The organism is Mesorhizobium sp. USDA 4413, from assembly GCF_056280365.1.
The window spans coordinates 3,282,751-3,340,421 of sequence record NZ_JBVPRP010000001.1; the positions used below are offsets into that span (position 1 = coordinate 3,282,751).

Consider the following 57,671-nt stretch of genomic DNA (forward strand, 5'->3'; position numbering starts at 1 on the left):
ATCGAGCGATAGTAATGCGCGACTGCCGCCTTCCATCCTGGAACGTCGCCCTCGGCGGGCAGCGGCGTGCGCTCCAGCAGCGGATCGTCGGCGGCGAATTCGGCGTCGGCATGGGCGATATCCGGCCCCATGTCGATCCCTTCCTTGTAGGACACCGCGGTCGGCTGCAACGGGAACCAGCCGCGATAGTAGTTCGATTTCGACGGGTCGAAATTCCAGCGCAGCAGCTTCCGCTTTTCGGCGTCAGGCAGCTCAAAGATCTTCAGCAGTTCGCCGCGCCGTTCGCGCGTCAGAAGCTCCGCACCGGGAAAATCGCGCGCGGTCATGAAGCCGATGCCGGAGGCAGCAGTGAAGATCCGGCGGTCGGCCTCATCGCGAGCCCGCGAGGGCGGGCCGAAGAGCGGTGCGATGTCGATGGCGGGGATGGTCTCACTCATTTCTCGATCCTTGCGATCCTTGGGAACCGGCGTGCCGCAATCGTGAAGAAGCGCATGCGCGATGGCAACCCGGTGGCGCAGGAAGGGCTAGCAACCCGCCTGTCGCGCGGTGACCCGCTATCCGTGCCTCGCTACTGCCGCCTGGATGGCGGCCATCCCCGGATCGCGGCCTTTGAGCAGGTCGTTGACCGACCAGGGCGCCGCTATGTCGGGATCGAGCGTCTTCACAGAGATCGGCTTGCGGCCCTTGCCTTGGTCGATTGCCGCCGCGGTCGTTGGCGGCGTTCCGGTGGCCGAGCCCGGCTGGGCGATACCGACGAAACAGTCGCCATAGGTCCGGCAACCGTCCTGAAGATCGTAGCGCTGTGTTGCGTATTGCAGCGTCACGCCCGAATGCGGCAGCGATACCTGTTGCTGGTCGGCGAAGAACGTCAGCCGGTCGCCGGGCGTGTCACCGACCAGCGTCACGCGGTCGCCGCCGGCCTGCTTGAGATAGGCGACATCGACCATTCCGGCCGAGAAAGTGAACGGACTTTCGAGCACGAACACGCGCCCTTGCGGCCCGATGCGTGCCGGCCAGGCGGTGAGAAAATCCCGCGTCAGCATGAAATTGCCGCCGGTGTTGAAGCGCATGTCGAGGACGAGATTCTTGCGGCCGAGGCGAGACCGGTCGGCCTCGACCTTGGCGAGGAAGTCGCCGATCCTGCCGGTCTTGTCGTCGAGGTTCCGTCTGATCTCGACGACGATCGCGTCGAGCTCCGGCGCGTCCCGCCAGCGGAATGCCCGTTGCTGATCCTGCAGCGGCCAGGGCACGCGGTCCTTCGGAAGCAGCTTCACCCAGTCTTTGCGCTGCGGCTCCGGCGCAAGCTTGCGCTCGATTACATGGCCGTCGCCGGCCTGGAAGCGATAGGTCGCATCGCCTGTGGCGCGGGCAAGTCCGAGTGCATGCAAAAGGTCCGGCCGCGCCAGCGCGTCCATCGCCTCTATGTCGCGCCAGGCCGCGACCCCGCCATGCAGGCTGCGCAGTGCCGAACCGACGGCCGCAGCCGGATGACCGTCGACCGCGATCAGCCTGCTGCCCAGAAGATCGCTGTTCCTGGGGCTCGCCGTGATGACGTAGAAGGCGCCGCCCACCGGCAGGAAAGACACCGGCGCCCCCTCAGCATGCGGCAGTTTGCAGGTGGTGTGGCCATTGTCGGCCAGCGCCGCGATCTGGCAGAGATCGACGGCGAATACCGCTGCCTCGGTCGAGCCGGCTTTCGCCTCCAAGGTCTGCAGCCGATGCTCGGCCTCCCTGCGGGCCTCGTCCGAATAGGATCGGTCGGCCTCCAGGAAATCTCGCCGGAAGATATTCAGGTCCTCGGTCTGAGCCTCGCGCGACGTGGCGCCGTCCGGCGCGGCGGCGCGGCCAAGCGCCGCCAGGAGGAAAAAGAATGTCAGGGCACTCAACCGGCCAAACATCATCGGTCCCTCATCTTCGATGCCCGGCCCCATCGCCACAGGCCCGAACAATGAGGCAGCCCGGCGTTCGGGCGCGTTCAAATCTTCGCGATCGGGCCCTGCCTGCAGGCGGTCGTCGGCGACGCATCGCGTCGGCCGCTTCCGGCAACGCGCAAGGGTCGCTCCACGGCCGCTTACGGATTGGCGTAAGGCCTTGTCGACATTCGTCTAAAGATGGCGATCCGCCTTCGAACCGGCAGGCAGATTTTGCTGCGAATCCGGGTCGCCTCAGGCTGCGATCCGAATATGAATGCCGGCCTAACTTGTTCAATTCATTACAGGAATTTAATGTGCTCCGCAATTGCGTGTCAAAATCCGCACTCCTATGCTTCCGCTCAAGATCGCGGCCTTTGTACCTGCTTCGGCATGTCCGCCGGCGCGATCGGCGGCGGTTCGGCGGCCTTGCCACGAACGTCATGGATGCGGCTCGAAGGACAGGTGGGAGACGTGGACGACGAAGTCGTCAGCCGGCGCAAGCCACGCAGCGAGCGCGTGCCCTCCAGCGAGCCTGTGCCCTCGAGCGAGCCCGTGACCCGCAGCGAGTCCTTGACCGAGGTCCGGCCGGTGGCCGTGCGTCGGTCGCGGCGCGGCTGGATCATTGCGCTGCTCCTCGTTCTGGCTGCGGCAGGCGCCGCGTTCTGGCTGCATCCCGTTCAACTCCAGCAGCAGGGCGGCCACCGTGGCGGCGGCCGTTTCCGCGGCGGCGGCGATCTCGCGCAGCCGGTTGCCGTGGCGCCGGTGACGCAGGCCGACATCCCGATCGTGCTCGAGGCGCTGGGCACCGTGACGCCGCTGTCGACCGTCACGGTGCGCGCGCAGGTCAGCGGCCAGATCACTCAGATCGGCTTCACCGAGGGCCAGAACGTGAAGAAGGGCGATTTCCTCGCCCAGATCGACGACCGCGCGCTGAACGCCTCGCTGCATCAATGGCAGGGACAACTGGAGCACGACCAGGCGCTGCTCGCCGATGCCAAGCTCGACCTCGACCGCGACCTGAAGCTTACCTCAAACGCGGTCACCCAGCAGGCGATCGACCTGCAGCGCGCGACGGTGCAGTCCGACGAAGGCACGGTGATGTCCGACCAGGCACAGATCGAGGCCGTGCAGGTCAACATCGCCAACAGCCATATCACCGCGCCCGCCGATGGCCGCATTGGCCTGCGTCTTGTCGACCAGGGCAACTATGTGACGCCCGGCGACAGCACCGGCATTGCAGTGATCGCCGAAATGCAGCCGATCTCGGTGCTGTTCTCGCTGCCCGAAGACAGCCTGGCGCAAGTGCTGGAACAGACGCATGGCAATGCCGGGCTCAAGGCGACCCTGTTCGACCGCAACGATACCAAAGAGATCGCCGAAGGCACGCTGCAGACGATCGACAACCAGATCGATCCGACCACCGGCACGGTGAAACTGCGCGCCGTTTTCCCCAACACCGACGGCGCGCTCTATCCCAACCAGTTCGTCAACGTGCATCTGCTTGTGCGCACGTTGGCCGGGGTCAACGTGCTGCCCAACGCCGCCATCCAGCACGGCGCGCCGGGCACTTTCGTCTACCAGCTCAATGACGATAACACCGTCTCGGTGAGGACCGTGTCGCTCGGGCCAGGCAACGCCGCCGTCACGCAGCTCCTCTCCGGTCTCTCGCCCGGCGCAAAGGTCGTTGTCGACGGCGTCGACCGGCTGAAGGACGGCGCCAAGGTCACCGTGCCTGACAGTAGCGCCGTGCCGGCCTCTGGCGGAAATGGCGTCGCAACGCAGCCGCAAGCTGCCGGCGGTGAGGTCAGCGGAACTCCAGCCGCCGGCACCGGCAATGATAGGCCGGCCTTCAGTTCCGCCGGCGCACCGGCAATGTCGAATGGCGAGGGCAACGGCTCGGCAGGCGGGAGCGCGACTGCGGCGGGCGATGCGTCCGGCCGCAAGCAGGGTCATCACCGTCACCATGACGGCAACGGCCATCGCCGCGACGGCAGTGCCGGCGCTGCCGATAATGACGGCGACAGCGGCCAAGGCCAATGAACGCGCCCAGCGGTCTCGTTGCCGGCTGGCTGAACCCGTCGCGGCCTTTCATCCTGCGGCCGGTGGCGACCACGCTGATCATGGCCACCATCCTGATCGTCGGCTTGATCGCCTATCTGTTCCTGCCGCTCTCGGCTTTGCCCGAGGTCGATTATCCGACGATCCAGGTTCAGACCTTCTACCCCGGCGCCAGCCCCGAGGTGATGACGACGTCGGTGACCGCGCCGCTCGAACGCCAGTTCGGCCAGATGCCGGGGCTGGAGCAGATGTCGTCGGGCTCCTCCGCCGGCGCTTCGGTCATCACGCTGCGCTTCAGCCTCGATCTCAGCCTCGACATAGCCGAGCAGGAGGTGCAGGCGGCGATCAACGCATCGGGCAATCTTCTGCCCGCCGACCTGCCGGCGCCGCCGATCTACGCCAAGGTCAATCCCGCCGACGCACCGATCCTGACCTTGGCGATCACCTCCAGGACGCTGCCGCTGACGCAGGTCGAGAATTACGCCGAGACGCGGCTGGCGCAGAAGATCTCGCAGCTTCCCGGCGTCGGCCTGGTCTCGATCTCCGGCGGCGAGCAGCCGGCCGTGCGCGTGCAGGTCAAGCTCAAGGCGCTCGCCGCCATGGGCCTCAACATCGACGATCTGCGCACCACCATCGGCACTCTCAACGTCAACACGCCCAAGGGCAGCTTCGACGGGCCGGCGCGTTCCTACACTATCAACGCCAACGACCAGGTCACCGACCCAAAGACCTATGCCGATATGGTGATCGCCTACCGCAACGGCGCGCCGGTGCGGCTCGGTGAGGTGGCCGACATCATCGAAGGGCCTGAGAATTCCAGGCTGGGCGCCTGGGAAAACCGCACGCCGGCGATCATCCTCAACATCCAGCGCCAGCCGGGCGCCAATGTCATCCGCGTCGTCGATGGCGTGAAGGCGCTGCTGCCGCAGCTGCGCGCCGGCCTGCCGGCGGCGCTCAGCGTTGAGCCGCTGACCGACCGCACCACCACCATCCGTGCCTCGGTCGACGACGTCGAGTTCGAACTGGCGATGGCGGCGCTGCTGGTCGTCCTCGTCACCTTCCTGTTCCTGCGCAACATCCCGGCGACGATCATCCCGAGCCTGTCGGTGCCGCTCTCCCTGGTCGGCACCTTCGCGGTCATGTATTTGTGGGGCTTCAGCCTCGACAATCTGTCGCTAATGGCGCTGACGATCGCTTCCGGTTTCGTCATCGACGACGCCATCGTCATGATCGAGAACATCTCGCGTTTCATTGAGCATGGCGACGATCCGGTTACCGCCGCGCTCGAAGGCTCGGCCCAGATCGGCTTCACCATCATCTCGCTCACCGTCTCGCTGATCGCGGTGCTGATCCCGCTTCTGTTCATGGGCGACGTGGTCGGCCGCCTGTTCCACGAATTCGCCATCACTCTGGCCATCGCCATCGTCATCTCGGCCATCGTCTCGCTGACTTTGGTGCCGATGCTATGCGCCAGGTTGTTGAAGCCGCCGGCCGAGCGCAGGCCGGGCGCGCTGGCGCGCTGGAGCGAAGGCGCCTTCGAGGCAATCGCCAGCGGCTATGCCGCGGCGCTGCGCTGGGTGCTCGACCGCCAGGCGCTGACATTGCTCGTGGCGGTCGCGACGCTGGCGCTTACCGTCTACCTCTATGACGTCATCCCGAAGGGTTTCTTCCCGGTGCAGGACACCGGCGCCATCTCGGCCATCACCGAGGCCGCGGGCTCGGCCTCCTATGCCGACATGGCGGCGCACCAGCAGGCGGTGGCCGACGCGATCCTGAAGGATCCCGACGTCTCCAGCCTGTCGTCCTTCATCGGCGTCGACGGCCAGAACATGACCGCCAACAGCGGCCACATGCTGATCAATCTGAAGCCGCGTGACCAACGCCAGGCGGACGCCAGCGCCATCATCAGGCGGCTGACGCGAGAGACGGCCCAAGTCACCGGCATAGCCCTGCACATGCAGCCGGTGCAGGACCTGACGGTCGATTCCACCATCAGCGCTTCGCGATACCAATATGTGCTGCAGGATTCCGATCCGGTCGAGCTTGCGGCATGGACGACCAAGCTCACCGACAGGCTCTCGGCGCTGCCCGAGCTTGCCGATGTCGCCAGCGACAGCCAGCAGAGCGGGCTTGCCGTCGATGTCACCATCGACCGCGCTACCGCCGCGCGCTTCGGCATCACGCCGGCCACCATCGACAACGCGCTTTACGACGCCTTCGGCCAGCGCATCATCTCGACCATCTTCACCCAGTCGAACGAATATCGGGTCATCCTCGAGGCGGATCCGTCGGTTGGCCAGACGCCGGCCTCGCTCGGCTCAATCTATCTGCCGTCCTCCGGCTCCGGCCAGGTGCCGCTGTCGACGATCGCCAGCATCAATATCCGCCAGGCACCGTTGCTCGTGAACCACCTCGCGCAGTTTCCGGCCGCGACCATTTCCTTCAACCTTGCCCCCGGCGTCTCGCTCGGTGATGCGACGGCAGCAATCACCGCCGCCGAGCGGGACATGCAGCCGCCCGCCGGCCTGACGACCGGCTTCCAGGGCGCCGCCCTTGCGCTGCAGAGCTCGCTCTCCAACGAGTTGCTGCTGGTGCTGGCAGCCGTCGCCACCGTCTATGTCGTGCTCGGCGTTCTCTACGAGAGCTTCATCCACCCGCTGACCATCCTGTCGACGCTGCCGTCGGCAACCGTCGGCGCCCTGGTCGCGCTGATGCTCGCCGGCCATGACCTCGATGTCATCGGCATCATCGGCATCGTGCTCTTGGTCGGCATCGTCAAGAAGAACGCCATCATGATGATCGACTTCGCGCTGCAGGCCGAGCGGCTGCAGGGGCTCGACCCGCGCGAGGCGATCTACGAGGCGTGCCTGCTCAGGCTCCGCCCGATCCTGATGACGACTTTCGCGGCACTCTTCGGCGCGCTGCCGCTTCTGGTCGGCGGCCTGGCCGGCTCCGAGCTCCACCAGCCGCTCGGCATCACCATCGTCGGCGGGCTGATCGTCAGCCAGGTGCTGACGCTGTTCACCACGCCGGTCATCTATCTTGCCTTCGACCGGCTGACGCGGCGCGGCTCCGGCATTGCCGAAGCTCCTGCTGGCGGGTCCTCGCCGTGAACCTCTCTGCGCCGTTCATCGCTCGGCCGGTCGCCACCACGCTGCTCGCGATCGGTCTGGCCGCTGCCGGCCTGATCGCCTATTTCAATTTGCCGGTGGCGCCGCTGCCCAAGGTCGATTTCCCCACCATCTCGGTGCAGGCCTCGATGGCGGGCGCCAGCCCGGACACGATGGCGACCGATGTCGCGGCACCGCTGGAGCGCCATCTCGGCCAGATCGCCGGCGTCTCCGAGATGACCTCGCGCTCCGGCACCGGCTCGACCAGTGTCGTGCTACAATTCGACCTCGATCGCGACATCAACGGCGCGGCGCGTGACGTTCAGGCCGCGATCAACGCCGCGCGCGCCGACCTGCCGTCCGACCTGCGCAGCAACCCGACCTATCGCAAATACAACCCCGCCGATTCGCCTGTGATGATCCTGGCGCTGACCTCGCGCACGCTCACCTCCGGCCAGCTCTACGACGCGGCCGCGACCGTGCTGCAGCAGCGCCTGTCACAGGTCGAGGGCGTCGGCAATGTCGATCTCGGCGGCTCGTCGCTGCCGGCGGTGCGTGTCGAGCTCAACCCCGGCGCGCTGTTCCATTACGGCATCGGCCTGGAGGATGTGCGGGCGGCCCTTGCCTCCGCCAACGCGCGCAGCCCGAAAGGTTTCGAGGAAGACGGCGCGTTGCGCTACCAGCTCTACACCAACGACCAGGCGAGCCACGCCGCCGACTTTCGCGATCTGGTCATCGCCTGGCGCAACAATGCGGCGGTCAAGCTTCGCGACATCGCCGATGTCGAGGATTCCGTCGAGGATGTGCGCAATCTCGGCCTCGCCAATGGCGAGCCGGCCGTGCTTCTGGTGCTCTATCGCGAGCCCAACGCCAACATCATCGACACAGTCGACCGCGTCCGCGCGCTGATCCCGACACTGCAGGCCTCGGTGCCGGCCGATGCGCGGCTCAGCATCGCGACCGACGGTTCGACCACGATACGCGGCTCGCTGCACGACACCGAACTCACGCTGGTGCTGGCGGTGCTGCTCGTCATCCTCGTCGTATTCTCATTCTTGCGCGACTGGCGCGCGGCACTAATCCCGAGCGTCGCGCTGGTCGTCTCGATCCTCGGCACCTTCGGGGCGATGTATCTGCTCGGCTTTACGCTCGACAATCTGTCGCTGATGGCGCTTACCATCGCCACCGGCTTCGTGGTCGACGACGCCATCGTGGTGCTCGAAAACATCACGCGCCACATCGAGGACGGCATGCCGCGCGGCAAGGCGGCGCTCGTCGGCGCCAGGCAAGTCGGCTTCACGGTGCTGTCGATGAGCGCCTCGCTGGTTGCCGTCTTCCTGCCGATCCTGCTGATGGGCGGCATACTCGGCCCGCCTGTTCCAGGAATTCGCCCTGACCTTGTCGCTGTCGATCGCCATTTCGCTGGTGCTGTCGCTGACCGTGACGCCAATGATGTGCGCGCATTTCCTGCGCCCGGGTGTAAGCCCGTCGACCAGGCGCTCGTTCCTCGCCCGTTTCGGCGAAGGCGTGTTCGAACGCGTCCGCGCCTTCTACGGACGTTCCCTCGCCTGGTCGCTCGACAATGCGGAAATCATGCTGGTGGTGCTTTTCGCGGCGATCGTCTTCAACGTCTATCTCTACACGGCGGTGCCGAAAGGCTTCTTCCCGCAGCAGGACACCGGCGAGCTGATGGGTGGCCTGCGCGCCGACCAAGCCATCTCCTTCCAGCTGATGCGGCAGAAATTCGAGCAGCTGGAGCAGATCCTGAAGAGCGACCCCGCGGTTGCGAATGTCGTCAGCTATATCGGCGGCCGGCAGACCAATTCCGGTTTCGTCCAGGTCGCGTTGAAACCGAAGGGCGAGCGGGCGCCGCTGCAAGTGGTGCTGACGCGGCTGCGCGCGCAGCTCGGGCAATTGCCCGGCGCGCAGCTCTTCCTCAATCCGCGCCAGGAGATCAGGGTCGGCGGCCGTCAGAGCCTGGCGACCTATCAGTACACGCTGCAGGCCGACACCACCGCCGATCTCGACCAATGGACGCCGAAGCTGGTCGATCTCCTGAAGCAGGCGCCGGAACTCACCGACGTTAATTCCGACCGCGACGAGGCCGGGCTCGAAACCAACATCACGGTCGACCGCGAGAGTGCCGCGCGTCTGGGGCTTACCCCGGCCAGCATCGACGCCACGCTTTACGACGCCTTCGGCCAGCGTCAGGTGTCGACGATCTTCAACGCCCGCAACCAGTATCATGTCGTCATGGAGGTGGCGCCGCGCTATTTGCAGGACCCAAGCGCATTGAACGGCATCTATGTCAGCACCTCAGGCGCTGCGGCGAGCGGCACACAGCAGACCAACGCGCTGGCCGGCAGCCTGACGGGCTCGCTGCGCAACCAGGCGACCAACGCCATCGCCGTCACCGGCCATGGCAGCGCCTCGAGTGGTGCTGCGGTCAGCACTTCGGCCGAGAAGATGGTGCCTTTGGCCGCCTTCAGCACCTACGGTCCGGCGACCATGCCGCTCTCGGTCAACCACCAGGGCCATTTCGTCGCCACGACCATTTCCTTCAACCTTGCCGATGGCGCGACGCTTGGCGACGCTTCGGCCGCGATCGACCGCGCCATGGCCGAGCTGAAGATGCCGGTGTCGATCCACGGCTCACTGGCCGGCACCGCGCTCGCCTTCCGCGCCAATCTTCTCAACGAATTGCTGCTGATCGCCGCCGCTTTAGCCACAATCTATGTCGTGCTTGGCGTGCTCTACGAAAGCTATGTGCACCCGATCACCATCCTGTCGACGCTGCCTTCCGCCGGCATCGGCGCGCTGCTCGCGCTCATCGTCACCGGGATGGAGTTCGACGTGATCTCGCTGATCGGCATCATCCTATTGATCGGCATCGTCAAGAAGAACGCCATCATGATGATCGACATGGCCTTGCATGCCGAACGCCAGGAAGGCCTCTCGGCCCGCGCGGCGATCCACAAGGCGAGCGTCCAGCGGTTCCGGCCGATCATGATGACGACCTTTGCCGCGCTGCTCGGCGCGCTGCCGCTGGCGATCGAGACCGGCACGGGCGCGGAGCTGCGCCAGCCGCTCGGCGCGGCGATCGTCGGCGGCCTCATCCTCTCGCAGCTCCTGACGCTCTACACCACGCCGGTCGTCTATCTCTATCTCGACAGGTTGAGCGCGCGCAGACGCTCAGCGCGGCTTGCGCCGGCCGAGTGAGCTATTTGCCGGTAATGCGCCGGTGCACGCGGTCAAGACTCTCGGCGAAGGCCTCGAACGTGCCCCGTTCCGTCAGCTCGCGCAGCACTTGCTCGTTGATGCCGCCGCGCGTCGCATAATCCTGCGCAAGATGCATGAAATCTTCGTCCGGCGCCGTATCCGGCGCGTTGGCCAGCGCCTTGTAAATGCTGGTGATGTAGTCGCAGGCCTTGTCGCTCGGAACGCCTTGGCCGCGCACCCAGGCGTGGACCGTGTCGAGATATTTGAAATAGCTGGCATAGGTCGCGGTGACGACGCTGAGCGCATCGAACTCGCCCTGATCCTCGACCTCGATCACCCGGCCAAGCTTGCCGAAGAACGCCGCGACGATCGGGTCCGGCGGGCAGATGAGTGTCGCGCCCTACAGGCGGGCGATCATCGGCATGGGCAGGGCCTTGCCGACGTGCGCGGCCGGCGCCACGAGACGGGTGATCTCCTCACGCGAGATCGTCGCGATCAGGCTGACGACGTGATGGTCTTCGCGGAACCGCAGCTCCTTCAGCACCTCGCGCGCGATCTGCGGCCGCACCGCCAGCATCACGGTGTCGCACTGGTCGAGCACGGCCTGGTTGTCGGCGGCGATGCGCACATCCGCAAAGCGCTGGGCAAGCGCCGAGGCGATCGCCTCGTTGCGCGGCGAGACCACGACCGGCGTCGTCTCGCCCGGCAGCGATTTCAGCCCGGTGACGATGGCCGAGCTCAACGCGCCCGTGCCGACAAAGCCAAGTTTCATGGATATTCCGCCCTGTTTCGGATCGCGGCCGACAATAGCGCCGGCTTCGTCTGCGGCAAGGGGAGCGGGTGGCCGCGATTACGGCCCCGAGGCGGTGAGGCTGCTGCGCGGGATAACAGCCTCACCTGAAGCCTCACTCAGCGCTTTGGCCCGAAACCGGGATAAGGGTTCAGCGGCACGATCGCCGCGATATCCATCATGCCGGCTTCGATCAGGGGCAGCGTGGCGAGTGGCCACGCACTTCCTTCTCGTCGGCCGCTTCAAACATGATGCCGGTGCCGGGAACATCGCCACGGTTCCAGATCTGGCGCACCGCGCCTTGCACGTAGAGCGTCTTGCGCTGCTCGGATTCAGGCGGGAGCAGGGGAGCGAAATCGGCGTCGCTGAACTTCTGGGTGTTGCGGGTAAGCAGGGCAAAGAATTGCATGGCGGTCTCCTTCGTGGCTGGTTGATGCGGGAGATATCGCGCCGGCTGGTCAGACTGTCCAAGACTGATTAGGCTAAGGTTCAGACCTGACGGGACTTGGAAAATGCTCGATTTGCGCCAGATCAGATATTTCGTCGCCGTCGCCGAGGCCGGCAATGTCGGCCGCGCCGCCGAGCAATTGCACATTTCGCAATCGCCCCTGAGCCGGCAGATCATCCAGCTCGAGCAGCAGCTCGGCGTCACCTTGTTCGAGCGCGTGAAGCAGCGCGTCCATCTCAATGCCGAGGGCAAGGCCTTCCTTGCCGAAGCCCGCGCGCTGCTCGCCAATGCGGCGCGGCTGGAAGAGCTCGGGCGCAACCTCGCCAGCGGCGCCGCCGGCTGCCTCGCCATCGGCTATGTCGAGGGCGCGGTGCATTCGGGACTGGTTGCTGCGATGTTGAAGGATTTCCGCCGCGCGCGGCCGGATTTCCACGTGCAACTCAGGAGCCGGCGAACCGCGGCGCAGTTCGACGATCTAAGGCAGCGGATCCTTGACCTCGGTTTCGTCTATTCTCCGGCGCCCGAGGGCGATCCCGATCTTGAAAGCATGCTGGTGCGGCGCGAGCCGCTGGTGCTGGCAATGCCGGAAAGCGATCCGCTCGCCAGTGTCGCCGACATCGCACCCGGCCATCTCGATGGCCGGGTCTGGATCACCGTCGTGCGCCAGCCCGGGGACACCAACCGGGCGCAGTTCCTGGCGGCTTGCGTCGAATCCGGCTTCATGCCCAACATCGCCTATGAGACGAACGACCCCTTGACCTCGCTCGGCCTGGTCAGCGCCGGCCTCGGCCTCGCCACGGTCCAGGAAAGCCTGCGAAGCGCCGCACCGCCCGGCGTGATCTTCCGCGACCTGCCCTGGTTCAAGCGCAGCGTGTCGATCCATCTGGCATGGCGCAGGCAGGATCGAAGGGCGGTGATTGGGGATTTGAGGAGGGCGGTAGGGGTTAGGCAGTAAGCAGTAAGCAGTAGGCAGTAGGCAGTAGGCAGTAGGCAGTAGGCAGTAGGCAGTAGGCAGTAGGCAGTAGGCAGTAGGGCCTGTCTTCCCTATTGCCTACTGCCTAATCCCTACTGCCTACATTTTGTCTATCACCGACTGCACCCCTTCCGTCGGGGCGTCGACCGACGAGCCCGCCACCATTATGGCGGCGACGATCGCTTCCGGGTCGTTGACCACCAGCGGCTTGACCCTATGCGCGGTGTGAATGAAGCCTTCCTCCGACATGTGCTCGATCAGCGCCAGCATCGGGTCCCAGAAACCCTTGACGTTGGCTAAGACGATCGGCTTGCGGTGATGGCCGAGCTGCGCCCAGGTCATGATCTCGACGATCTCCTCCACCGTGCCGATGCCGCCGGGCAGCGCCACAAAGGCGTCGGATTTTTCGAACATGCTGTGCTTGCGCTCATGCATATTGTCGGTGATCAAGAGTTCATCGAGCTTGTCGAGCGCGCTTTCGGTCGCTTCCTTGTTGATCAGGAAGCGCGGGATGATGCCGGTGACTTTGCCGCCGGCCTTGAGAGCGCCATCGGCGACGGCGCCCATGATGCCCTTGGTGCCGCCGCCATAGATCAGGCGCAACCCAGATTTCGCAAGCGAGCGGCCGAGCGTGTGGCCGGCCTTGATATAGGCCTCGTCGCGGCCCGGAGACGAGCCGCAATAGACGCAGACGGATCGAATCGTGTTCATGGCGATGATTGGTGATGGGGACGGTTGGCGGGGTCAAGCCCGCCGACGGGCTTTTTCTTGTGAGCGTGGAGAAAACACGCTAGACCGGGCGTTAGTTGGCTAAGGGGGCAATAAGGAATTATGGCTATCAATCCTTCCAAGGCGTTTTTGTTTGCGGCGGGCGGCGTTGTCGCCGTCGCGGCGGTCGCCTACGGCTCGGGCGCGCTCGACCCTTATATCAACAATCAAAAGCCGGCGCAGGTCGCGGCGCTGCCGCAGGGCGATGCGAAACCGGCTGAATCCTCAAGCACGGGCACCGAGGCGCGCGTGCCCCAGGCTCCTTCAAACACAATGGCGCCGGCCAATACCATGGCGCCTGCCAATAAGATGGTCCCGGCCACCACAACGCCCGCCCAGGCGCCAGCCGCCGCTACAGGGCCGACACTGCCGACCTTCGATGTCGTGCGCGTCGAAGGCAGTGGCTCGATCGTCGTCGCCGGCAGCGCCGCGCCCAACGCCAAGGTCGAGATCCTGAGTGGCGGCACCGTGCTCGGTTCGACCGATTCCGGCCCTGACGGCGCCTTCGCCATCGTGCTGGACGATCCGCTGAAGCCGGGCGACTATACGATCACGCTGCGCCAGACGGTCGGCGGCACTGCCGTCGCCTCGGCCCAGACCGCCGTCGTCTCGGTGCCGCAGAGCCCGACGGGTCAGGTGCTGGCCATGGTCGAGGAGCCGGGCAAGGCCTCGCAACTGATCACCGTGCCGCAGGCCGAGACCAAGCAGGCGGCGCCGGCCGCAACCGGTCAGGCGGCGGCGCCTGCGGCCCAGGCGCCGGCTGCGACCGCGCCGACTGCATCCGACACGGCCTCGGCGCCGGCTGCGACCGCGCCGGCCGCCACCGACCAGGCGACCGCGCCGGCTGCGGGTGCCGCGGCGGACCCCAAGATCGCCGTCGAAGCGGTCGAGATCGACGGCGGCAAGATCTTCGTCGCCGGCACGGCCGATCCCGGCCGCAAGGTGCGTGCCTATGCCGGGGACATGCTGCTCGGCGATGCAAAGACTTCGCCCGACGGCCATTTCCTGATCGAGGCGAAGCGCGACATCCCGGTCGGCAGCTACACCATCCATGTCGACGGGCTGGATGACGACGGCGTCAAGGTCGTCGCCCGCGCCGCCGTACCGTTCGAGCGCGAGCCCGGCGAGTCGATGGCCGCCGTCGCCCCCAGCGAGATGAAGACGGGCGAGGCCAAGCAGGCCGAGGCGCCCGCGACCGCTGAAACCAAGCCGGCCGCAACGGCCGAAGTGGCCAAGCCCGCCGAGGCTCCTGCCAAGGTCGCTGAAGCGACGCCCACGACCGATGTGCCCGAGACGGTCGCGCCCAAGCTCGAACATGCCGACAGCGCGGTCATCATCCGCCGCAACGATACGCTCTGGCGCATCTCGCGCCGCGTCTATGGCCATGGCACTCGGTTCTCGACCATCTATCTGGCCAACCAGGACCAGATCCGCGATCCCGATCGCATCTGGCCGGGCCAGGTGTTCAAGGTGCCATCCAAGTCGAAGGAAGGCGAGGATGCCGACATGAAGGCTTTGGGCGAGCAGATGACCACTCCGACGAAGACGGAGTGAGGGTGGCGATTGGCTGATCTCCCCCCTTGTGGGGGAGATGCCCAGCAGGGCAGAGGGGGGCGCTGTCCCGCCAGCCTGTCAGTCCTACCCGCTCTGCGATCGCAAACTTCCGCGATTGTGGCACTCGATACTGAGACGCCTCGCTCCTTCGCGCCCCCCTCTGGCCTGCCGGCCATCTCCCCCACGAGCGGGGAGATTAGCTCTCTATCCATCCGCCTAGCTTGCCCTCCCATCCTTCATCGTCTATCGCCGATGGACGATGACCGAATCCCCCGAAATCCGCTGCAGCGACAGTCACGCCATGGCGCTCCGCCTGGCGGCGCTTTCGCATCCGGCACGCATCGAGATCCTGAAGCGCCTCTCGGCCAGCTCCTGCTGCTCCTGCCGTGAGGTGGTCGATCATCTCGACCTCGCCCAGTCGACCGTCTCGCAGCATCTGAAGGTGCTGGTCGAGGCGGGGCTGGTCCGCTTCGAGGCCGACCGGCAGCGCTCGCGCTATGCCGTCGACCACGCCGCGCTGGCGGGTGTGTCGGCCTCGCTCACCGATCTCGTCAACTCCTGCTGCCCCAGCCTCTCACCCAAAAGGCAAGACTAGTGGCCGAAAAGACCGTATCCGCCGAAGCCGGCACCCTCACGACCCTGCGCAACCTGTGGCCATATATGTGGCCGGCCGAACGCGCCGATCTTAGAGCCCGCGTCACCTGGGCGACGCTGCTTCTGGTCGTCGCCAAGGTCACCTTGGTCGCCGGCCCGTATTTCTTCAAATGGGCGACCGACGCTCTGGCTCACGCCTCGAAGGCGCCGCCGCCGCTGCCAGCTTTCCTGCTCGCGCCGATTATGCTGGTCATCGCCTACAACCTGTTGCGCCTGGTCCAGCTCGGCTTCAACCAGCTGCGCGACGCGCTGTTTGCCCGGGTCGGCCAGTATGCGGTGCGCCAGCTCGCCTACCGCACCTTCGTCCACATGCACCAGCTGTCGCTGCGCTTCCATCTTGAGCGCCGCACCGGCGGCCTGTCGCGCATCATCGAGCGCGGTACCAAGGGCATCGAGACGATCGTGCGCTTCATCATGCTGAATACGGCGCCGACCATCCTCGAATTCGCGCTGACGGCCGGCATTTTCGCCTTCACCTATGGCTGGAAATACGTCGTCGTGGTCGCCGTGACCGTCTGGCTCTATGTCTGGTTCACGGTCAAGGCGAGCGACTGGCGCATCTCGATCCGCCGCGACATGAACGACAGCGACACCGACGCCAACACCAAGGCGATCGACTCTTTGCTCAACTTCGAGACGGTCAAATATTTCACCAACGAGCGCATGGAGGCCGAGCGCTTCGACCGCTCGATGGCGCGCTACGAGATCGCCGCGACCAAGACCTGGACCTCGCTGGGCTGGCTGAACTTCGGCCAGGGCCTCATCTTCGGCCTGGGCACCGTCATCGTCATGTGCATGTCGGCGCTGGAGGTGCAGGCCGGCACGCAGAGCGTCGGCGACTTCGTCTTCATCAACGCCATGCTGATCCAGCTCTCGGTACCGCTCAATTTCATCGGCTTCATCTACCGCGAGATCCGGCAGGGCCTGACCGACATCGAGCATATGTTCGACCTGCTCGACGTGCCCCAGGAGATCGTCGACAAGCCGGACGCCAAGCCTTTGAAGGTCGGTCCCGGCAAGGTCGAATTCCGCGACGTGCATTTCTCCTATGATCCTAACCGCAAGATCCTGAAGGGGGTCTCCTTCGAGGTGCCGGCCGGCAAGACGGTGGCGATCGTCGGACCGTCCGGCGCCGGCAAGTCGACCATTTCCAGGCTTCTGTTCCGCTTCTACGACGTGCAGGGCGGCCAGGTGCTGATCGACGGCCAGGACATCCGCGATGTCACGCAAGAGAGCCTGCGCGCGGTTCTCGGCATGGTGCCGCAGGACACGGTGCTCTTCAACGACACCATCGCCTATAACATCCGCTACGGCCGCGTCAGCGCCAGCGAGGAGGAGGTGCGCAAGGCCGCCGAGCTGGCCCAGATCGGGCCGTTCATCGACAAGCTGCCGGAGGGTTACAAGTCGATGGTCGGCGAGCGCGGGCTGAAACTGTCGGGCGGCGAGAAGCAGCGCGTGGCGATCGCCCGCACCATCCTCAAGGCGCCGCCGATTCTGATGCTGGACGAGGCGACCTCGGCGCTCGACACCCAGACCGAGCAGGAAATCCAGGCCGCGCTCGACCTCGTCAGCAAGGGCCGCACCACCATCGTGATCGCGCACCGCTTGTCGACGGTGATCTCGGCCGACGAGATCATCGTGCTCAAGGACGGCCAGATCGCCGAACGCGGCACGCATGCGGCGTTGCTCGCCAAACACGGCCTCTACGCCTCGATGTGGGACCGCCAGCGCGAAGCGACCGAAGCCGAGGAGCGCCTGCGCATCGCCCGCGAGAGCGACGAGCTGGGGGTTGTTGTGCGGCGCAGGACGTCGGAGGTGAGCTAGCGCCGACTTCACCTTCTTCCCAAGGGGAGAAGGGAAGGGCAAAATCCCCCTTGACCTCAACTTAACTTGAGCTTGCAGACCGTCTCCGAGCCCCTGCGAAGCAACTCGTCCAAGAACGGAGACAGATCGAAATGAGCACCAAGAACCACCGCACCGGCAGCGTGTTCCGGGTCGATAAATTCGTCGTGCCGGCGGAAGCGCGCGACGAAATCCTCGGCAAGGTCTTCATGACGCACGAATTGCTGCGCCAGCAGGAAGGCTTCGTGCAGGATTTCCTGCTGGAACAGTTCTCCGGCCCGGGCGAGTTCAACATCGTCACCGTGGTCGAATGGGAAAGCCAGGACGCCGTCGACAAGGTGGTGCCGATCGTCAAGGCAGCGCATGAGCGCATCGCCTTCAGCGCGCAGGAAACCATCGCGCGCCTCGGCGTCAAGGCCGACATCGCCAACTACCAGCGCGTGCCGGAGGTGTAGGAGGGCCATCCGGCGCCAGGCGCGGTTACGGTGATGCTCAGCACCTGACCGGTGCGAGAGTCGCTCACCATGTTTTCGAAGCCGCGCCATTCGGCGGCGAGGATGAAAAGCGTCTTGCCGTCGGCTCCGCCCAGCACGCAGGCAAAGCAGCCGCGATCGACCTGGACCTTGTCGACTTTCTCGCCGCCCTCGCGCACCCTGACGCAGTGCCGGTTCGGTACATCGGCATACCAGACACAGCCTTCGGCATCGATGCAGATGCCGTCGGGATAGTCGTTGCCGAGCTCAGCCCAGACGCGCCGCTTGGAAAGGCTGCCGTCTTCGCCAATATCGAAGGCGGTCAGCCGCCTGGCGTGAGATTCGGCGACGATCAGCGTCCGGTTGTCCGGTGTCACCGCCATGCCGTTGGCGAAGGCGATATCCTCTGCAACCTGTCGCAGCGTGCCGTCCGGCGCGACCAGCACGATGGTCCCCGGCCCGAAATGCTCGCCCGGTGCCGGTGCTGGCCCGCCGCCATTGACGTAGACGTGGTTGCGGCCATCGACGACAATTTCGTTCCACGAGTTCTTCGACAGTCCCGTGAGGTCGGCATGTGCGACGAGCCCGCCATTTGCCTCCTGCCGGAGCAGAAGGCCATCCCGACCCGAAACGACGAGCAGTCGTCCATCAGACAGCCAGTCGATCGAATAGGGCAGGACGGCCGGCACGGTCAGCATGACCTCGCTCTTGCCCTCTCCGTCCACGGCGACAATCTCGCCGGTGCCCCAGTTGCAAAGCCAGAGCCGCCCCTCATGCCAGCGCGGAGATTCGCCGAAGGCGAGGCCTTCCAGGATGATATTGGCTTTCCTAGCGGCGTTCGGTGAAGGCATCGGCTGACTCCGTTGTTGGATTGTCCTGCCAAGGACGGGCGAACGCATGGCTTGCCGACATTGTCTACCAGCAATTTCAGTCCGCCTAACATGCGTGTCGCGCTCAACGAACTTGGCTGTTCCTAATGCCTTTCAAATCGATCGTCTGGTGATATTGTCGCGGCACAAATAAAATCGCCTACGTTTTTTTGTGCCCTTGGGGATCATTTTCAATGTTCAGATTTCTTTTTCGCAAATCCAAAAAACACCCGCTAAGCTGGCGCCCAATGCTGCCAGGCCACAGGTGATGCTGCCGCTGCCGGTGGTGGTACGCCGTTCAACAGTCGAACAGGCAATCGATAGCCCCTCCGACCTCGTATTTGCCGTTGAGATTTTCATCCATACAATGACCTATGAAGGGCTCTACCGTCATCCCGAGATCAGCCCGAGGGCAATGCAAGTTTCTCACGCAAACTCGTACTCGGCTGAGGTGAAGAACGGGGGGCACAGTCAATTCATCTACAATGCCGCCGCGGAAACCGATGAAATGATTGCCAATGCCCGGGCTGGACTCACCTCCAGCGGTGCGATGGGTCAGTTGGCGACATTGGAAAAGATGGCCGCCTGGATTGCCGAGCATCCCGACGAAGCTGCCGAACAAACGGGCTTCGAGGGTGGTCGAGACGATTTTCTGGATAGGCTCGACGATGAATTCTACGAGGCTGATGAAGCTGCGCCGATGGAAAACTTCTTGGCGCGCTGGATTGCGTCGTGGCCTGATCTGCAAATTGTCGATGATGACGATTACGGCGCGGTCATACACCGATTAGTGATGGCCAACCCGCAACGTGAAGCCAGGCTCCTTCATCGTTCGGTTAGCAAGCTGGTTCGGCAGATGATCGGCTGGCGCGATGTCGGCGCCGGTCTCGCCTGCGCCAAAATCTCCCCACCCGAGGTCAGACTAGCGTTCGGTATGGCACGGATGCTGGATGTTGGGGGTGAAATGCAGATGGTTTTCCAACTGCGCACCAGTGCGAAGGAGCCTCGGCTATGCACCGCAACCGAGACGCATGCCATTATCTACGAATATATCGCCCCTGAAGATCCTCCGGTCATCCGCCCCGGTGAGAACCCGTTCGGAGCTAACGCTCCGCGGGTCGGCGTCCAACTTGCTCGCGCCGACGAGTCAGAGATCAAAACCGTCATCGAACTAGCGGAACAGTACCATGCTCCGGTCGCTGTCGACCTTCTGCTGCGCAAGGCCGGGTTCGACCCTACGGATGCCGTTGTTTCAGCGAACTCGGTATCGCAAACGGCGGAAGGACTGGTTGTGAATTGGGTTGTGCTGGCCTCTGGCCGGTCCTTCCTTTTCCTATCTTCGCGGAATGGCGGCGTGCTGTTGCGTGGCAAGGACGACGAAAAGCTCGGCCGAGGCGACGGTGCCGGAACTCGACGAGCACTTCGATCGTTCGGCTGCCGCTGGGTAGCTCCCTCGCATCTCACCGCATCCGCCTCTACTCGCCTCATCCATCCTCCCCCATTGTTGCGTTGCGGGGAGGGGGGCTTTCGGCTATTGAGGCGCAACCTGAAACAGGGACCGCCCCCAAAGCCCTATGACGCTTCTCGACTCCGTCAAGAACACGTTCGTCCCCATCCATCGCGAAGGCTATCCCTTCATCGCCGCCTTCGCCGCGGCAACGCTGTTTCTCGGCTATTTCTCCTCGATCCTGTTCTGGATCGGGCTGATCCTCACCGCATGGTGCATCTATTTCTACCGCGATCCCGAGCGCGTCACGCCGGTCGACGACCGGCTGGTGGTGAGCCCGGCCGACGGCGTGATCTCGGCGGTCGGGCCTGCCGTGCCGCCGAGCGAGCTTGGCCTGGGCTCGGGCGAGATGACCCGGATATCGGTGTTCATGAACGTGTTTTCCTGCCACATCAACCGCGCGCCCGTGCGCGGCCGGATCACGCGCATCGAGCACAAGCCCGGCAAATTCCTCAATGCCGAGCTCGACAAGGCGAGCGCCGAGAACGAGCGCAACGGCCTGGTCATCGACAGCCCGAACGGCACGATCGCCGCCGTGCAGATCGCCGGGCTGGTGGCGCGCCGCATCGTCTGCTGGGCCGAGGCCGGCGGTACGATCGCCATCGGCGAGCGTTTCGGCCTGATCCGCTTCGGCTCGCGCGTCGATGTTTTCCTGCCCTCGGGCGCCGTGCCGCGCGTCGCGGTCGGCCAGACGGCGGTCGGCGGCGAGACGGTGCTTGCCGAATTTGGCGGCACGGCGGTCACGCCCTTGGTCAGGATTTCCTGAGCATTGGGCGCGCCGTTCAAGAAATTCGAGGCCCACGCCAGCGGCGGACCGCGCATCCGCGAGATCCCGATGCGCATGGTGCTGCCCAACCTGGTCACTGTGCTTGCCATCTGCGCCGGCCTTTCGGGCATCCGCTTCGCCTTCGAGAACCGCTTCGAGATCGCAGTGGTCATGGTGCTGCTCGCCGCCTTCCTGGACGGCATCGACGGGCGGCTGGCGCGCATGCTGAAGGCCACCTCGAAATTCGGCGCGCAGATGGATTCGCTGGCCGACATCGTCAATTTCGGCGTTGCGCCGGCCCTGGTGCTCTACGCCTTCCTGCTCGATCGCGCCGGCTCGCCGGGCTGGATCGCGGCACTTCTCTTCACCATCGCCTGCGGCATGCGGCTTGCCCGCTTCAACGTGCTGGCCGACGACACCGATCAGCCGGCATGGCAGACCGAATATTTCGTCGGCGTGCCGGCTCCGGCCGGCGCCGTTCTGGTCATGCTGCCGCTCTATCTCTATTTCCTGCGGCTCGGGCTCGAGCCCAGCCGGCCGGCCGCCTTCATCGCCACCGGCTTCACCGTGCTCATCGCCTTCCTTCTTGTCAGCCGTCTGCCGGTCTATTCGGGCAAGAGCGTCAAGGTTCCGGGCGACAGGGTGCTGCCGGTCATCCTCGGCGTGGTGCTCTACATCCTCTTGCTGATGACCTATCCCTGGTACACGCTGACCGCTTCCGTCGCAGGGTATCTGCTGTTCCTGCCGCTCTCCGTGCGCGCCTATTCGAAGCGGGCCATGCGCGAAGGCGAAAAGGTGCCGCCCTCGGATATCGGTTAAAGCCGGCGCCTATCTAAGCCGCCGCGCTCAGCCCCAGCCGGTCGATCGCCAGTTTGCGCGCCGAGATGTAATCCGTCTTGCCAGAACCCAGCACCGGGATCTCGTCGACCTTGATGATGTCGTTGGGCACCATCAATTCGGCGGCACCCGCCTTCTTGCCGAACTGGCGCAGTTCCTCGGCATTGGCGTCGTCGGCGGTAGTGACCAGCACGATGCGCTCGCCGCGCCTCTTGTCGGGCACGGCCACCGCCGCGTGGCGCTCTTCCGGCCACAGCGACTGCACCAGCATCTCGACGGCGCCCAGCGACACCATCTCGCCGGCGATCTTGGCGAAGCGCTTGGCCCGGCCGCGTATGGTGATGAATCCCTCGCGGTCGATCGAGACGATGTCGCCGGTGTCGTGCCAGCCTTCCAGCAGCTGCAATTCACCGGGACGGTCGGCGGTCATATAGCCCATCATCATGTTCGGCCCGTCGAGCCACAGCCGGCCGCCCTCGGCGATACCCTCGACCGGCTCCAGCTTCATGCGGATGGCCGGCAGCGGCCGCCCGACCGTGCCGTCGCGGCCATGGATGGCGGTGTTCACCGCCACGACGGGCGCGGCTTCGGTCAGCCCGAAGCCTTCGACGATCGAGGCCTGGAAGCGGTCGCGATAGGTGCGCCGTGTTTCCGGCTTCACGGCTTCCGCGCCGGCCACGACGAAGCGCAGGCTGGAGAAGTCGCCGTCCTTGGCGGTGCGGGCATAATTGGCAAGGAAGGTGTCGGTGCCGAACATCACCGTCGGCTTCACCTTGCGGGCGATCTCGGGGATGATCTTGTAGTGCAGCGGCGAGGGGTAAAGGAACAGCTTTATGCCGAGCACCAGCGGCAGGATGGTGCCTCCGGTCAGGCCGAAGGAATGGAACACCGGCAGCACATTGAGCAGGATGTCCGCCGGCGAGACGGAGACGCGCGCTTCCGCCTGCATCACATTGGCGAGCAGGTTACGGCTCGACAGCACCACCGCCTTCGGCGTGCCTTCCGAGCCCGAGGTGAACAGGATGACGGCTGGCTTCGAGGCTTGCTGGCGCTGCAAAGGCAGGCGCCACAAAAGCGCGGCCGCGACTTTGTCGAGGGTCGTCACGCTGGCCCGCACATCCTCCAGCCAGAGCATCTTGGCGCCGCCCGCCTCGACCGCGGCGACGATGTCGTCGATGCCGGCTTTTTCGATGAAGGTGCGGGACGAGATCACGGTGCGGATCACGGCGGTGCGGACCGCCGCGGTCACGCTCGCCGGGCCGGCGGTGTAGTTGACCATTGCGGCGACGCGGCCCGCCGAGATCAGGCCGACGAAGGTGAGCACCACGCCATTGGCGTTGGGCAAGAGCACGCCGACCGCTTCGCCTGGCGCCGTCACCGCCTCGAAATGGCGGCCGAGCACGCGAGCGCCGATGAACAGCTTGCGGTAGCTGAGCGAACCGGAAATCACATCCTCGATGATCGGGCGCGAAGAGCCAACGCGATCGGCGGCGTCGCGCATGGCGAGGAACAGCCCCCGGTCGAGATTGGTGCCGTAGAGCCGCGCTTCGGCGAAACGGTCGAACAGCGCGTTGGTATTGGAGGCCATGTCGGGATTGCGCGCCGTAAGCTCGGCGATGGTCATCGGCTCCAGCGCGCTCACCGACAGCCGCGGGAACCAATGGCGTGGCGCTTTCTCCTTCGGCGTCAGCGACACCGGCAGGTCGCGCGTGCCGGCAACGAAGATCGGCACAATGCGGGCGTCGGCCTGCATGGCCATGCGGGTGATGGCGCGAAACAGCCGGAAGGATTTGACATCCGGCTCGACATTATCCGGCAGGTAGACGGCAAGCCGCCCCTTGCCCTTCAGCACGCGCACCAGCCGTCGGCTGACGAAGACATGCTCGGCGTTGAAGGCAATGGTGCGGGCAAGCTCGCGCCACGGCTCCAGCCAGGGCGAGCGCGCCGAGGCGTCATCCAGGATATGCAGCGTATCGTCGGGAAGCAGCGACAGCATCAGCGCCGGCTCGAAGCGCGACTGGTGCGAGACGACATAGATCACCGGCGTCTTGGCGCTGCGGGCAATGCGGATGCGGTTGTCCACGATGCGATAGGCGAGCTTGAACGGCACATAGAGCAGCGCCTGGGTGAAGCGCAGGTCGAGCCGGAACCGCTCGATCACCGCGATCAGCAGCCAGGCAAGAACAAGGCCCGCCAGCAGCGCCAGGGTCAGGATCATGCCGCTCTCTCCCAGTCTCCTCCAGCACGGCTCTTGAGCGGCCGCTTCGGCGGCAGAAGGTAGCGGAAGTGGGGGCAAGGTCAATGTGGGGGGAAGGCCGGGCTCCCCCTTCTCCCCTTGTGGGCCTGTTGCGCAGTCGGCGAGAACGGGCCCACAAGGGGAGAAGGGACGCCTACGCCGCCTTCAGCCTCCCGCTGATGAAGCGGAACTCCTGGCTTTTGCCGCCAAAGCCGTAGGCCGCCGCCGGCACCTCGTGCACCAAAGCATAGCTTTCCTCATGCACGCCTTGCAGCAGACGACCGAAAGCCTCGAAGATCGCCTTGAGATAGGCTTCGAGCTCAAGCTTGGTGTTGGTGCCGTCCACAACCTTGATGTCCAGCCAGAACGTGTTGGTCCCGAGCTCGGCCAGCGACTTGCCGCCGGCGAACCAGTGCTGCGGATCAATATAGTTGACGGCGACCGCGGTGATCGTCGGATCCTTGCGTAACTCCCTTGCGGTGATCTCAGTAATCTCCCTGGCGATCGCGGCGGACAGCTTGGCCTCGGGCCTGCCGGTGACGCTGACATTGATGATCGGCATTTTTCTCTCCTTCGGTTCGAGGTCTTGTGCCTTCGAATGGAAGGAGCATGCCATCATCATACCATCAAAAAAATCGAATTGTTTTTGATAAATGCTTCGATATCGTCGAAGTGTGGAAACGCTCGATCCCGATCTGCTGAAAACCTTTCTCGCCTTCGTCGACGGCGGCTCGCTCGCCAAGGCCGCGTCCGCCGTCGGCCGCACGCCGTCGGCGGTGACCGCGCAGATGCAGCGGCTGGAAGAGATCGTCGGCGAGCCGCTACTCACCCCGCGGGGGAGGGGACGCGGGTTGACGCCGGCAGGCGAAGACCTTGTCGGCCATGCACGGCGCATTCTTGCCGTCCACACCGAAGCCTGGCTGGCGCTGAAAGGCGCGCGCGCCGGCGGCCGCATAGCCATCGGCACGACGCAGGATTTTGCCGACCACGGCCTGCCGGACCTGTTGCGCGCCTTCGCGATCAGCCATCCGCGCGTCAGGATCGAGCTGCGCGTCGGCCGTTCCATGGAACTCGGGTCGGCGCTGCAGGCGGGCCAGCTCGACCTCGCGATCACCATGCGCCATTCCCCGTCGCCGGATGAAGCCGCTGTGATCAGCGAGCCGATGCTGTGGCTGTGCTCGGAAAAAGGGCTGGCGGCGCGGCAGGAGGTGGTGCCGCTGGCGCTGCTCGATCCCTATTGCGGCTTCCGCGAGGCCGCGCTCAACGCGCTGGACGCTGCCGGCCGCCGCTACCGTATCGCCGCCGGAAGCGCCAGCCTTGCCGGTCTGCGCAGCGCGGTCAATGCCGGCATCGCACTGACGCCGCGCACCCGGCGTTTTGCCCATTCCGGCATCGTCGAGGCATCTGCCGATTTCAACCTGCCGCCGCTGCCGATGGCCGATTTCGCCATCCGGCTCGGCCGCGAAGCCGCCCGCCCGGCGCGGGATCTGGCGGAGCTTCTCGGCGGCGGGCTGGCCTTCTCGTCCTGATAAGAATCGCGGTGCGATATCCCGCGAATTCCCGAACAAACAATTCCCAAAGAAAAAGCCGACCTTTTTGCGGGTCGGCTTCTAGTCGGACGGGTCGAGGGGTTTGGGGGGACTTGGGGGGTGACCCGTCGATCTAACAATGCCTGAGCCGGATGATGGTTCCGTGAGTGGCGAAATATTTTTACGCCGTCGCGGACTTCGCCTTCAGCCAGTCGCGCCCGGCATGGGCAAAGACCGCGCAAAGCACGATGGCGCCGCCGATGACGCTGGCCATCGGCGGAACCTCGCCGAGGAACAGCAGGGCAAACAGGATGGCGAAGGGCACCTCGGCCGAGCCGAGCAGCCCGGCTTCGGCCGACGGGATCAGCCGCGAGCCTTCCGTCCACAGGATCGAGGCCAGCGCGAAGGAGCAGCCGAAGGTGGCAAGCAGCACCACGTCGCGCGTCGAGACGGCCAGCGGATCGGTTACGAACCAGCCGAGCACGAAAAGCAGGAAGGCCGAGACGGCGCCCGCCCACACGACCGGCGAATCGCGGAAAGCGCGCACCATGATCATGTAGAGCGCGCTGCCGGTGGTCATCAAAAGCGCCAGCCCGTCACCGAACAGGTGTCCGCTGCCGAGGCCGGCGCACACCATGATGGCGACGCCGCACAGCGATACGGCGGCCGCGACCATGGTCTGCAGCCGGAACTTCTCCCGCACCAGCAGAAAGGCAAGCAGTGCGGCGATGAAGGGCGAGGTCGCGTAAATGACGGCAACATTGGCGACATAGGTGAATTTGAAAGCAGAGATAAAGGCGATGCTGGCGGCAGCACCTTCAATCGCGAGCAGCCAGCCCCGCCAGCCCAATCTCAGGCTCTCGCGTCCGCCCGAGCGGCGCCGGCGCCACAGCACATAGAGCGTGATCAGGATCGAGCCGAAAAAGCCGCGCCAGCAGGTGATGGTCAGCGGGTCCGCATGGATCGACTTGGTCAGCACGCCGGTGAGCGCGAAGGCGACAGCCGATGCCGATACCAGGATGATGCCGAGCGTGCGCTCGGCCGCCACGTCGGCGGCGGCAGGCGCAAGCTTTTCGGGCATGTCAAGCGTCTCCGTCATGGCGCCAGCCTAACCAGTTGCTCCTGACAGCCCTCTGTCATGAGGCGTGTTCCCGTCTGCGGAAATGCTCGTTGCCGACGATGAGCAGGCCGGCGCCAATGATCAGCGCCGCGCCCATGAACACCTCCGTGCGCGGCACGTCGCCCCAGATGGCGTAGCCCAGCGCGAAGGCCCAGACCAGCGAAGTGTATTCGAACGGCGCGATGATCGACACCGGCGCGCGCTTCATGCCTTCGAACAGTACATATTGAGCCACCCCGCCGAGCGCCCCGACGCTGACCAGCAAAAGAAGCTGCCGCCAATCGGGCATGCGCCACCAGAGCAGCGCCGGCACGGCCGAGAAGAGCAGGAAATAGAAATTGTTGAGCACCAACTGGATCGTCGTGCGCTCCTGCAGCGCCGTCTTGCGCAAGAGCACCACGGCGATGCCCCACAAAACCGCGGCGGCCAGCACCAGAAGCACCGGCACGGAGAGGCCGAGCCGCGTCGGATCGCAGGCGATGAAGACGCCGACGAAGCCGATGAACACTGCGATCCAGCGCAGCAGCGGCACCGTCTCGCCCAGGATCAGCACCGACAGCACGGTGACGATGATCGGCGCGGCGTAGTAGATGGTGGTGAGCTCGGCAAGCTGCAGCGAGCGGGCCGCGTTGTAGTAGCAGACCCAGGCGGCGAGCGTGAAAGCGCTGCGCACCAGCATCGGCCTGACGATCGGCGAAACGATCGTGTCGGCAAACAGCCGCTTCCCTCCGATCGCGCCGCAGGCGAGGAGCACGGTGATCGAGCGCACGAACATGATCTGCCAGACCGTCATGCCGGCGACCAGAAGCTTGATCGAGGCATCCTGCGCCGAAAACAGGAAATAGGCGGCGGCCGTGAACAGGATGCCGGCCAGCACCCTTTCGCGGCTTTCGAGGATGACGACATCGGCCATGCGGTTTCAGCGTGCTTGCGTGAAGCGGTTCCGCCCCAGTCGGGACCGTTGCTCCAGCTATACGGGCGAAAGCTTGCACGGCGCTGCTCCACCGCGGCGCTTGCGTTGGCGCAGGCCTTTTGCCGCGTGCCTGCCGGAGCCTATTGCGTCGCCTGGTAGAGCTCCGATGCCGCGTCTTTCAGCGCGCGCCGCCCGTCCGGCCGCAGATACATCATATGGCCGCCATCGACGACGTCGAGGCGGATCGGCTTGGCGTCGCCGAGAGACGGAACCTGGTTCACCAGATAGCGCGAGGCGAGATAGGGCGTGACGAGGTCAGTATAGCCGTTGACGATAACGACGCCGAGGGCAGGGTTGAGCGAACGCGCCCGCTGCAGGTCGTTCATCACGCCGGCATAACCCTGGCCCGATGTGCCGTAATCCCAGTTGCGGCTGACCTCGCCATTGAGCAGCCGGTAGCTGACATCGGTGCGGTAGTTGAGCTCGTCGCGGGCATAGGCGACGAAGGCGGAGGTAAGCACCGGAACGCTGCGGTCGAGCACCGGATCGGGTCCGGTTTCATGCGCGCTTTGCGGCGCGATGTCGGCGGTGCCGATGGTGGCGTCATAGGGGCTGAGAACCTTGCCCGTGGCGCGCTGGAATTCCTTGGCGAAAAGCCCGATGGGGATGCGCGCGAAATTGCGTTGGACAAGCTCGAGCGGCAGGCCGGTGATCTCCGACACGCGCCCGCTGGCGAGCTTTCCGCCTTGCTCCAGCCCGCTGTTCAGCGCCGTCAGGTAATCGCCGAGCGCGTAACGCTCGACCTCTGCCAGCCTGTCGCGCAACGCGTCGCCGCTCACGCCGTCGCCCTTGAGCCGCGTCGCCGCCAGCGAAGGCAGCTCCAGCGCCCAGTGCAATTGGTCGAACTGGTCGGGCCGCACCAGCATGAACTCCAGCGCCGGCGAGATCAGCACGATGCCGCTGGGGCTCAGGCCCACATCTTCCTGCAGTGTGCGGGCAAGCAGCGCGGCGCGAAAGCCGCCATAGCTTTCGCCGGCGAGGAACAGCGGCGATCCCGTGCGGCCATTCTGCGCCAGATAGAGGCGGATGAAGGCGCCGACCGAGCTGGCGTCCGCGTCCACGCTCCAGAATTCTTTCGGCTCATGCCCCGGCGCTTCGCGGCTGTAGCCGGTGCCGACAGGATCGACGAAGACGAGATCGCTCATGTCGAGCCAGCTGTCGGGATTGTCGATGAGCTTTTGCGGCGGCCGCCGAAACTCGCCGTCGGCGGCGGTCTCGACGATGCGCGGTCCGATGGCGCCGAGATGCAGGTAAGCCGAAGCAGCACCGGGTCCGCCGTTGAAGACGAAGGTGATCGGCCGATCCTTGGCCGGGACGGGCGACTGCTGCGTGTAGGCGACATAGAATATCTCGGCCGTGACCTCACCCTTGCCGGACAAGAGCGACAGTGTGCCGGCCTTGGCCTGGTAATCCAGCTTGCGCCCGCCAAGCGTGATCGAATGCTCGCTCACCTGCGGCGCCGGCAACAGCGACAGCACGCCGCCGGTCGGGGCCGGCCGTTGCGGTGTTTCAGCGAAGCTTGGCTGGGCGAAGGCGGCGAGCGCCAGGAAGGCGAGGGGGACGAGCTTGAATCGCATGGGAGCTCCGCTTGGATGGCATCCGCAAAAGTATGGCCGGGGCGAGGGAAGTCAAAGGGGCGGTCTCAAGACTTGGGTTCCTCGCCCCCGAGAGGTGTCCGCGGACCGGACGGAAAGGGGGCCTTCGTAGCGCGCTCCCTCTCCGTCTCGGCTTCGCCGAGCCACCTCTCTCCATTTCATGGGGCGAGGAACCCAAGCTCGAATTATGTACTATCTACCGTCAAAGACGTATCGGAAGGACAACCAAATGGACGCAACTGCACTCAAGGCCATGCAGGCTCCGCTGAAGGACGCTTATCGCGAGGACGCCGCCAGGGCGCTGATCACGCTGAGAGCCCGCGGCACGCTCGACGACCAGTCGATCGCCTGCAAGGTGGAGACGGGCAGGGCGCTTGCGGTTGCCGGGCTTCATCCGGCCACGGGCGGTTCGGGCCTCGAGCTCTGCTCGGGCGACATGCTGCTGGAAGCCCTGGTCGCTTGCGCCGGCGTGACGTTGAAAGCGGTGGCGACGGCGCTGGAGTTCAAGCTCGGCAATGCCACCGTCGAGGCCGAGGGCGACCTCGATTTTCGCGGCACGCTCGGCGTCGCCCGGGATGCGCCGGTCGGCTTTCGCGAGATAAGGCTGAAATTTGAGCTCGACACCGACGAACCGCAAGAGCGCATCGATTCGCTCATGAAGCTCACCGAGCGCTACTGCGTGGTCTTCCAGACGATCAACAACAAGCCGGCATTGAGTGTGAGCGCACAGCGCTGAAGCGTCACGCCCCCTCATCCGGCCGCTGCGCGGCCACTTTCTCCCCGGCGGGGAGAAGAGGTTGGCGCCGGCGCTGACAGCCTCCTCTCCCCAGCGGGGAGAGGTCGGCCGTGCGAAGCGGAGGCCGGGTGAGGGGCAATCCTACTGCGCCGACGGCGTCTCAGCGTCTCCTTCGTCAGTGAAGGGCGAGGCGCTCGGCACGCACTGCACGGCCCAGCCCTGCGGCGTCGGCTGCTTCTGATATTCGGTGATGGCGTTGGTGCACTGCTCGCGGGTGTCGAAGGTGCTGGGCAGCACCACCATGCCGCCTTGCGGGCCAGCGATCACCAGATACCAGACCAACGCTACGCTGGGAGAGGCGGCCATGGGAATTCCTCGCTTTGCTCGAATGTCGGAGTCGGACCGATCCTAGCAACTCCCTGGGGATCGCGAAAGCAGGGCGGCTGCACACGCTTTCGCCGCCCCGTTCACAGACCCGTGAATGGACCGATCGGGCTTCGGGCTCACTCGACCGCGAAGCAGTAGAACAGGCCGTCGCCGCCGGTGCCCTTGAGCGCCTCCTGGCTGCAGCCGCCGCGCGAGGCATGCGAGGAATTCCAGGACTTCGCCGCTGCCGAATCGTCGAGCCCGGTGCGGTCGTGATGGCCCATCATGGCGGCACCTTCGGCACCGCTCATCGTCCAGTCGCCGCAGGTCTGGTCGGCGATCCTGGTGCCGTCGGGCTTTGAGCCGGTCAGCACGTCGTGCCGGTTCGGCGTATCGCCGCGGCCGTTGATCATCTCGCCCTTTTCGGTCAGCGCCGTCTGCTTGGTGATGCCGTTCGCATCGCTGTGCAGCGAGGCGACGTCGTCCGCGATCTTCTCGCCTTTGGCGTTGAACCAGGGACCTTTGCCGATGCGGTCGCGCGCATCTTCGGCGCTGGAGGAAAGATAGGCATGCCAGGTCTTGCCGGTGACGCCGGCCGCTTCCGCGAGCGACGCGCAGTGGGCATCGGCGCCTTTCAGGCCGCCAAGATCGGCGCCCTTGCCGGAGCCGACGCTGGTGACGAAGAAGCTCATGGTCTTGTCTTGCGAGAGGGCTACGCCAGCAGACGCGGCGAGTGCCGCGGCAATGGCGGTGGCGGCAACGAGAAGAAGTCTACGCATGTCGGTCCTCCGGTTTCGAATGCCTTGCATTCGAAGAACGTTGCCGGAGCCCGGTTTAATCCGGTCTGAGCTTCTTTTATTCCGGTTGCCGGTAGGCGACGAAGCGGTTGTGCTTGGCCTGGAAGATCAGGCCCGTCTCCTTCAACTCCGGGCTCGCCAGCGGCACGATGCGCCTGGCGATCTCGGAGGGATGCGGCAGCGTCTCCGGATCCTCGCCGGGCATTGCCTGCGCGCGCAGCGCGGTCCGAGTAGCGCCGGGGTCGGCGGCGTTCACCCTCAGCGGCAGGCTCTGGGTCTCATGCGCCCAGGACCGCATCATCGTTTCGACCGCCGCCTTGGAAGCGGCATAAGGCGCCCAGAAGGCGCGCGCCGAATGCGCCGCGTTGGAGGAGAGGATGATGGCGCGGCCGGCGTCGGAGAGCCTAAGCAGCGGGTCGACCGAACGGATCAGCCGCCAGGTCGAGGTGACGTTGATGGTCATCACCTTCTCGAAGGTCTTGGCCTCGACATGGCCGATCGGCGAGATGACGCCCAGCACGCTGGCATTGGCAACCAGTATATCAAGCTTGCCCCAGCGCTCATGGATTGCGCCGCCCAGCCGATCGATGCCGGCCATGTCGGTCAGGTCGAGCGGCACCAGCGTCGCCTGGCCGCGGCCATCGGCCTTGATCTGGTCGTCGAGCTCTTCCAGCCCGCCCACCGTGCGCGCCACCGCGATGACATGCGCGCCGGCCGCCGCCAGCTCCCTGGCGATGAAATAGCCGATGCCGCGCGAGGCGCCGGTGACGACCGCCACGCGGCCGGAGAGGTCGAGGGTCATGCGAGAATGTCCGTGAGCTGGAGCAATTCCAGGAAAAGTGTTTTCCGTCCGGAATTGCGTAAATAAATACTGCGGCTTACGACCCGCCGCTCGCCAGCAGCGACAGCGTGCGAACGTTGTCGTGGCCTTCGAAGTCGAGCAGGCGGGTGGGGTACTGTCCGGTGAAGCAGGCGTCGCAGAATTGCGGCTGGTCGTTGTCGCGGCGCGCTTCGCCGACGGCGCGGTAGAGTCCGTCGATCGAGAGAAAACCGAGCGAATCGACGCGGATGAATTCCGCCATCTCCTCGACCGACATGCGCGAGGCCAGGAGCTTCGACTTCTCCGGCGTGTCGACGCCATAGAAGCAAGACGCGCTGGTCGGCGGCGATGCGATGCGCATATGCACTTCCTTCGCGCCGGCGTCGCGCACCATCTGCACGATCTTCTGGCTGGTGGTGCCGCGCACGATCGAATCGTCGACCAGCACCACGCGCTTGCCCTCGATCATGCGACGGTTGGCGTTGTGCTTCAGCTTGACGCCCATGTGGCGAATGGAATCGCCCGGCTGGATGAAGGTGCGGCCGACATAGTGGTTGCGGATGATGCCGAGCTCGAAGGGAATGCCGGCGGCCTGTGAGAAGCCGATCGCGGCCGGCGTGCCGGAATCCGGCACCGGCACGACGATGTCGGCCTCGACCGGATTTTCCTGTGCGAGCTCGGCGCCGATGCGCTTCCTCACATCATAGACGTTGCGGCCTTCGACCGACGAATCCGGTCGCGCGAAATAGACATATTCGAAGATGCAGAAACGCGTCTTCTGCGGCTCGAACGGAAAGATGCTCTCGATGCCCTTGGAGGTGATCACCACCATTTCGCCGGGCTTGATGTCGCGCACGAAGCGGGCGCCGATGATGTCGAGCGCGCAGGTCTCGGAGGCGAGAATCCAGGCGCCGTCGAGATCGCCCAGCACCAGCGGTCGGATGCCGAGCGGATCGCGGCAGCCAATCATCTTCTTGGCCGTCATCGCCACCAGCGAGAAGGCGCCCTCCACCTGGCGCACCGCGTCGATGAAACGCGAATTCAAATCGCGCTCCTTGCTGGTCGCGACCAGGTGCAGCAGCGTCTCGGTGTCGGAAGTCGAAGAGAAGATCGAGCCCTGCTTCTGCAGCGTGCGCTGCACGGTGAGCGCGTTGGTGAGGTTGCCGTTGTGGGCCACCGCCAGACCGCCCTCGGCGAGCTCGGCGAAGAAGGGCTGGATGTTGCGGATGCCGGCGCCGCCGGTGGTTGCATAGCGCGTATGGCCGATGGCGCGGTTGCCCGGCAAGCGGTCCAGCACGTGCTGCTTGGTGAAGGTGTCGCCGATCAGGCCGACATGGCGCTCGACATGGAACTGCGTGCCGTCATAGGAGACGATGCCGGCGGCTTCCTGGCCGCGATGCTGCAAGGCGTGAAGGCCAAGTGTGACGATGGCCGCCGCGTCCTGCCGGCCGAAAATGCCGAACACACCGCATTCGTCATGGAAATGGTCATCGGCCTCGGCGGAAAGGACTTTGCCTTCGTCTGCCGTTGAGTCTGCCATCTGGTGCTCAAGCTCCGCTAAAGCCGCCATATAAGGCGATCTCTCGCGGAACGCAACGCGCCTCGTCGGGCATTCACAAAATGCCTCAGGCCAGCGCCATGGCTGGCCTGGATTTCAATTTGCCGGCGCCGGAGCGGGAGCCGGGGCAGGCGCCGGAGCCGGTTCGTTGTCGGCAGGCGCCTCGCCCTCGCTGTCGTCGGGCGCCGGCGCGTTGTCGTCACCGGCGGCCGGCGGCTCGGCCGCGGGCTGATCGGTGGTGGCCGGCGTGCCGGCCTGCGGCGTGCCCTTATGCGTGTATTTGTTGACCAGTTCCTCGGTGTTTTCGGGCAGCACGCTTTCGAGCTTGGCGCCGATCGTCTCCAGCAGCGGCCGCGACTTGGCGTTGGCGACCCAGGCGGGCGCCTTGGCACCGGCCAGCCAGTTGAAGAACAAAAGCGCCACCGCGACCACCAGGATGCCGCGCGCCGCGCCATAGAGGAAGCCGAGCGTCCGGTCGAGCGCGCCGATGCGCGAATCGATGATCCAGTCGGCGAGCTTCATGGTGATGACGGAGACGACGATCAGCGCGATGAGGAAGACGATGCCGGCGGAGGCCGCCATCGCGATCTTGTCGTTGTCGATATAGGGCTGAACGTAGGGCAGGACCGGCTTGTAGAAGAAGAACGCCGCCGCCGCCGCTGCTGCCCAGGAAATCACCGACAGCACTTCGCGGGAGAAGCCGCGCACCATGGCGAGCATCGCTGAGACCAGCGTGAAGCCGACGAGGATTCCGTCAAGCAGCGTAATCGGCATGGTTCTCGCCCCACTTCCTGTCTTACGGCTTGATGAGCCGCGTCACTCCTCGTCGTCGGCACGGCCGCGCCGTGAGCCGGCTATGCGCGCCACAAGGTCGGCAAGCTCGGTGGGCTGGAACGCGCCGGCCCCGATCCCCCCGGCAACTTCCTCGCTGCCGAGCGGCAGCACCGCGCTTCCAAAACCCAGCTTTTCGGCTTCCTTGAGGCGCTGCTGCGCATGCGCGACCGGCCTCACGGCGCCCGATAGGCTGATTTCGCCGAAATAGACGCAATCGGCGGGAAGGGCAAGACCGGTGAGCGACGAAACCAGCGCCGCGGCGACCGCGAGATCGGCCGCCGGCTCCGAGATGCGGTAGCCGCCGGCGACGTTGAGATAGACGTCATGCTGGCCGAAGCGCACGCCGCAATGCGCCTCAAGCACGGCGAGCACCATCGACAGCCGCGCGCCGTCCCAGCCGACCACGGCGCGCCGCGGCGTGCCCAGCGAGGAGGGCGCCACCAGCGCCTGGATCTCGACCAGCACCGGCCTAGTGCCTTCCATGCCCGCGAAAACCGCGGCGCCCGGCGATTTCGCGTGGCGTTCGCCGAGGAACAGCTCGGATGGATTGGAGACCTCGCGCAGGCCCTTGTCCGACATTTCGAAGACGCCGATCTCGTCGGTCGGGGCCGAACCGGTTCTTCACCGTGCGCAGGATGCGGAAGTGGTGGTTGCCCTCGCCCTCGAAATAGAGCACGCCGTCGACCATGTGCTCGACGACGCGGGGGCCCGCGATCTGGCCCTCCTTGGTGACATGGCCGACAAGCACGATCGCAGCACCTGTGGATTTCGCGTAGCGGATCATCGCCTGGGCGGCGGCGCGCACCTGGGTGACGGTGCCCGGCGCCGAATCGGCAAGGTCGGTCCACAGCGTCTGGATGGAATCGAGGATGACGAGGTCCGGCCGCCTGCCGTCGGCGATGGTGGCGAGGATGTCCTCGACATTGGTTTCGGCGGCAAGCTCGACCGGCGTCGAGGCGACGCCGAGGCGCTGCGCCCTCAGCCTGATCTGCGCGACAGCTTCCTCGCCCGAGACATAGACGATGCGGTGGCCTTTCGAGGCGAGCGCCGCGGCGGCTTGCGTCAACAGCGTCGACTTGCCGATGCCGGGATCGCCACCGACGAGAAGCGCGGAGCCGCGCACGAAACCGCCGCCGGTAGCGCGGTCGAGCTCGCCGATGCCCGAAACGATGCGCGGCGCGTCCTCGATGTCGCCGGCGAGACTGGTGAGCACCACGGCGCGGCCCTTGCGGGCGTTGCGCGTGTTGGCCGGCCCCGAGCCGATGCCGCCGGACGTGCCTTCCTCGACCAGCGTGTTCCACTCGCCGCAGGCATCGCACTTGCCGGCCCAGCGCTGATGCACCGAACCGCAATTCTGGCAGATGAACTGAACGCGCGATTTGGGCATTAGCGTTGCGCCTTCTGCCAATCGCCAAGGGTCGGCGTTCCTTCACACCCCCCTCTGGCCTGCCGGCCATCTCCCCCGCAAGGGGGGAGATCAGCAGCGTTGCCGCCGGCGCTTCTCCTGCAACGTCGGCGATCGGCGAAGGTCGTGGCGACAGTCAATCTCCTCCCTTGCGGGGGAGATGTCCGGCAGGCCAGAGGGGGGTGTGACGGAGCGCTGACGTTGGCCAAAACGCTACTCAAACCTCTCCGGCAGATGATGCTCCTCGGCTAGGTCCGAGAACCGCGTGAACTCGCCGTGGAAGGCGAGGCTGACGGTGCCGGTCGGTCCGTGGCGCTGCTTGGCCACGATCACCTCGGCCTTGCCGCGCGCCTCGTTCATCTCGTTTTCCCACTTCACGTATTCCTCGGTGCCGAGCTTCGGCTCGCGGTTCTTGAGGTAATATTCCTCGCGATAGACGAAGAGCACCACGTCGGCGTCCTGCTCGATGGAGCCGGATTCGCGAAGGTCCGAGAGCTGCGGGCGCTTGTCGTCGCGGCTTTCGACCTGGCGCGACAGCTGCGACAGCGCGATGATCGGCACGCCGAGCTCCTTGGCCAAGGCCTTGAGGCCTGTGGTGATCTCGGTGATTTCCTGCACGCGGTTCTGCGAGGCGCGCGCGGAGGAGCCCTGCATGAGCTGGATATAATCGATGACGATGAGGTCGAGGCCGCGCTGCCGCTTCAGGCGTCGCGCGCGGGCGGAGAGCTGCGCGATCGAGATGCCGCCGGTCTGGTCGATGAACAGCGGGATCTTCTGCATCGTCTGCGAGCAGGCGACGAGTTTTTCGAAATCCATCTCGGTGATCTCGCCGCGGCGGATTTTCGACGACGAAATCTCGGTCTGCTCGGAGATGATGCGGGTGGCGAGCTGTTCCGACGACATTTCGAGCGAGAAGAAGCCGACGACACCGCCATTGGCGGCCTTGAACGTGCCGTCGGCCTGCTGCGCCGGCACATAGGCCTCGGCGATGTTGAAGGCGATGTTGGTGGCCAAAGAAGTCTTGCCCATGCCGGGGCGCCCGGCGAGCACGATCAGGTCGGAAGGCTGCAAGCCGCCCATACGACGGTCGAGGTCGCGCAGGCCGGTCGAGATGCCGGATAGGTGGCCATCGCGCATATAGGCTGCGTTGGCCATGTCGACGGCGGTCTTGACCGCATCGTTGAAGCTCTCGAAGCCGCCGTCGTAGCGGCCGGTTTCGGCGAGCTCGAATAGCCGCCGCTCGGCGTCCTCGATCTGGTCGGCGGGCGACATGTCGACCGGCGCGTCATAGGCGATGTTGACCATGTCCTCGCCGACGGTGATCAGCGCGCGGCGCGTCGCGAGGTCGTATATGGCGCGGCCATAGTCGGTCGCATTGACGACGGTAACGGCTTCCACGGCAAGCCGCACCACATATTGCGCCACCGTCATGTCGCCGACCTTCTCGTCGGCCGGCAGGAAGGTCTTGAGCGTGATCGGCGTCGCGATCTTGCCCATGCGGATGAGCTCGGAAGCGACCTCGAAGATGCGGCGGTGCAGCGGCTCGTAGAAATGCGCCGGCTTGAGGAAATCCGAGACGCGATAGAAGGCGTCGTTGTTGACGAGGATGGCGCCGAGCAGCGCCTGCTCGGCCTCGATGTTGTTCGGGGCCTCGCGATAAAGCGGCGTCTCCGCCGCGCCGAATTTCAGTGCCGCCTCTGCCATGATGTCCCCGATTTCGATCCCGCCTCCTCGATATCAGAACGAGACAAATGGGTGCTGACCTTTCTGCAACAGTAAGATTCTGACTGACTTTGATACTCGCGATTCACAGCAAAATTTTCTCGTGGAAAGAATCGTCATTGACTCGAATCGAAGAGGCCGAAGATAGCGCTTCGAACGAGAACAAAACAAGAAAATTCCTATCCCAGCGTATCGCCCCAGTCGGCCCGCCGTGAGACCTTGAAGACATTCCCGTCGCGCTTGCTGAGCAACTGCTCGCCGGCGCTGCCGTCCGGCTGGCAGAGTTTCAGCACCACCTTGCCGGAACCGCCCTTCGGCGGCGCGAGCACCCGTGCCGGGCGAACCGGCGCCGGCTGCCGGGACGCGGCCAGATAGATGAATTTCTCGTCCTCCCAAGGCACGTCGGCTTCCTTGACGAGACGATGCAGGCGCGAGCGGGCGACGCGGCGCGAAAAATGGCACCAGTCCGGCGGCTTGAGCGGGCAGGGCGCCTGGTGCGGACAGGGCGCCAGGATATGTGCGCCGGCTTCGATCAGTTGCTGCCGCGCGGCAAGGATGCGTTGCCAGCCGGCGGGCGTGCCGGGCTCGACAATAAGCAGCATGTCGGCGGTCAGCTGCCAGAGGCGGTGGACGAGCTTCGGCAGCGAGGCCGGTGCGACCTCATCGAGCACATAGGCGATGCTGACGAGATCGGCGGGCTTGAGTCCGTCGAGATCGATGGTGGCGTCGCCGGCGATCCATTCGGCGCGGGCCGCGATCGTGCCGGCCGCAAGCGACTGCCCGACTTTGCGCACCGCGGCGCTTGCTTCGACCAGGATCGCCTGCTCCAGCTCCGGCCAGGCATCCACCGTGGCCCAAAGCATGGTGCCAGGCCCGGCGCCGATGTCGAGCAAGGTCTTGGGATGGAAATCCGGTCGCACATCGGCCAGCGCAATGAGGCTGGCGCGGACCGCGGCATAGGTGGCGGGCAGCCGCGTCGCCAGATAGGCCTTGACCGCCATGTCCTCGCCCATATGCAGGCGGCCGTCGCGCAGCTCCGCGCGATAGCGCTCCGAGAGTGTCCTGGCGGCCTGCTTCAGCACCGGCAGGGGCACTTTCTCAAGCAGGCTGTCGACGCCTTGCCGGAGTGGGGCGGGCAATTCCACCTCAGGCCCCCTTAGGATTGAAGAGATAGAGCATGATGTCGTCCGAAAACCGCTTCACACTTTTCGGCATCATGCTCTAGGCGCCAGCAGGATGACGGAGGCGCCGGCAATGCACAGCGCGGCGCCGGCCAGATCCCAGCGGTCGGGGCGCGTGCGCTCGACCAGCCACAACCAACCGAGCGAGGCGGCGATGTAGATGCCGCCATAGGCGGCATAGGCGCGGCCCGCCGCGTCCGTTTCGACCAGCGACAAAAGCAAGGCGAACAGCGCCAGCGAGGCGAGGCCGGGGCAGAAGCCAGAGCGGTGACTTATCCAGCCGCCACCATGCCCAGAAGGAAAAGCAGCCGGCGATCTCGGCAAGGGCGGCTGCGGTATAGATGAGATAGGTCATGAAAAAGGTCTCGCGAACGAGACCTTTTTCGGGGCGTCAGGCCGCGATGGCAAGCGGCAATGCGCGTCTATTCCACCGCCTTGCGGCGACGCGTCGGCTTGGCTGGCGCAGGCGCCGCCGGCTCCTTGTGGCCGATATCGCGCAGCTCCAGCGCCTTCTCGCATTTGGCCATATAGTCGCGCGTCATTGGCAGCGTGTCGTTCTTCTTGGTGATCTGGAACTGGAAGATCACCAGGTCCTGCCAGCGGAAGGCGGCCTCCGAGGCGGCGAGATAGAACTCCCACATCCTGCAGAAGCGCTCGTCATAGATCGCTTTCGCCTTGTCGCGGTTGACGGCGAAGCGCGCCCCCCAATGCTTGAGCGTGTCGGCGTAGTGCAGCCGCAGGATCTCGATGTCGGTGACGACCAGGCCCGACTTCTCGATCGCCGGCAGCACTTCCGACATCGCCGGGATGTAGCCGCCGGGGAAGATGTATTTGCGGATGAAGGCGCTGGTCGCCCACGGCACGCCGGAGCGGCCGATGGTGTGGAGCAGCATTACGCCGTCCGGCTTCAGAAGCGTCGCGGCCTTGTCGAAGAAGGTGCGGTAATGGTTGACGCCGACATGCTCGAACATGCCGACCGAGACGATGCGGTCGAAGCGCTCGTTGATATGACGGTAATCCTTGAGATCGAAATGCACCCGGTCCTGCAAGCCTTGCGCATGCGCGCGGTCGGTGGAGACGCCGTGCTGCTCCGTCGACAGCGTCACGCCCTGCACGTCGACGTCGAAGGCCTTGGCGAGATAGAGGCCCAGCCCACCCCAGCCGGAGCCGATGTCGAGCACGGTCTGGCCGGCCTTGAGCCTCAGCTTCGCGGCGATGTGGCGCTTCTTGGCAAGCTGCGCTTCGTCCAGTGTCATATCGGGCTGTTCGAAATAGGCGCAGGAATATTGCATATCCTCGTCGAGGAAGAGCTTGTAGAGCTCACCGGACAGGTCGTAGTGCCTCTCGACGTTTCGGCGGGAGCGTGAGGCGGTGTTGATCTGCTGCAGCCGGCGGAAGGCGTGGCGCAGGCCCTCGATCGCCTTCGACCAGGTGACGTCGATGCCGCTCGAGCCCATGTTTTGAAATGCGATGCGCATCAGCCCGAGAACGCCGCCCTCGAGCACATCGAGCTCGCCGTCCATATAGGCTTCGGGCACCGCCAGCATCGGGTCGAAGGTGATGGCGCGTTCGGCATGCGAGGTCTTGATATGGATATGCACCGGCTCGCCGCTGCCGTCGCCGAACTTGTGCGTGGTACCCTTCGGGCCGGTCACCTTGAGGTCGCCGACGCGCACCAGGCGTTCGAGAACGTGTTTCAACAGGATGTTCATGACCAAATGTCCCCTCAGTCGGATCACCCGGTAATCGGACTGGAATATGCCGGATCGAAAGTGCAGCGCGTCATCCCGCGTCCAATCGACGCGCCACGCTGTAATGTGCACAAGATATAGGGTGTCGAAAAGTTCCATTTGGCACAAAAAAGCCCGGGTCTGAGACCCGGGCGTTGGTCCAGAAATCCTGGACATGTGCGAGCCGAAGCGATGCCTCGGAAACTGTGCCGGTCAGGCCCGGCGATCGGGCCCAGAGACCGGGCCCAGAGACCGGGCCCAGAGACCGGGCCCAGAGACCGGGCCCAGAGATCCGGCCTAAGATCAGGCGTTCTCTTCGCCGCCTTCGAATTCGGCGTTCGGGTCGAAGAAATTCTCCGGCCGGGCATTGTCGTTGATGTCCTCGCCATAGATGGCTTCGGCGGTGGTCAGCGTCTCGCCCTTGGCCTGGCGCTCCGCCTCGTCGGCCGAACGGGCGACGTTGAGCGTCACGGTGACCTCGACTTCCGGATGCAGCGCGATCGCCACATTGGAGAGGCCGATGGTCTTGATCGGCTGGTTGAGCTCGACCTGATTGCGGCTGACGGTGAAGCCTTCGGCGGTGAGCAGCTCGGCGATGTCGCGGGTCGACACCGAGCCGTAGAGCTGGCCGGTCTCGCCGGCCGAGCGCACGACGATGAAGCTCTTGCCGTCGAGCGTCTCGGCAATCTTGGAGGCTTCAGACTTGCGCTCCAGGTTGCGGGCTTCGAGCTGGGCGCGCTGGCCTTCGAACTTCTTCTTGTTGGCTTCGTTGGCGCGCAGCGCCTTGCCCTGCGGCAGCAGGAAATTGCGGGCGAACCCGTCCTTGACCTTGACGGTCTCGCCCATCTGGCCGAGGCGGGAAATGCGCTCGAGGAGAATGACTTCCATGGTTTCGTTCCTTCGTCTGTGCGCCGACCGTTCGATCGGCGCTGAATGAATTGGAACAGGTCAGGAAGCTTGGCGCGGCGTCGCCGCTCTTGTCGCTGTCCTGCCTGTTTAGGCAGTTAGAGGCTATCGGCCCCAACTCGGGATTTGACTTTCAAACCTTCGTGGCGCCCGCCGCCGGAAGGTGGAAGCGGGCGGCCAGCCGCCCCGCTTCGGATTCCAGAGCTTAGCGGACCACGTAGGGCAGCAGGCCGAGGAAGCGGGCGCGCTTGATCGCCTTGGCGAGCTCGCGCTGCTTCTTCTGGCTGACGGCGGTGATGCGCGAGGGTACGATCTTGCCGCGCTCGGAAATATAGCGCTGCAGGAGACGCACGTCCTTGTAGTCGATCTTCGGCGCGTTGGCGCCGGAGAACGGGCAGGTCTTGCGGCGGCGGTGGAACGGACGCCGGGTCGGGATCTGGTTGATGTCGACCATTATTCTGCACCCCCTTCAAAGCCTTCGCGCGGACGGCGCGGGCCACGGTCGCCACCTTCGCGGTCGCCGAACGAACGCGGACCACGGTCGCCGCGGTCGCGGTCGCCGAAGGAACGCGGGCCACGATCGCCACGCTCGCGGTCGCCGAAGCCGCCGCGCTCGGAGCGCTCTTCGCGCTTCTGCATCATCGCCGAAGGACCTTCCTCATGCGCCTCGACCTTGACGGTGAGGAAGCGAAGGACGTCTTCCGACAGGCCCATCTGGCGCTCCATTTCGTTGAGCGCGGCCGGCGGGCAGGTGATGTCCATCAGCGTGTAGTAAGCCTTCCGGTTCTTCTTGACCCGGTAGGTGAGGGACTTCAGTCCCCAGTTCTCGATCCGGCCGACCGAGCCGCCATTCGCCGTGATGACGCCCTTGTACTGTTCGACAAGCGCGTCAACCTGCTGCTGCGACAGGTCCTGCCGGGCAAGAAACACATGTTCGTAAAGAGCCATTATGTTTTTCTGCCTTTCTTCGTTTCTCTCACCGGCCCTCGCGGCTAAGCCTCTGCAACTTGTCTGACCCGGTCGCCAAGGCGCGGGGAAGAAAGGAGCATCACGAGACGGTCGAGAGCGGAGACACGGGAGGCGGGAAGCGCTTCTGGCTTCGTGTCGCGGCTTCGAAAGCCACGGCCCTCCGTTCAGCCCCCAGCAAGGACCGGCAGATTGAGCGCGTCTATATAGCAATTCGCCAGGAAGGCAAGGCCGGCAAGGCGCCGGGCGAGTTTCCAATGTGTCGCAGCTTCAAAAAAACGCCAAGCGCCAGCCGATGCTCGATCTATCGATTTTCCGGTAATTGGGCTTTAACCACCATATAAGGGTTGTATCTGGTTGTAACCACCTGTTTATCAAGAAAGGCGCATGAGAAGCACGCGGGCCGCAAGGCAGCGAAGATCGGGCAATCCCATCGAGCAATTCCAGGGGGTAGGGAATGCTTCTCAGGCGGTTCTGGCGCTCAAGGCGAGGCAATTTCTCGTTGATGCTGGCGGTGGGCGTGCCTGCCATGCTGGGCGCAGTGGCGTTTGCGACCGACGTCTCGACGTTGATGCGGGCCAAAAGCGATCTGCAGAACGCGTTGGACGCGGCGAACCTCGCTTCCTCGCATCTGGGCGACGCCGAGACGACGCGCGCCGGCGCCTTCAACAGTTATTTCCAGGCCAATATCGCCGGCCATGGCGAACTGTCCAACGCCAAGGCCACGTTGACGGTCGACAGGGGCGTCAACTTCGTCAAGACCAGGGCCACCGCCTCGGCGGACGTCAATCTCAATTTCGCGTTCCTGTTTGGCGCCGAAAAGCACATCAGCGTCAACGCGTCCGCGGTCGAATCCAACAATCAGCTCGAAGTGGTGCTGGTGCTGGACAACACCGGCTCGATGGCCGGCGCGCGCATCAGCGCGCTCCGGACCGCGACCAAGTCGCTGCTCGACTATCTCGAAGCGGTCAAGTCGCCGACCCGTCCCGTGCGCGCCTCGCTGGTGCCCTTCGTCACAGCCGTCAACGTCAACGGCCCCGAGTTCGACCCGTCCTGGATCGACATGGACGGCAAGTCGTCCACCAACGGCGTCAATTTCCCGGTCGTCGGCGGCAAGCGGCCGAACCATATGGCGCTGTTCAGGCAGCTTGGCCAGAAGGGCGGATGGAACAACACGGGCTGGAAGGGCTGCGTCGAGGCCCGGCCGGGCGCTTTGAACATCTCCGATACGCCGCCGGATCCGTCCAAGCCCGATACGCTGTTCGTGCCCTATTTCGCACCGGATGATCCTGACATCGCCAAGAAGCCGTCGGCCTCCTACGGCAATTCCTCGACCGGCTACAACAATTCCTATCTCGACGACACGATCGACAACAGCAAGCTCAACCAGAATATTCTGGGCATAGACCTCAGCGGCCTGGCTTCCGGCCTCGTCAATGCGCTGCTCAGCGCCGATCTGAAGATCATCGGAAAATATGTCGCCTCGACCACCAAGCTGATTACCGAGACCGGCAGCACGATTACCATCGGCCCCAACCGCGCCTGCCCGACGCCGATCATTCCCCTGACCGATGACTTCGACAAGCTGCGCCTGGCGGCAAGCCAAATGAGCGAATGGAACGGCTCAGGCACCAACGTGTCGGAAGGGCTCGCCTGGGGCCAGCGGGTGCTGTCGCCGCAGCCGCCCTACACCGATGCATCCCCTTACAAGACGGCAGGCGTCACCAAGGTGGTGATGCTTTTGACCGACGGCGAGAACGTCGTCTACGGCGCCAGCAACACGCCGCAGAAATCGGACTACACCTCTTATGGCTATCTCGCCAGCGGTCGTTTCGGCTCAAGCAATCAGACGACGGCGGCGCGCAACGTCGACGGCTGGACCAAGGATGTCTGCACCCAGCTGAAGAACCAGGGTGTCCAGATCTACACCATGGTGCTGCAAGCCGACACGGCGGCGAACCGCTCGCTCTACAGCGCCTGCGCGTCCGATCCGACCGACTACTACGCCGTCGAGGACCCGGCCAAGCTCCCCAACGTCTTCCAGACGATCGCCAACAAGTTCTCCAGGCTGCAGCTCACCAACTGACGGGGGTAGGGGTGGTGGTGGCGGAATGGAGCCGCCACGGCCCTTTGGAGATTGCAAGCAGCGCCTCGGGACCAATCATCCTCGCCCGCTGGGTTCGGTTCAATTGCCGGTGCCTCTTAGCGCGGCTTGGACGGCCGCCAGCAACGAAGCCGGAGAGTAAGGTTTAACCAGCCATCCGACGGGTTCCGCAGCCGCTGCGCGAGTGCGCACATGCTGGTCCGAGTGAGCTGTAGCAAAGACCGAACGCAACCCGTAAGTCTTGAACAACTCAGTGGCGGCCTCGACGCCGTCCATCGCGCCGGCAAGCCGCATGTCCATAATGACCAAGTCCAGCCGGTCCGCCGCTGCAACGTTTAAGGCTTCCTCGCCCGAACCGACGACCACTACCTCGAAGCCGGCGCCGGCCAGGGTGCTTTCTATCTCGAGCGAGATGAGGAAATCGTCCTCGACCACCAATATACGGGGTGACGGAGCTGCACCGATCGGCTCGGCCGCGCGAATGGGTTTCGGGGGCGCCGGTGGGCGATTGGACGAGGTGGCAAATTCAGTCATCGAACATTATCCGGCAGCTTTGAGGGATGTCGACGCGGTGAAAAACGGACGCTGCACCGTGTCTTTGGTCTCGCAGTGACGGTGAACTCACCATGCAATTGCCGCGCTAGGCCTTGCACCAACTTCAAGCCCGACGAGCGGTCGCGAACCGCTGCGATGTCGAAGCCCGGGCCGCCATCTTCTACAAAGGCTTCGAAGCCCTCGCCATCGTGCCTCAGGCCGGCCAGAATCAGGCCAGATCCATCCCGGGTCCCGTATTTGATTGCATTGGTCAGAAGCTCGTTGAGGATGAGCGCCAAGGGCATGGCGACGTCATTGGAAAGTTCCGCGTCGTCGGTCTCGTACTCGATGCGGACTTGGTTGGGAGATGTCTGTCGTATCGTGTCGCAAACGGCGCGGAAGAAATCCCGCGCGTTGAACTCGGTGGAATTGACCGTGCCGTATAGCACCTGTTGGGCGGCTGCCATTGCTGCCACCTTGGTGCTCGCCTCGCGAAGGATCTGCCGCGCTTCGATGTTGGCGGTCCTGTTGCCGGCCAGGTTAAGCAGCGATTGCAGCATGTGCATGTTGTTCTTCACGCGATGGTTCAGCTCGTTGAACAGCAGGCGCTGCTGGGTCTCAGCCTGCTTTCGTTCGCTGACATCGACGAGCATATTGATGCCGCCGACAACTTTGCCAGCCTCGTCGCGGAGCGGCGTCGGAAATGGGATGAAAGGAACGCGCACGCCGTCTGGACGCTCGGCGACGGCCTCCACGTTCCGAATCTCGCGCCCCTCCTTCAGAGCTATCGCCATCGGACATTGATCATGCGGCAGAGGCGTGCCGTCTGGCCAAAACAACTTCCAGGTGACGCACCATTTGTCCTTGCCGATCTGCGGAACGCGCCCGGACAGTTCGACGGCAGCCTCGTTGAAGAAGGTTATCGTGCCCTCGGCATCCGTCGTGTAGATCGCCGCCGGAATGGCCGCCAGCAGATCCCTCAACTGCCGTTCGCTGGCACGCAGTTTGGCTTCGGCCGCCTTGCGGTCGGTGATATCGCGGGCGATTTTGGAAGCGCCAATTATCCTGCCTTGACTGTCACGTATCGGAGAAATGGTCAGCGAGATGTCGATAAGGCTACCGTCCTTGCGGCGACGCAGGGTTTCGAAATGATCGACAAGCTCGCCACGGCGGATGCGGCCGATAATCTCCGGTTCTTCGCCAAGTCGGTCGTCCGGAATGATCATCGTTATATGCCTGCCGATCGCCTCTTCGGCGGTGTAGCCGAACAGGCGCTCCGCACTGGCGTTCCACGATTTGATGATGCCGTTCAGATCCTTGCTGACGATGGCGTCGTGGGAGGACTCCACGATGGCAACCAACTGGCTCGCGGCGCGCTCGGTCCTCTGCCGGGCAGTTTCGAGCCGGACCCGATCGACCGCGAAACCGAGCTGGCGCGCGACCGTCAGCCCGAACTGGATCTCGGAGTCCGAAAACGCGTGCGGGCGGTCGTAGTAGGTCATGAATTTGCCGAGCAACCGCATTCGCGCCGTGATGGGCATGAACGCAAGCGCCGCAATGCCTTCATTTTGCACGGTGGCCTTGAGAGTGGACGGTAATTCGCTTTGTGCGACATCCTCTATAGCGATCGGCTCAGGGTCCAACGCGTCTTGAGACCAGGGAGAATGTCCTTCCACCGCCTGCTTATAGGCCTCCGACAAACCCCGCGAGGCGGCAAATTTGATGACGCCGTGCTCATCGAAGAGAAGTATGGAGGCGCGATCGGCGTGCAGTGCCTGCACAATCGTGCTAAGCGCTATATCGTACACTTCCTCCAGATCCGCCGCTCGTTGGAGCCTGTCGGTGAACTCGTAGAGCGCTGCCTGCTGCTCCAAGTGCCGCACCAGGGCTGCCTCGGCTTCCTTCCGCGCCGTGATGTCTTGCTGCACCCGCACCGCATGCAGGAAGCGGCCGTTTGCGTCTCTCACACTCGATGAGGTGACCGCGACCCAGATTCTTGCCCCATCCTTGCAGATGAAATGCTTCTCATGACGGTAGTTGTCGATCTCGCCTCGCACCTGGCGCTCGAATTGTCGCCGATCGGCATCGACATTTTCCGCCAGGGCCGGATCGAAAATCGATCTGCCGATCAGCTCGTCGGCTGAATAGCCGAGAAGACCGGCCAGATAGCCATTGACGCGCGCCAGTTCGCCTTTTTCATTGACTTCGGCGATGCCAATTCCGGCATGCTGATACGTAGCGGCGAGCCGCTGCTCTTGTTGTTTCATGATGTCGTCGGCTCGACGCCTGTCCGTGACGTCGTGAAAACAATTGATCGCCCCAACGACCCGCCCGTCATCGTCTTCAACCGGCTCGATGTGAACCATCGCCCAGATCGTCGAGCCGTCGGGCCGTTCCACTTCAGCTTCCACGCCTCTGATGGGAATGCCGGTTCGCAACACCGTAGCCATCGGGGTTTCATCGCGGCCGATCTCGCGACCGTCGAAATAGAGCTTGTGGGATCCGCAATAGAGTTCGCTATCAGACCCGACCAAGGGCGTCCGGCCCCATAGGTCAACAGCGCGCTTGTTGAACCACAAGACACGCCCCCGCGCGTCGCAAGCGTAAATCGCGATCGGCAGCTTTTCGATGATATCAGGAGCCGATTGAAGAATTGAGACCTCGTGCGGCAGAGGAATGAACCTCTCGGGGCCTCCGAAATTTCCGATACGCATTCACCCTTCCCGCTCAGCAGACCATCGGCCGCAACGCAGCCGAGCGTAGTTGGTTCCCAAGCGAGTTCGATTAAACATGCGATGCTCATTTTGCGGCGTCGGGCGATCGATCGAGCGAGAGCGATTGATCTCATCCTCAAAGCGGACCGTCGTCTCACGCTCCAGAGGCGTCACTCCAGCCGCGCTCGTCACTTGCGGACCAAGTTGGCCGCGGCGTTGCTTGCGGCCCCACTACGCTCAGCTCGTATGCGCGACGAGCTTGTTCACCGTCTCGGGGAAGAAGTCCGGCGCCGAGTGGCGCTTGCCGAACATCATGTCGTATTGGATGAAGCGGAAATCGTTGATCTTCGGATCGATCTGCTTCTGCCTCGCCCAGTCCGGCGTCGCTTCGCCCGCGGGCGACAGGAGCAGGTTGCGGTCGACCACCCGGTAATGCTCGCGCAGCGCGCCGAGGAAACCGGTGTAGTAGGGGTGGGTGATGCCGGCCGTGGTCAGTATATGGTAGGGCAGGAAGGCTGGGCTAACCGAGCCCAGGTTCTTCACCGGGCCGGACCGGTTCGACCAGATGATCAGCGGCGTGTCGTGATGCTCGATCGCTGCGTCGGCGCTCGGTTCCTTGCGCGGCGCGACATTGTCCTTGAGGAATCCGGTCTCGACATAGACGGGACCGAGCGGGGGCAGATGATCGCCGAAGAAGGCGATGACCGTCGGCCGCTGGCGCGCCTTAGCCCAGTCGATCAGCCGCTGCAGGCCGCGGTCGGCGTCGGCCGAGCCCTCGGCGTAGGAAAGCAGCGATTCCCGCGCCCAGGAACTGATCGGCGCGTCAACCGAATGCGTCGGGTTGGAGTAGCGGTAGGGCTCGTAAGGGCCGTGGTTCTGCAGGCTGACGGCGAACAGGAAAACCGGATCGTCGCTGGCGTCCGCCTCGCGGATGATCTCGTCGGTCATCGCCGCGTCGGAAGCCAGCGGCCCGCGCTTCTCCATCGGCGGCAGCGTCTCTTCCGAGCGGAAGTCGTTGAAGCCGAAATCGGCATAGACGGCGCCCCGGTTCCAGAACCAGTTGGTGCCGGGATGGATGGCGCGCGCCCGGTAGCCCTCGCTCTTCAGGAAGGTCGCCAGCGAGGGCGTCGGGGTGCGCACATATTGCTGGTAGGGGATCGAGCCGGCCGGCAGGAAGGCGTTGGAAAAGCCGGTCAGCGCCTCGAATTCGATATTGGCGGTCATGCCGCCGAATTCGGGCGAGAACATCGAGCCCGAGCGCAAGGCGCGCACTGTCGGGATCGGATCGGGCTTGATGCTGACGCCGGGCAGCTGCGTCGGATCCCAGAAGGATTCGCTCATCACCACGACGATATCCGGCTTCTCGTCCGGCACCGAAGCGGCGACGTCGGGGCGCTGGATAGCGGCCATCGTCTTTTGCGAATAGCCGGGCGGCGCCGAGACATGCGCCATCGGTACGTTCATAGCGAAGGCCAGCGCAAAGCCGTTGGAGGCGTAGTTCTCCTTCTGGTCCCACATGATCGGGATGATCTGCAGCCGGTCGCGCGTCCACGAGAAGGTGGCGTAATCCATGATCGAGACGAAGAAGGCGAGCAGCGGTACCGCAAGCGCCAGCCGCGCCAGGCGACCCTTGCGGCTGAGGATCGGCACACGCCGGCGCCAGGTCCGCCAGCAATAGACGAGCAGCGTCAGGCCGCCGATGATGGCCGCGGCGAGCATGACGGCCGTCCACGGTCGCTCGCGCACCAGAAGGGGCATCAGCGCCACGATCTGGCGCGCAAACAGGAAATCCGTCGGATAGAGCGGATCGCCGAGATAATGCGACTTCTGGTGGCCGACAAAGGCAAGCGCCAGCGTCAGCGGCGCCACGATCATCAGGCTCTGATGGCTGCGGCCCACTATGGCGTCGAGCCCGACCAGCACCAGCGCGAAGACGATGATGGTGGTCCAGCCCGGCTTGAAAGGCTGCAGGAAGAAATCGACGGTGCCGAAGAAATCGCCACGCACGATCCATTCGATCGCGAATACCAGCAGGGCGGAGGCAAGAAGCGTCGCCAGGCCGTAACGTACGGTCGGCCAGGTTCGTCCGGGCAGATAGCCCGTGGACGGATCGTCTTCCAAAAAACCCGGCACGGGCTTGGCCGCGCCTATCCTGATCCTTGCCACTCTGTTTCCCCCAGGCCCCACGCAACACGCCTTCCACGCCCGTCACGCTTCTGTCATCGAAATGTCACGCAAAGCTAGCGCCTGTGCCGGAAATAAGAAGAGCCAGCAACCCAAACGTGAGCGGTTTTCATCAGGTGTGATCGGCCAAAAGGCCTTTCGGAACAAGGAGCCAGCTGCCTTTTCCGGCTGAAATGAGGGCCGCATAGGCGCCCGCGGGCTTGACTTGGCCGTCCGCCTTGCGCCAGAGGCAGGGAAAAATCAGCCTCTGGAGAGACTTCAATGGCCGTCGCATTCACCTTTCCGGGACAGGGCAGCCAGGCCGTCGGCATGGGCAAGGACCTCGCCGATACCTTCCCGGAAGCGCGCCGCGTGTTCGAGGAGGTGGATGCCGCGCTTGGCGAAAAACTGTCGAAGCTGATCTGGGAAGGGCCGGAAGAGAGGCTGACGCTGACCGCCAACGCCCAGCCGGCGCTGATGGCGGTGTCCCTGGCGGCGATGCGGGCGCTCGAAGCGCGCGGCTTCTCGCTGAAGGACAGGGTGGTCTATGTGGCCGGCCATTCGCTGGGCGAATATTCCGCGCTTGCCGCGGCCGGCTTCGTTTCGGTCGGCGACGCGGCGCGGCTGCTTCGCACCCGCGGCAACGCCATGCAGGCGGCAGTACCTGCCGGCGAGGGCGCCATGGCCGCCATCATCGGTCTCGATCATGCCGATGTCGAAGCGGCATGCGCGGAAGCGGCCAAGGGCTCCGTCTGCCAGGTCGCCAACGACAATGGCGGTGGCCAGCTGGTGATTTCGGGCGCCAAGGCGGCGGTCGAGCTGGCCGCCAAGCTGTGCACCGAAAAGGGCGCCAAGCGGGCGTTGATGCTGCAGGTGTCCGCCCCCTTCCATTCGGCGCTGATGGCACCGGCGGCCGAGATCATGCGCGAGGCGCTGGCTGGTGTGGCCAAATCCGCGCCGGCCGTACCGGTCGTCTCCAACGTGACGGTGACGCCAACCAGCGATCCGGACGAGATCGCGCGCCGCCTGGTCGCTCAAGTGACCGGCCGCGTGCGCTGGCGCGAGACGGTGGAGTGGTTCGGCGCCAATGGCGTGTCGACGCTTTACGAGGTCGGCGCCGGCAAGGTGCTGTCGGGCCTGGCGCGCCGCATCAACCGCGACATCGCCACCGGCGCCATCGGCACGGCGGCGGAAGTCGAGGCGACGCTGGCGACGTTGGGATGAGGCCCCGCTCCGCCCGTGGATGACGACACGAAGGAGGCCTTCGCTAATCTCCGACGCTTATCTAGCGTGACTTGGACGATATGACGTATACGCAAACGCGACTGCTTGCAGCCGTCTGGAAAATGAGGTTGGAAAAATGTTCGAACTGACCGGCCGCAAGGCGCTCGTCACCGGCGCATCGGGAGGCATCGGCGAAGCGATCGCCAGGATATTGCACAGCCAGGGCGCGATCGTCGGCCTGCACGGTACCCGTGTGGAGAAGCTGGAAGCCCTGGCTGGTGAATTGGGCGAGCGCGTAAAGCTGTTTCCGGCGGATTTGACCGACCGCGACGCGGTCAAGGCGCTCGGGCAGAAGGCGGAAGCGGAGCTCGAGGGCGTCGACATACTGGTCAACAATGCCGGCATCACCAAGGACGGCCTGTTCGTGCGCATGTCGGACGCCGACTGGGACACCGTGATTGAGGTCAACCTGACCGCGGTGTTCCGGCTGACCCGCGAGCTGACGCATCCGATGATGCGCCGCCGCCATGGCCGCATCATCAACATCACCTCGGTGGTCGGTGTCACCGGCAATCCCGGCCAGACCAACTACTGCGCGTCCAAGGCTGGCATGATCGGCTTCTCCAAATCGCTGGCGCAGGAGATCGCCACCCGCAACATCACCGTCAACTGCGTCGCCCCAGGCTTCATCGAATCGGCCATGACCGACAAGCTCAACGACAAGCAGAAAGAGACGATCATGGCCGCCATCCCGACAAGGCGCATGGGCACCAGCGCCGAGGTCGCGTCCGCCGTCGCCTATCTTGCTTCCAATGAGGCGGCTTACGTCACCGGCCAGACCATTCATGTGAATGGCGGCATGGCGATGATCTAGCGGGGTGCTGATCTAAGGCGAGGCCGGGGCCGGGCGCCTGTGAAAACAGCCATTTCGGCTTGGACGCCCGTCATTTTTCGTGTAATGCGGCCCGCAACCCGGCGGTTCGGGCAAAAACCGGTCCTGTGGCGTTGCGTTGCCCGCAAGACCATCTTTCAACTTGATTAGCGGCATTCCGCCCGCTAACGAAGACAGACAACTTAAGACGAGGATTGCCCCAAATGAGTGACACCGCAGAGCGCGTCAAGAAGATCGTCATCGAGCATCTCGGTGTCGACGCCGACAAGGTGACGGAACAGGCGAGCTTCATCGACGATCTGGGCGCGGACAGCCTCGACACGGTCGAACTCGTCATGGCGTTCGAAGAAGAATTCGGCGTCGAGATTCCGGACGATGCCGCCGAGACCATCCTGACCGTCGGCGACGCCGTAAAGTACATCGACAAGGCCTCGGCCTGAGGTCTTTCGCAGGCATTATCGGGGAGGACCTGCGATGAGGCGTGTCGTCGTCACGGGCCTTGGCCTGCTTTCGCCATTTGGCATGGGCGTCGAGCACAGCTGGCGGGAATTGCTTTCCGGCCGCAGCGCCTGCCGCCGCGTCACCGAATTCGAGGTGGACGATCTTGCCTGCAAGATCGCCCACATCATCCCGCGTGGCGACGGCTCGAACGGCACTTTCAATCCGGAGGCCGTGCTCGAGCCGAAGGAACTGCGCAAGATCGGCGACTTCATCCTTTACGGCATCGCGGCCGCCGACGAGGCGCTGGCCGATTCCGGCTGGAAGCCCGAAACGCATGAGGACCAGTGCGCCACCGGCGTGCTGATCGGCTCCGGCATCGGCGGCATCGACGGCATCGCCGAAAACGCGATGATCCTCAAGGAGCGCGGCCCGCGCCGCATCAGCCCCTTCTTCATCCCCGGACAGATCATCAACCTGGTATCCGGCCAGGTCTCCATCCGCCACGGCCTGAAAGGCCCGAACCATGCGGTGGTCACCGCCTGCTCGACCGGCGCGCATGCCATCGGCGACGCCGCCCGGCTGATCATGTGGGGCGACGCCGACGTCATGGTGGCGGGCGGCGCCGAAGCGCCGATCACCCGGCTGTCGATTGCCGGCTTTGCCGCTTGTCGCGCGCTTTCAACCGAACGCAACGACAGTCCCAAAACAGCGTCGCGTCCCTATGACCGCGACCGCGACGGCTTCGTGATGGGCGAGGGCGCCGGCGTCGTCGTCCTGGAAGAGCTCGAGCACGCCAAGGCGCGCGGCGCCAAGATTTATGCGGAAGTCACCGGCTATGGACTGACCGGCGACGCCTACCACATCACCGCCCCCGCCGAGGACGGCGACGGCGCCTTCCGCTGCATGACGGCGGCGCTGAACCGGGCGAAGCTTTCGCCGGCCGATGTCGATTACATCAATGCCCACGGCACCTCGACCATGGCCGACACGATCGAGCTCGGCGCGGTCGAGCGGCTGGTCGGCAATGCCGCCTCGAAGATTTCGATGTCGTCGACAAAGTCGTCCATCGGCCATCTCCTGGGCGCCGCGGGTGCCGCGGAAGCGATCTTCTCGATCCTCGCCATCCGCGACAACGTCGCGCCTGCCACCATCAATCTCGACAATCCGGAACGCGAGACGGCGATCGACCTCGTGCCGAACAAGCCGCGTCAGCGCCAGATCGACGTCGCGCTGTCGAACTCCTTCGGCTTCGGCTGCACCAACGCCTCGCTCGTATTCCAGCGTTACAATGGCTGAGTAGCAACCGGAGCATTCCCCCGGAGTGTGCGGTTTCCCCTCCGGATTTGCTCAGAGACGGACCAATCGGCAGTCCGCCAACTGCCGTCATTTTTGCCAAATTTGCCCCTAGCTTTTCGCGAGGGGATTCGTTGCAAGATCAGACGGCAGGGCGTCATGAACACTAATCCGAGCGACGGGGAATTCGGACGGCAAGGCACGAACGGTCCGATCGTGCCGAAGACCGCGGCCGAGGCGTTGCGCCCGGAAGCCGGCACACCGCCGCCGTCGAAGCGTTCGCGCGCCTCGCGCAGCCAGGTCGTCGTGTTCCTGAATTTCTTTCTCTCCTTGGGTGATCCTGATGGTGCTCGCCTCGGGTGCGGCGCTCTATTTCGGCATGCAGGCTTTCGTCGAGCCCGGCCCGTCCGCCAATGGCGACACTTTCATGGTCAAGCCGAACACCGGCGTGCAGGAGATCGCCGACCAGCTCGAGCGCCGAAACCTGATCAGCGATGCCCGCATCTTCCGGCTCGGCGTGCGCGCCACCGGCAATGAATCGGCGTTGAAGGCCGGCGAATACGCCATCAAGCCGCGAGCCTCGATGCGCGACATCATGGAGCTCTTCAAGAGCGGCAAGTCGGTGATGTACTCGCTCACCATTCCCGAAGGGCTGACGGTCGAGCAGGCACTGCAGCGCGTCGCCGATCAGGAGGCGCTCACCGGCGATATGCCGGCGACCTTGCCTCCGGAAGGCAGCATCGCCACCGACACGCTGCGCTTCACCCGCGGCGCGACAAGGCAGCAGATGATCGACAAGCTAATCGCCGACCAGAAGAAGCTGGTCGAAGACGTCTGGTCGCACCGCGCTCCCGACCTGCCGATCGCCAACATCAACGACTTCGTCACGCTCGCCTCGATCGTCGAGAAGGAGACGGGCAGGAGCGATGAACGCTCACGCGTAGCCGCGGTGTTCCTCAACCGCCTGGCTAAGGGCATGCGGCTGCAGTCGGACCCGACCATCATCTACGGTTTGTTCGGCGGCAAGGGAAAGCCCGCCGACCGGCCGATCTATCAGTCGGACCTCGACAAGCAGACCCCTTACAACACCTACATGATCAAGGGCCTGCCGCCGACGCCGATCGCCAATCCGGGCCGTGCGGCGCTCGAAGCGGTCGCCAATCCTTCGAAGACCGACGACCTCTATTTCGTCGCCGACGGCAATGGCGGCCATGTCTTCGCGGCGACGCTGGAAGAGCATAACCAGAACGTCGCCCGCTACCGGGCGCTGCAGAAGAAGCAGGCGGATGCCGCCGCCAAGGCTTCCGGCCAAACGACGGCGCCGGCCGCTCCCGATGGCAACGCCGACGGCGGCGACGCCGGAGACAATGGCGAGAACGAGGATGCTGGCGGCGACGCAGCGCAGTAGGCGCAATGCATGTCGCCCAAAAGTGCGCAGCGGTTTTGGGGTAGCGACTTGCATCAACAGAAGCATGTCGCCCAAAAGTGCCTAGCGGTTTTGGGGAAACGACATGCACCCAACGCAAACACGCGTCCTTTGACGCGAGGCTGTATTCATGTTTTTAGGGGGCGCCGGCCGATCGTCCGGCGATTTCTGAGGCGCGCAGCGCTGGGCGACGCTTGCCTTGGCCGCGACAGGGGGACGACAGGGCAATGAGCCTGCAAAGCATGACCGGTTTTGCGCGGTTCGCCGCCGAAAGCGAAGGCACCTCGATCGCCTGGGAGGTGAAGTCCGTGAATGGCAAGAGCGCCGAGGTAAGGCTGAGATTGCCGCAGGGATTCGACCGGCTGGAGACGGTCGTCCGGCAGACCGTTCAGAAGCGTTTCGCGCGCGGCAATTTTCAGGCGACGTTGACCGTCGGCCGCGCCGCCGCAAGGCAAACCCAGCCGGTGGTCAACGAGGCCCTCCTCAAGGATCTGGCGGGGCTGGCGAAGCGCCTGCAGGAGCAGTTCGGCACCCAGCCTGCCACCGCCGACGGCCTGCTCTCCCTGCGCGGCGTGCTCGACATTCCCGAAGCCGTCGAAACCGAGGAGGAGCGCGCCATTCTCGATGCTGCGATCCTCTCGGCGCTCGAGGCGGCGCTTGGCGGGCTGGAGCAAGCGCGCCGCAGCGAGGGCGCGGCACTTGGGGCGCTGCTTGCCGGCCATATCGACGCCATCGAGGCGCTGACGTTGAAGGCCGAGGCCGATCCCTCGCGGGAGCCCGCGGCGATCCGCGAGCGTATCACCGAGCAACTGCGTCTGTTGATGGATGCCTCGGCCAATCTCGATGCCGTCCGGCTGCACCAGGAGGCGGCCTTTCTCGCCACCAAGGCCGACATCCGCGAGGAAATCGACAGGCTGAAGACTCATGTCGCTTCGGCGCGGGCGCTGCTCAAAAGCGGCGCAGCTATTGGCCGCAAGCTCGATTTTCTCGCGCAGGAATTCAACCGCGAATCGAACACCTTATGCTCCAAGTCGAATGCCGCCGCGGTCACCGCCATCGGGCTGGAGCTCAAGGCGGTGGTCGACCAGTTTCGCGAGCAGGTCCAGAATCTGGAGTGACGGGAATGGTTGCCAAGGAGCCGATGTCTGCCCGGGATCTGGGATCCCGCATCCGTCGCCGCGGATTGATGCTGGTGCTGTCGTCGCCGTCGGGGGCCGGCAAGTCGACGATCGCGCGCAATCTTCTGGAAAGCGATTCGAGCCTCGAGCTTTCGGTCTCCGTCACCACAAGGCCGCGCCGCGGCTCGGAGATCGAGGGCGTCCATTATCATTTCCGCACCATGCGCGAATTCGAGCGGCTGCGTGATTCCGACGCGCTGCTCGAATGGGCCGAAGTCCACGGCAACTGCTATGCGACGCCGCGCGAGCCGGCGGAAATCGCACTGGCCGAAGGCCGCGACATGCTCTTCGACATCGACTGGCAGGGCGCCCAGCAGCTCAAGGAGAAGATGCGCGCCGACATCGTCTCGATCTTCATCCTGCCGCCGTCGATGAAGGAATTGAAGGCGCGCCTGAAGCGCCGCGCCGAGGACCAAGAATCCGTCATCGAGACCAGGCTGAAGAACGCCCGCCTCGAGATCGAGCATTGGAAGGAATACGACTTCGTCATCGTCAACGACGATCTCGACCGCGCCTTCGCCGAAGTCCGCGCCATCGTCACGGCGGAGCGGCTTCGGCGCGACCGGCGGCCCGGCCTGTTCGACTTCATTTCCGGCTTGCTGGACGAGAAGACGGGGTGACCTTTCCTTCTCCCCTTGCGGGAGAAGGTGGATCGGCGTGCAGCGCCGAGACGGATGAGGGGTGTTCCAGCGGAGTGAGACGTTGGCATTCCCTGGAGCACCCCTCATCCGTCGCCTTCGGCGACACCTTCTCCCACAAGGGGAGAAGGGAAAGGCGCGGCTACACCGCGTTCGTCAGCCTCACAAACTCCTCCACGCTCAGCGTCTCCGCCCGCCGCGTAGGCTCGATGCCGGCGCGCAGCAGCAAGGCCTCGCCGCCCAGGCTCTTCACGCTTTGCCTGAGCATCTTGCGGCGCTGGCCGAAGGCGGCTTCGGTGACGCGGCCAAGCTTTTTTGCGTCGGCGGGCAGGGGAGACGAGCGCGGCACCAGATGCACGACGGAGGAGGTGACCTTGGGCGGTGGAATGAAAGCCTGCGGCGGTACGTCGAAGGCGATTCTTGCCTCGGTGCGCCAGCCGGCCAGGACGCCGAGCCGGCCATAGGCGTCGCTGCCGGGACCTGCGGTGATGCGCTCGGCCACCTCGCGTTGGAACATCAGCGTCATCGATTGGTAGAAGGGCGGCCAGTCGGCCACGGTCAGCCAGCGGATCAGAAGCTCCGTGCCGATATTGTAGGGCAGGTTGGCGACGATCTTCACCGGCCCGCCATTCGCCGCGCCGGCAAGCGCGGCAAAATCGGTCTTCAACGCATCGCCGGGAATGACCTCGAGCCGGCCGGGATAATGCCTGGATACCTCCGCCAGCGCCTCCAGGCAGCGCTCGTCGCGCTCGATGGCGATCACGCGCCGCGCGCCGTTGAAGAGCAGCGCCCGCGTCAGTCCGCCTGGG

General features: G+C 64.7%; 44 protein-coding genes and 6 pseudogenes (2 of these 50 only partly in view). 21 read left to right on the forward strand and 29 right to left on the reverse strand.

Annotated elements, in window-relative coordinates:
• Both ACVMIM_RS15685 and ACVMIM_RS15690 read right to left on the reverse strand, forming a co-directional pair.
• On the reverse strand, positions 1-437 hold the beginning of the coding sequence (locus tag ACVMIM_RS15685) for an isopenicillin N synthase family dioxygenase (protein WP_476113041.1). It extends 592 nt beyond the left edge of the window; only the first 437 of its 1,029 coding nucleotides appear in the window; its start codon is at positions 435-437; its stop codon lies beyond the left edge, outside the window.
• Positions 438-554: 117 nt separating this feature from the next.
• Positions 555-1,901, reverse strand: a complete 1,347-nt coding sequence (locus tag ACVMIM_RS15690) for a S41 family peptidase (RefSeq protein ID WP_476113043.1) — start codon at positions 1,899-1,901, stop codon at positions 555-557.
• 483 nt (positions 1,902-2,384) lie between these two features.
• Here ACVMIM_RS15690 and ACVMIM_RS15695 point away from each other — a divergent pair, with 483 nt between their 5' ends.
• The 3 genes and pseudogenes from ACVMIM_RS15695 (at position 2,385) to ACVMIM_RS15705 (ending at position 10,300) form a co-directional block, all read left to right on the forward strand.
• Complete coding sequence (locus tag ACVMIM_RS15695) at positions 2,385-3,953, forward strand: efflux RND transporter periplasmic adaptor subunit (RefSeq protein ID WP_476113044.1); 1,569 nt, start codon at positions 2,385-2,387, stop codon at positions 3,951-3,953.
• 29 nt (positions 3,954-3,982) lie between these two features.
• Positions 3,983-7,084, forward strand: coding sequence for a multidrug efflux RND transporter permease subunit (locus ACVMIM_RS15700; protein WP_476117243.1), 3,102 nt, complete (start codon positions 3,983-3,985; stop codon positions 7,082-7,084).
• Positions 7,081-10,300, forward strand: a pseudogene (locus ACVMIM_RS15705) (efflux RND transporter permease subunit). The gene ACVMIM_RS15700 and the pseudogene ACVMIM_RS15705 overlap by 4 nt, the downstream one beginning before the upstream one ends.
• A 1-nt stretch (position 10,301) precedes the next feature.
• On the opposite strand, the gene ACVMIM_RS15710 reads toward ACVMIM_RS15705, so the two are convergent.
• The 3 genes from ACVMIM_RS15710 to ACVMIM_RS15720 all read right to left on the reverse strand — a co-directional run bounded on the left by ACVMIM_RS15710 (position 10,302) and on the right by ACVMIM_RS15720 (position 11,499).
• Positions 10,302-10,637, reverse strand: a complete 336-nt coding sequence (locus ACVMIM_RS15710) for a hypothetical protein (protein WP_476113046.1) — start codon at positions 10,635-10,637, stop codon at positions 10,302-10,304.
• A gap of 63 nt (positions 10,638-10,700) precedes the next feature.
• Positions 10,701-11,072 (reverse strand): NAD(P)-binding domain-containing protein, encoded by a 372-nt coding sequence (locus ACVMIM_RS15715; RefSeq protein WP_476113048.1) that lies wholly within the window; start codon positions 11,070-11,072, stop codon positions 10,701-10,703.
• A 211-nt stretch (positions 11,073-11,283) separates the two neighbouring features.
• Positions 11,284-11,499, reverse strand: coding sequence for a hypothetical protein (locus ACVMIM_RS15720; protein WP_476113050.1), 216 nt, complete (start codon positions 11,497-11,499; stop codon positions 11,284-11,286).
• Between the two features lie 103 nt (positions 11,500-11,602).
• Here ACVMIM_RS15720 and ACVMIM_RS15725 point away from each other — a divergent pair, with 103 nt between their 5' ends.
• Complete coding sequence (locus tag ACVMIM_RS15725; protein WP_476113052.1) at positions 11,603-12,493, forward strand: LysR substrate-binding domain-containing protein; 891 nt, start codon at positions 11,603-11,605, stop codon at positions 12,491-12,493.
• 117 nt (positions 12,494-12,610) lie between these two features.
• Here the strand turns inward: ACVMIM_RS15725 and ACVMIM_RS15730 are convergent, their stop codons facing one another.
• On the reverse strand, positions 12,611-13,222 hold the full coding sequence (locus tag ACVMIM_RS15730) for an LOG family protein (protein ID WP_476113054.1): 612 nt from the start codon (positions 13,220-13,222) through the stop codon (positions 12,611-12,613).
• 120 nt (positions 13,223-13,342) lie between these two features.
• Between ACVMIM_RS15730 and ACVMIM_RS15735 the strand changes: the two genes are divergently transcribed.
• The 4 genes from ACVMIM_RS15735 to ACVMIM_RS15750 all read left to right on the forward strand — a co-directional run bounded on the left by ACVMIM_RS15735 (position 13,343) and on the right by ACVMIM_RS15750 (position 17,784).
• Positions 13,343-14,833, forward strand: coding sequence for a LysM peptidoglycan-binding domain-containing protein (locus ACVMIM_RS15735; RefSeq protein ID WP_476113055.1), 1,491 nt, complete (start codon positions 13,343-13,345; stop codon positions 14,831-14,833).
• A 259-nt stretch (positions 14,834-15,092) separates the two neighbouring features.
• Positions 15,093-15,428: an ArsR/SmtB family transcription factor gene (locus ACVMIM_RS15740; RefSeq protein WP_041001994.1), complete on the forward strand. Its 336-nt coding sequence runs from the start codon at positions 15,093-15,095 to the stop codon at positions 15,426-15,428.
• Positions 15,428-17,311, forward strand: a complete 1,884-nt coding sequence (locus ACVMIM_RS15745; protein ID WP_476113058.1) for an ABCB family ABC transporter ATP-binding protein/permease — start codon at positions 15,428-15,430, stop codon at positions 17,309-17,311. Before ACVMIM_RS15740 ends, ACVMIM_RS15745 begins: the two co-directional genes overlap by 1 nt.
• Positions 17,312-17,442: 131 nt before the next feature.
• Positions 17,443-17,784 carry an antibiotic biosynthesis monooxygenase family protein gene (locus ACVMIM_RS15750; protein ID WP_476113060.1) on the forward strand — a complete coding sequence of 114 codons (342 nt, stop codon included), beginning with the start codon at positions 17,443-17,445 and terminating at the stop codon, positions 17,782-17,784.
• Here the strand turns inward: ACVMIM_RS15750 and ACVMIM_RS15755 are convergent.
• Positions 17,760-18,653 (reverse strand): SMP-30/gluconolactonase/LRE family protein, encoded by an 894-nt coding sequence (locus tag ACVMIM_RS15755; protein WP_476113061.1) that lies wholly within the window; start codon positions 18,651-18,653, stop codon positions 17,760-17,762. The genes ACVMIM_RS15750 and ACVMIM_RS15755 overlap by 25 nt on opposite strands.
• A gap of 433 nt (positions 18,654-19,086) precedes the next feature.
• Here ACVMIM_RS15755 and ACVMIM_RS15760 point away from each other — a divergent pair.
• The 3 genes and pseudogenes from ACVMIM_RS15760 to ACVMIM_RS15770 form a co-directional block, all read left to right on the forward strand.
• Positions 19,087-19,341, forward strand: a pseudogene (locus tag ACVMIM_RS15760) (DMP19 family protein); the annotation flags it as partial.
• A 901-nt stretch (positions 19,342-20,242) separates the two neighbouring features.
• A pseudogene (locus ACVMIM_RS15765) lies at positions 20,243-20,944 on the forward strand (phosphatidylserine decarboxylase); the annotation flags it as partial.
• A 3-nt stretch (positions 20,945-20,947) separates the two neighbouring features.
• Positions 20,948-21,763 (forward strand): CDP-alcohol phosphatidyltransferase family protein, encoded by an 816-nt coding sequence (locus ACVMIM_RS15770; protein ID WP_041001984.1) that lies wholly within the window; start codon positions 20,948-20,950, stop codon positions 21,761-21,763.
• Positions 21,764-21,776: 13 nt separating this feature from the next.
• Here ACVMIM_RS15770 and ACVMIM_RS15775 read toward each other — a convergent pair whose 3' ends face one another.
• The gene (locus ACVMIM_RS15775; protein ID WP_476113063.1) at positions 21,777-23,999 is read right to left on the reverse strand and encodes an AMP-binding protein; all 2,223 of its coding nucleotides are present in this window, start codon (positions 23,997-23,999) and stop codon (positions 21,777-21,779) included.
• Between the two features lie 172 nt (positions 24,000-24,171).
• A complete protein-coding gene (locus ACVMIM_RS15780; RefSeq protein ID WP_476113065.1) occupies positions 24,172-24,579 on the reverse strand; it encodes a tautomerase family protein in 408 nt (135 codons plus the stop codon).
• 112 nt (positions 24,580-24,691) lie between these two features.
• Here ACVMIM_RS15780 and ACVMIM_RS15785 point away from each other — a divergent pair, with 112 nt between their 5' ends.
• Positions 24,692-25,546 (forward strand): LysR substrate-binding domain-containing protein, encoded by an 855-nt coding sequence (locus ACVMIM_RS15785; RefSeq protein WP_476113067.1) that lies wholly within the window; start codon positions 24,692-24,694, stop codon positions 25,544-25,546.
• Between the two features lie 181 nt (positions 25,547-25,727).
• Here the strand turns inward: ACVMIM_RS15785 and ACVMIM_RS15790 are convergent, their stop codons facing one another.
• The 3 genes from ACVMIM_RS15790 to ACVMIM_RS15800 form a co-directional block, all read right to left on the reverse strand.
• Entirely contained in the window at positions 25,728-26,645 is a 918-nt protein-coding gene (locus tag ACVMIM_RS15790; protein ID WP_476113069.1) for a DMT family transporter, read from the reverse strand.
• Between the two features lie 37 nt (positions 26,646-26,682).
• Positions 26,683-27,579, reverse strand: coding sequence for a DMT family transporter (locus ACVMIM_RS15795; RefSeq protein ID WP_476113070.1), 897 nt, complete (start codon positions 27,577-27,579; stop codon positions 26,683-26,685).
• Positions 27,580-27,719: 140 nt separating this feature from the next.
• The gene (locus tag ACVMIM_RS15800; protein ID WP_476113072.1) at positions 27,720-29,216 is read right to left on the reverse strand and encodes a S10 family peptidase; all 1,497 of its coding nucleotides are present in this window, start codon (positions 29,214-29,216) and stop codon (positions 27,720-27,722) included.
• 247 nt (positions 29,217-29,463) lie between these two features.
• Between ACVMIM_RS15800 and ACVMIM_RS15805 the strand changes: the two genes are divergently transcribed.
• On the forward strand, positions 29,464-29,970 hold the full coding sequence (locus ACVMIM_RS15805) for an OsmC family protein (RefSeq protein WP_476113074.1): 507 nt from the start codon (positions 29,464-29,466) through the stop codon (positions 29,968-29,970).
• A 141-nt stretch (positions 29,971-30,111) separates the two neighbouring features.
• Here ACVMIM_RS15805 and ACVMIM_RS15810 read toward each other — a convergent pair whose 3' ends face one another.
• The 13 genes and pseudogenes from ACVMIM_RS15810 to rpsF all read right to left on the reverse strand — a co-directional run bounded on the left by ACVMIM_RS15810 (position 30,112) and on the right by rpsF (position 42,237).
• Positions 30,112-30,336 carry a hypothetical protein gene (locus ACVMIM_RS15810; RefSeq protein WP_476113076.1) on the reverse strand — a complete coding sequence of 75 codons (225 nt, stop codon included), beginning with the start codon at positions 30,334-30,336 and terminating at the stop codon, positions 30,112-30,114.
• 137 nt (positions 30,337-30,473) lie between these two features.
• Positions 30,474-31,115 (reverse strand): hypothetical protein, encoded by a 642-nt coding sequence (locus ACVMIM_RS15815; protein ID WP_278050895.1) that lies wholly within the window; start codon positions 31,113-31,115, stop codon positions 30,474-30,476.
• Between the two features lie 76 nt (positions 31,116-31,191).
• Positions 31,192-31,935: an SDR family NAD(P)-dependent oxidoreductase gene (locus ACVMIM_RS15820; RefSeq protein ID WP_476113078.1), complete on the reverse strand. Its 744-nt coding sequence runs from the start codon at positions 31,933-31,935 to the stop codon at positions 31,192-31,194.
• A 76-nt stretch (positions 31,936-32,011) separates the two neighbouring features.
• Entirely contained in the window at positions 32,012-33,493 is a 1,482-nt protein-coding gene (gene purF, locus ACVMIM_RS15825) for an amidophosphoribosyltransferase (RefSeq protein WP_476113079.1), read from the reverse strand.
• Positions 33,494-33,607: 114 nt separating this feature from the next.
• Positions 33,608-34,285 carry a CvpA family protein gene (locus ACVMIM_RS15830; protein ID WP_476113081.1) on the reverse strand — a complete coding sequence of 226 codons (678 nt, stop codon included), beginning with the start codon at positions 34,283-34,285 and terminating at the stop codon, positions 33,608-33,610.
• A 42-nt stretch (positions 34,286-34,327) separates the two neighbouring features.
• Positions 34,328-35,732, reverse strand: a pseudogene (gene radA, locus ACVMIM_RS15835) (DNA repair protein RadA).
• A 231-nt stretch (positions 35,733-35,963) separates the two neighbouring features.
• The gene (locus ACVMIM_RS15840) at positions 35,964-37,454 is read right to left on the reverse strand and encodes a replicative DNA helicase (RefSeq protein WP_041001960.1); all 1,491 of its coding nucleotides are present in this window, start codon (positions 37,452-37,454) and stop codon (positions 35,964-35,966) included.
• Positions 37,455-37,651: 197 nt separating this feature from the next.
• Complete coding sequence (locus tag ACVMIM_RS15845; protein ID WP_476113082.1) at positions 37,652-38,617, reverse strand: small ribosomal subunit Rsm22 family protein; 966 nt, start codon at positions 38,615-38,617, stop codon at positions 37,652-37,654.
• Positions 38,618-38,686: 69 nt separating this feature from the next.
• A pseudogene (locus ACVMIM_RS15850) lies at positions 38,687-39,008 on the reverse strand (YnfA family protein).
• 67 nt (positions 39,009-39,075) lie between these two features.
• Entirely contained in the window at positions 39,076-40,365 is a 1,290-nt protein-coding gene (locus ACVMIM_RS15855; RefSeq protein WP_476113084.1) for a class I SAM-dependent methyltransferase, read from the reverse strand.
• A gap of 321 nt (positions 40,366-40,686) precedes the next feature.
• On the reverse strand, positions 40,687-41,271 hold the full coding sequence (rplI, locus tag ACVMIM_RS15860) for a 50S ribosomal protein L9 (protein ID WP_476113086.1): 585 nt from the start codon (positions 41,269-41,271) through the stop codon (positions 40,687-40,689).
• Positions 41,272-41,494: 223 nt separating this feature from the next.
• The gene (gene rpsR, locus ACVMIM_RS15865; protein WP_006203718.1) at positions 41,495-41,743 is read right to left on the reverse strand and encodes a 30S ribosomal protein S18; all 249 of its coding nucleotides are present in this window, start codon (positions 41,741-41,743) and stop codon (positions 41,495-41,497) included.
• Positions 41,743-42,237 carry a 30S ribosomal protein S6 gene (gene rpsF, locus ACVMIM_RS15870; protein ID WP_041001949.1) on the reverse strand — a complete coding sequence of 165 codons (495 nt, stop codon included), beginning with the start codon at positions 42,235-42,237 and terminating at the stop codon, positions 41,743-41,745. The genes rpsR and rpsF overlap by 1 nt, the downstream gene beginning before the upstream one ends.
• Before the next feature lie 475 nt (positions 42,238-42,712).
• Between rpsF and ACVMIM_RS15875 the strand changes: the two genes are divergently transcribed.
• Positions 42,713-44,341, forward strand: a complete 1,629-nt coding sequence (locus tag ACVMIM_RS15875; RefSeq protein WP_476113088.1) for a pilus assembly protein TadG-related protein — start codon at positions 42,713-42,715, stop codon at positions 44,339-44,341.
• A 99-nt stretch (positions 44,342-44,440) separates the two neighbouring features.
• On the opposite strand, the gene ACVMIM_RS15880 is transcribed toward ACVMIM_RS15875, so the two are convergent.
• From ACVMIM_RS15880 to ACVMIM_RS15890, 3 genes are all read right to left on the reverse strand, one after another.
• Positions 44,441-44,893 (reverse strand): response regulator, encoded by a 453-nt coding sequence (locus ACVMIM_RS15880; protein WP_476113090.1) that lies wholly within the window; start codon positions 44,891-44,893, stop codon positions 44,441-44,443.
• Positions 44,890-47,607 carry a PAS domain S-box protein gene (locus ACVMIM_RS15885; protein WP_476113092.1) on the reverse strand — a complete coding sequence of 906 codons (2,718 nt, stop codon included), beginning with the start codon at positions 47,605-47,607 and terminating at the stop codon, positions 44,890-44,892. Before ACVMIM_RS15885 ends, ACVMIM_RS15880 begins: the two co-directional genes overlap by 4 nt.
• Before the next feature lie 237 nt (positions 47,608-47,844).
• Positions 47,845-49,773, reverse strand: coding sequence for an LTA synthase family protein (locus tag ACVMIM_RS15890; protein WP_476113094.1), 1,929 nt, complete (start codon positions 49,771-49,773; stop codon positions 47,845-47,847).
• Positions 49,774-50,052: 279 nt separating this feature from the next.
• Here ACVMIM_RS15890 and fabD point away from each other — a divergent pair, with 279 nt between their 5' ends.
• The 7 genes and pseudogenes from fabD to gmk all read left to right on the forward strand — a co-directional run bounded on the left by fabD (position 50,053) and on the right by gmk (position 56,844).
• Entirely contained in the window at positions 50,053-50,994 is a 942-nt protein-coding gene (fabD, locus tag ACVMIM_RS15895; RefSeq protein WP_476113096.1) for an ACP S-malonyltransferase, read from the forward strand.
• Between the two features lie 136 nt (positions 50,995-51,130).
• On the forward strand, positions 51,131-51,868 hold the full coding sequence (gene fabG, locus ACVMIM_RS15900) for a 3-oxoacyl-[acyl-carrier-protein] reductase (protein ID WP_476113098.1): 738 nt from the start codon (positions 51,131-51,133) through the stop codon (positions 51,866-51,868).
• A gap of 221 nt (positions 51,869-52,089) precedes the next feature.
• Positions 52,090-52,326 (forward strand): acyl carrier protein, encoded by a 237-nt coding sequence (locus ACVMIM_RS15905; RefSeq protein ID WP_006203723.1) that lies wholly within the window; start codon positions 52,090-52,092, stop codon positions 52,324-52,326.
• A 34-nt stretch (positions 52,327-52,360) separates the two neighbouring features.
• Positions 52,361-53,623 (forward strand): beta-ketoacyl-ACP synthase II, encoded by a 1,263-nt coding sequence (fabF, locus tag ACVMIM_RS15910; protein WP_476113100.1) that lies wholly within the window; start codon positions 52,361-52,363, stop codon positions 53,621-53,623.
• Positions 53,624-53,779: 156 nt separating this feature from the next.
• A pseudogene (mltG, locus tag ACVMIM_RS15915) lies at positions 53,780-55,028 on the forward strand (endolytic transglycosylase MltG).
• 245 nt (positions 55,029-55,273) lie between these two features.
• Entirely contained in the window at positions 55,274-56,164 is an 891-nt protein-coding gene (locus tag ACVMIM_RS15920; protein ID WP_476113102.1) for a YicC/YloC family endoribonuclease, read from the forward strand.
• A gap of 23 nt (positions 56,165-56,187) precedes the next feature.
• A complete protein-coding gene (gene gmk / locus ACVMIM_RS15925) occupies positions 56,188-56,844 on the forward strand; it encodes a guanylate kinase (protein ID WP_476117245.1) in 657 nt (218 codons plus the stop codon).
• Positions 56,845-57,004: 160 nt separating this feature from the next.
• On the opposite strand, the gene rsmA is transcribed toward gmk, so the two are convergent.
• Positions 57,005-57,671: the 3' portion of a 16S rRNA (adenine(1518)-N(6)/adenine(1519)-N(6))-dimethyltransferase RsmA gene (gene rsmA / locus ACVMIM_RS15930; RefSeq protein WP_476113104.1), read on the reverse strand. The gene runs 179 nt beyond the window's last position; 667 of the gene's 846 nt are visible here — the last part of the coding sequence; its start codon lies beyond the right edge, outside the window; the stop codon is at positions 57,005-57,007.

Coding starts and splice junctions, on each gene's coding strand:
- ACVMIM_RS15690 (WP_476113043.1), bottom strand. CDS start 1,901: ATGATGTTTGGCCGGTTGAGTGCCCTGACATTCTTTTTCCTCCTGGCG.
- ACVMIM_RS15715 (WP_476113048.1), bottom strand. CDS start 11,072: ATGAAACTTGGCTTTGTCGGCACGGGCGCGTTGAGCTCGGCCATCGTC.
- ACVMIM_RS15720 (WP_476113050.1), bottom strand. CDS start 11,499: ATGCAATTCTTTGCCCTGCTTACCCGCAACACCCAGAAGTTCAGCGAC.
- ACVMIM_RS15725 (WP_476113052.1), top strand. CDS start 11,603: ATGCTCGATTTGCGCCAGATCAGATATTTCGTCGCCGTCGCCGAGGCC.
- ACVMIM_RS15730 (WP_476113054.1), bottom strand. CDS start 13,222: ATGAACACGATTCGATCCGTCTGCGTCTATTGCGGCTCGTCTCCGGGC.
- ACVMIM_RS15735 (WP_476113055.1), top strand. CDS start 13,343: ATGGCTATCAATCCTTCCAAGGCGTTTTTGTTTGCGGCGGGCGGCGTT.
- ACVMIM_RS15740 (WP_041001994.1), top strand. CDS start 15,093: ATGACCGAATCCCCCGAAATCCGCTGCAGCGACAGTCACGCCATGGCG.
- ACVMIM_RS15750 (WP_476113060.1), top strand. CDS start 17,443: ATGAGCACCAAGAACCACCGCACCGGCAGCGTGTTCCGGGTCGATAAA.
- ACVMIM_RS15755 (WP_476113061.1), bottom strand. CDS start 18,653: ATGCCTTCACCGAACGCCGCTAGGAAAGCCAATATCATCCTGGAAGGC.
- ACVMIM_RS15775 (WP_476113063.1), bottom strand. CDS start 23,999: ATGATCCTGACCCTGGCGCTGCTGGCGGGCCTTGTTCTTGCCTGGCTG.
- ACVMIM_RS15780 (WP_476113065.1), bottom strand. CDS start 24,579: ATGCCGATCATCAATGTCAGCGTCACCGGCAGGCCCGAGGCCAAGCTG.
- ACVMIM_RS15790 (WP_476113069.1), bottom strand. CDS start 26,645: ATGACGGAGACGCTTGACATGCCCGAAAAGCTTGCGCCTGCCGCCGCC.
- ACVMIM_RS15795 (WP_476113070.1), bottom strand. CDS start 27,579: ATGGCCGATGTCGTCATCCTCGAAAGCCGCGAAAGGGTGCTGGCCGGC.
- ACVMIM_RS15800 (WP_476113072.1), bottom strand. CDS start 29,216: ATGCGATTCAAGCTCGTCCCCCTCGCCTTCCTGGCGCTCGCCGCCTTC.
- ACVMIM_RS15805 (WP_476113074.1), top strand. CDS start 29,464: ATGGACGCAACTGCACTCAAGGCCATGCAGGCTCCGCTGAAGGACGCT.
- ACVMIM_RS15810 (WP_476113076.1), bottom strand. CDS start 30,336: ATGGCCGCCTCTCCCAGCGTAGCGTTGGTCTGGTATCTGGTGATCGCT.
- ACVMIM_RS15815 (WP_278050895.1), bottom strand. CDS start 31,115: ATGCGTAGACTTCTTCTCGTTGCCGCCACCGCCATTGCCGCGGCACTC.
- ACVMIM_RS15820 (WP_476113078.1), bottom strand. CDS start 31,935: ATGACCCTCGACCTCTCCGGCCGCGTGGCGGTCGTCACCGGCGCCTCG.
- purF (WP_476113079.1), bottom strand. CDS start 33,493: ATGGCAGACTCAACGGCAGACGAAGGCAAAGTCCTTTCCGCCGAGGCC.
- ACVMIM_RS15830 (WP_476113081.1), bottom strand. CDS start 34,285: ATGCCGATTACGCTGCTTGACGGAATCCTCGTCGGCTTCACGCTGGTC.
- ACVMIM_RS15840 (WP_041001960.1), bottom strand. CDS start 37,454: ATGGCAGAGGCGGCACTGAAATTCGGCGCGGCGGAGACGCCGCTTTAT.
- ACVMIM_RS15855 (WP_476113084.1), bottom strand. CDS start 40,365: ATGAACATCCTGTTGAAACACGTTCTCGAACGCCTGGTGCGCGTCGGC.
- rplI (WP_476113086.1), bottom strand. CDS start 41,271: ATGGAAGTCATTCTCCTCGAGCGCATTTCCCGCCTCGGCCAGATGGGC.
- rpsR (WP_006203718.1), bottom strand. CDS start 41,743: ATGGTCGACATCAACCAGATCCCGACCCGGCGTCCGTTCCACCGCCGC.
- rpsF (WP_041001949.1), bottom strand. CDS start 42,237: ATGGCTCTTTACGAACATGTGTTTCTTGCCCGGCAGGACCTGTCGCAG.
- ACVMIM_RS15875 (WP_476113088.1), top strand. CDS start 42,713: ATGCTTCTCAGGCGGTTCTGGCGCTCAAGGCGAGGCAATTTCTCGTTG.
- ACVMIM_RS15880 (WP_476113090.1), bottom strand. CDS start 44,893: ATGACTGAATTTGCCACCTCGTCCAATCGCCCACCGGCGCCCCCGAAA.
- ACVMIM_RS15885 (WP_476113092.1), bottom strand. CDS start 47,607: ATGCGTATCGGAAATTTCGGAGGCCCCGAGAGGTTCATTCCTCTGCCG.
- fabD (WP_476113096.1), top strand. CDS start 50,053: ATGGCCGTCGCATTCACCTTTCCGGGACAGGGCAGCCAGGCCGTCGGC.
- fabG (WP_476113098.1), top strand. CDS start 51,131: ATGTTCGAACTGACCGGCCGCAAGGCGCTCGTCACCGGCGCATCGGGA.
- ACVMIM_RS15905 (WP_006203723.1), top strand. CDS start 52,090: ATGAGTGACACCGCAGAGCGCGTCAAGAAGATCGTCATCGAGCATCTC.
- fabF (WP_476113100.1), top strand. CDS start 52,361: ATGAGGCGTGTCGTCGTCACGGGCCTTGGCCTGCTTTCGCCATTTGGC.
- ACVMIM_RS15920 (WP_476113102.1), top strand. CDS start 55,274: ATGAGCCTGCAAAGCATGACCGGTTTTGCGCGGTTCGCCGCCGAAAGC.
- gmk (WP_476117245.1), top strand. CDS start 56,188: ATGTCTGCCCGGGATCTGGGATCCCGCATCCGTCGCCGCGGATTGATG.